The following is a 56,662-nucleotide window of genomic DNA, read 5'->3' on the forward strand; positions in this document are numbered from 1 at the left end:
ATCTATTGATGAATCACTCCCCAAACTTTATTCAGTGCCAGATGTTGGCGAGTGTGAAAAAATAATAAACACCTTACTTAAAAGCGATATTTGGAAAGATTTAAACACTGCGGGAAATGGGATGTACTCCTCGGGAGTGAAAAAATACGAATTATTTCTCAATCAGTATTTCATAAATAAACCCATCCCCTGTCATAAACCATTTTTACTTTTTGCAGGTATTTCCGGCACAGGAAAAACCCGTTTTATTCGTGAGCAGGTCAAGGACTATCCAGGCCAGAAAAATTACTGCCTGGTGCCCGTCAGGCCAGACTGGCACGAACCCTCTGATCTGCTGGGCTATATCTCCAGGATCAGTGGTAAAAAGGAGTATGTATCAACGCCGGTGCTGCATTTTATCACCCAAGCCTGGATTCATATTTTCGAGTGTGTTGGCGAAGTCAGAGCCGATGGCAAGATTGGTCTGAGCCAAAAACAACTGGACCATATTCCCCCCTTCTGGCTCTGCCTCGACGAGATGAACCTGGCTCCGGTTGAACAATATTTCGCCGACTATCTCTCGGTACTGGAGACCCGCCACTGGTATACCTCACCCGAACTGACCGCATTTAACGACAAAGAAGGGGTGGACTACGGCTATGTCTACCAGTGCGATCCCCTGCTCAAAGCAGATACGATTAGCCAGCAACTGGATGATAACGCGCGTATCGAACTGGCGGAAAAACTGGGACTGGACCTGAATAATGCCCTGCACCAGGAGATCTGGGCCAGCTTCTGCCAGCACGGTATCGCTATCCCCTTCAATCTGATGGTGGCCGGTACCGTCAATATGGACGAGACCACCCACGGTTTTTCCCGCAAGGTGATCGACAGGGCCCTCACCTTCGACTTTAACGAGTTCTTCCCCAACGATTTCGATACCTACTTTGCACCGGCATTGCAGCCAAAACGGCTGGGTTATCCGACCTGGTCAGAGGGGCGTGCCATTACTGACATCCCCGAGCTGGAGCAATTCAGTCAAAAGAGTGTCACTTTTCTGAAGGCGGTCAACGGGGTACTGCAACAGAGCCCGTTCGAGCTGGCCTATCGCGCCCTGAACGAGCTGATGCTGGCCCTGCTGGCCCATCGCCCTGCCAATAACGCGCACCTGGTCGCCATCTGGGATGACTTTATGATGTGCAAGGTGTTGCCGCGCATTGAAGGGGATATCGACAAGTTGCGCAGCCACCACACGGCTGATGGCAACCAGATAGAGGCCAACCTGCTGACAGATCTGGAAAAGGTGCTTGCAGCACAATTTGGTGAGCTCTGGGAGGGGACACGCCCTGACCTCTTTAACCGCCAGGCTGGTGACGCAGGGGAAGAGCCCGACACGGCAGAACCTCCGCATGTCCCCTGCCGCAGCAAGAAGAAACTGGCCTGGATGAAAGAGCGGCTGGCACGGCAGTGCTTTACCAGCTTCTGGCCGTAAGGGGGTTGTGATGGAGTGCCTGTTTACCCTGCAGAGCCGTGACTGGATTTTGCAGATCTACGCCAATGAGAAGACGGTTCAGGATCGTTATCGGCAGTTACAAGCCACCAGGGCCCATCATCAACAGGAGAGCAACAAATCGGGCCTGCCGGCGAGCACAGGCAAATACGAACTGCCTGTTGTGCGCTTCTCGCAGCCCTTGTCCATCACTCGGGCTAACGCGGATGGTAGCACGCTGGAGCTGCCCGATGGGCGAGATCTCTCCTCTCTGGTACTGCCAATCCCCCTGCTGTTTGAAAACTGCTTTTACGAATTCGAGTGGGAGTTTCTTCACGACGTTAGCGAAGGGAACGATGCGCCACGGCTGGAGCATCATCTGCAGCGGATCTGCGAGTCGTTTCGCTTCAAAAGCAGGAATGGATCGCAGGAGCTGCTGGGGGGATTCAATACCGGCAACGAGGTGGGCACACTTGCACTCCCCTTCTCTTATCAACCGAAGTTGGCTGCAGGCAAAGCAGCACGCATTCACCTGACGCTCTGGTTCGAGGTCTATCCGGTCAAACTGGATATCCGCCGGGATGTGCCGCTCATCCATCAGGTGCTGGATGAACAGTACCCCTACTGGCGCTTTACCCTGAACAGCGCAACCAGTCAGCAAGGGGGCCGCAGCCAACGCAAGGCCGAACCTTTCCCCCTGCTCTGGCTTGCCCATTTCGAAGCCCTGCACAAGGAACTTGAGCGGGGGATCCTCCAAATCATCAATGCGCCCCATAGCAGGCTGCAAAGCAAGACGGAATATCTGCTGGCCGCCAGAATGAAGCGCCCGCCACGCCCGAAGCAAGCAGAACAGATCCGCCAGGATCTGGATAACGGCATCGAGCGCAGATACCGGGTAGAGCGCAAACAACTGACCACGGATACCCCGGAAAACCGCTTTATCAAGTTTGTGCTGGAACGCACCAGAAGGATGCTGCAACAGCTGACACAACAGGGCGATCGTACCCTGCTGTCCAAAGCCTTTTTTGACCGCCTGAAGGCGTGGAGCAAACCACTGGATCAGGCGCTGGCTCACCCCCTGATGCGGGAAATTGGTCCGGCGGCGGTGTTGCATCGCGAATCTCTGGTATTGCAGCAAAAGAGCGGCTATAGCGCGGTTTACCGGGTCTGGCAGCAACTGCGCCTCTATCTCGATGCGTTGGGGAATGATGCCGTGGCCGGCGTGCGCAGCATGGATCAGCTCTACGAGCTCTGGTGCGTTATCGAGGTGCGCCGGATTATCCTGACGCTGGGATTTACCGAGGTGAAGACGCCCGCATTTAACTTCACCCGCGATGGCTGGGATACCCAGCTGGCCGAGGGGATGAAGTACTGCTGGGAGTACCTTCGTGCAGAAGATGGCGTAAGGGTCAAGCTGGCCCATGAACCCAAATTTCACAAGACCAACAAGCCGGTACACTCCCTGCTGGTTCCCCAGAAACCGGACATTCTGATCGAGGCAACCACAGGCAGCGGCGACACCTTTATCTGGCTGTTTGATGCCAAATATCGGGTCGAAAACGGCACTAAAGATGACTCAAGAGACAGCGTGCCTGACGATGCCATCAACCAGATGCACCGTTATCGGGATGCCCTGCTCTATCTGCAACAGGGAGAACTGATACCAAGCCGCCCCACCTTCGGCGCCTTTGCGCTCTATCCGGGTTTTATGAGCCAGCAACCCGGAAAGAAAAATCCCTATCAGGAGGCGATCGACCGGATTGGTATCGGTGCCTTTGCCCTGTTGCCAGCAGAAGATCACAGAGGCTCCTGCTGGTTGCAAACCTTCCTTGAGCAAAAGCTGGGCAAACTGGGTGACGAGTTCAATTATCCTGCCATTCGCTCCGGTCACTTCTATCTGGAAGAGCCCAGCCGGATTGCCACACGGGGGATGCAACAGACCCGCCATCATGATCTCACCCTGATCATTCCGACTGCGCTGGAGAACAGCCGTCCGGCCAGTTACTTCGATGAGTTTCGTGATGGCTCTGCCCGCTGGTATCACACCCCTGCCGAGACCATTACCATTCGTTACGACGATCAGCTGATGAACGAGATCAGCTATCTGGCCGTTGCCACCCTTGCGGCCGATGGTTTGACACGGGAAGTAACCCGGGTCTGGCCGGTGCTGACATGCCAGAAACTGCGCCGGGAACAACTGACCGAAAAGCAAACCGGCAAACCACTAGCAGAGGGGAAGAAGAATCCTTACTGGTTACTCGAGCTGGGACCGTCAATCAAATTGCACCACCCTCTCGCACAACTGGATGCGACCAGTTTCAAATCAGCCATGAAACTTACCAGGCTTGCCGAGTTGGAATGGCAGTTGAAATCGGGGAGGACAGATTTTGCTACGCTACCGGATTGTTATGGGCAGTTGCTACAACATATATGAACTCAGCACCTCACCCACCGGTGAGGTGTTTTTTGGTGCTTAGCATTCCATTCGCTCGATCCGGCCGCCGCTGAGCCTGAAGAAGGCATCCTGTGGCAGGTCTTGCCGCCAGGTGGCGGCGTAGTCGAGATCGGCATACAGGCCGCGCAGGGTGGCGCCGAGCAGGCCGTGGGAGATGACGATGGCACGCTCGGCAGTGGTGGGGTCCATCAACCAGCCCTGGGCCCAGCGCTGGATACTGTGAAAGTCCTCCCCGGCGGGGGCCTGCAGATACCAGTCCGGCTTGCTGATATCGAGTTCGGGATGATCTTCCAGCAGATCCGGCACCCGGCAACTCTCCCACTCCCCCATGCCCAGCTCCACCAGCCGCTCGTCCCAGACGATGCGCTCGCCGTCGAGCCCAAGCTGCTGGCACACCAGCAGTGCCGTCTGTCGGGCACGGCCGAGGGGGCTGGCATAGACAGTCCAGCAGGCCGGGTCATTCAACTGTTCGCGCAGACGGGCCCCCATGGCGATGGCCTGCGCCTCCCCCTTGGCGGTCAGCTCGGAGTTGCAGCGCCCCTGTAGCCGCTGCTCGGCGTTGTAACGGGTCTGGCCGTGGCGCAGCAGATAGATGATGCGAGACATGGATTCTCCTGTGAGGTCAAAGAGAGGGGAAAGAGGCTGGTCGGGATGATAACAGAGACGAGGACCCATACCGGAACCCATCCCCGCCAGTGGCAACCCAGATGGTCATTGCGCCGCCTCGGCCGTCTGGTTAGGCTGGACCATCAAAAGACCCGTACGGCCCTTTATTGACCTTCTCCATAACAGCAACGGCGTGATAAGGAGGGGCGAGCGGATCGAGCCATTCAAATGAGGCAGCCCATGGCGAAGTACCAGTTTCTCACCATACCGGCATCCAACCGGCAGAGTTATACCTATCTCGATGCCGACTCCCCCACCTTTACTCTGGAGAGGAACGCGCTGCTGGCCCAGGGCTTCGAGGTGGAGGACGATTTCATCTACGCCAACACCCCGGCGGAGGCGGTGGAGAAGTACAGATCCAACTTCACCTATGTGGCGGAGGAGTATGCCCAGTCCAACGCCATCTATGCCGCCTTCAGTCTTCTGGTGGTAATTGGCAAGTCGCTGTTGGGCCATAAAAGAAGGCATTAACAACAAGAGAATGGCCGGTATCCGTCATCCAATAACTCGGATGACAGTGCATTCCCAGAAAGAGAGTACAGATTGCTGCGTCAGTCTTTATAAATGGGGCGCCATTACACAAGCTCACACCAAGAACACAACTACCCATCAAAACAGCCCGAAGAAAAAACATTAAATAAACATTAAATAAACATTAAATAAACAAACCGAAACACAAAGACCGATGCCATCTATTCTTTTCATCTAAAAATAATAAATAAGCGGATGAAAGAAAATAAAAAATGCAGTATAAAAGTGAACCTACGACAAATCTTGACCGGCTGAACCATGGGCGACAAAAATAACAATAGCATCAATTATGGCATGAATAGCAAACCACTCAATGATGAAATAGACATTATTGAACTGATGATTTTATTGTGGAAGAAAAAGTACCGCATTCTTCTCGCGAGTTTCATCTTTGGCTGCATCGGATTATTATATGCCATGACCGCTCCCGAACAGTGGACGGTTAATGCAACCATATATCAACCTAAGCAACGAGATACTCTGGAACTTGATCGATTAAGAACCACCCTTAACATACAAGGGTTATCCGGCGCTAAGAATAACAAAGTTATCTATAATGATTTTTTATTAGAGTTTAAGTCTTATAACAATATCAGTAACTATCTACAAGGCACCTCTCAATTTAAAGAGTATATTGTAGAAAATGATTTAGATTCTTTGGCACAACAGCGTCTGTTAAGAAAGTGGTCAGAGTGGATGACGGTCGAACCTGCAGATAAAAAAGGTGAGCAACCAGGCATACGCCTTTCCTTTTCTTTCTTTAAAAAAGAGGATGCATTATCACTGCTGACGGGATATATAAACTACATCATTTCATTACAAAGCCAAGAGTTACTCAACATCCTGGAGAATAATAGAAATAGCCAGCTCAGCACTCTCCAGCTAAGAATAAAGATGAAAAGTGAAGATGCACAGCGCAAGCTGGCGAGAGAGATTGAGAACATTGATTACAGCATGAGCATTGCCAATGCTGCCGGGGTGAATAAGCCGTTGGAAAATTTCAGCTATGGTGATCGATTCCCAATTACACTAGGCAGAGACGGGTTAGCTAAAAAATTGGCTATCCTTAAGTCACTAAAGCCTGAAGGGTATATGCCGGAGATCATGGAGTTGAATGTACAGCTTAACAGGCTAAAAGATATCAACCTTGATAAGTTAGAGTTTCGTCCATTCTCTTATCTGGATACCCCTAGCCAACCGTTAACGAGAGACAAACCTAAACGCCCGTTGATCGTTGTCTTGGCCACTATGCTTGGTGGGATGATGGGTGTAGCGCTGGTGCTACTTCAGCACGCATTCAGGCAAGATAGAAACAAAGACGAATATGATTACCGGCCACGCTTGGCTAACGTGGGATGAATCAATGTTGGCGTCATGATTTTATATGGCAGCTTTTTTCCCGCTAAATACGAAATAAAAACGGCGCCCTAAGGCGCCGTTTTTATTCCCGCAATGCGGGGAACAAGCCAGAGGCTTATTCGTCTTCCAGATAGGCGTAACCTTGCAGACCCAGCTCCAGCTCGTCGAGCAGGGCCTTGCGGGTCGCGTCGTCCAGCGCAGGGTGGGAGACGATGCGCTGGTAGTTCTCGCGAATGACGGACGGGTCTATGTTGACGTAACGCAGCAGCTGGTCGACGGTGTCGCCGCGCACCACGTTGCGAATGTCCATCTTGCCTTCCTCGTCGAGCCACACTTCCGCGCAGTGGGTATCACCGAACAGGTTGTGCAGATCCCCCAGGATCTCCTGGTAGGCACCGACCAGGAAGAAGCCGACGTGGCACACTTCGTTCTCGGCGTACTCCGGCATCGGCAGCGTGCTCTCGACCCCCAGACCGTCGACATAGTGTTCGACCTGACCATCGGAGTCGCAGGTGATGTCCATCAGGATGCCACGGCGGGTGAGCGGACGCTCGAGCCCCGTCAGCGGCATCACCGGGAACACCTGACCTATGCCCCAGGCATCCGGCAGGGACTGGAACAGGGAGAAGTTGGCGAAGCACTTGTCGGCCAGTTTCTCGGAGAGCTCGTCGGCCAGGGCGCGGTGGTTGCGGTTGACCGGGTTGAGCAGCTCTTTGAGCGCCAGACAGGTGTTCTGGTGCAGCATCTCGGCCCAGGCACGTTGCTCCAGGTTGAGCAGGCCCATAGTGTACTGGGTGTTCACATCGCCCAGATCCGCCACCGAGTCGTGGAAGATCTCCAGCAGGGAGGGATCTTCGCTGCGCAGGTCCAGCCAGCCTTTCCACATGTTCTGCAGAATGGTGGGGGCGTCTTCATCCGGCGCGCTGATGTCGCTCATCTCCACCCCTTCGGCACCAATCAGATTGGTGACCAGCACGGCGTGGTGAGCGGTCAGGGCACGGCCGGACTCGCTGATGATGGTCGGGTGCGGCAGGTCAAACTCGCGGCACACATCGCCGATGCCCCACACCACGTTGTTGGCGTACTCGGACAGGCTGTAATTGGCGGAGCAGTGGCTCTGGGAGCGGGTGCCCTCATAGTCCACACCCAAACCACCGCCGACGTCGACCACGTCGATGGGCACCCCTAAGCGACGCAACTCGGAATAGAAGCGGCCGCACTCGCGGATACCGCCCTGAATGTCACGGATGTTGGCGATCTGGGAGCCGAGGTGGAAGTGCAGCAGTTGCAGGCAATCGAGCTTGCCCAGGCTGCGCAGGCGCTCGACCAGCGCCAGGATCTGGGAGGCAGAGAGGCCAAATTTGGACATGGAGCCGCCGCTCGACTCCCACATGCCGGAGCCGGTGGAGGCGAGCTTGGCACGCACCCCGATGTTGGGCTTGATGTTGAGGCGAGCTGACTCGTCCAACACCATTTCCAGCTCGGAGGGCTTCTCCACCACTATGTAGACCTTGTGGCCCATCAGGTTGCCCAACAGGGCGTGGCGGATGTATTCGCGGTCCTTGTAACCGTTGCAGACGATCACCGAGCCTTGCTCATGGTGATGGGACAGCACGGCCAACAGCTCCGGTTTGGAGCCCGCTTCCAGCCCAAGCCGCGGCTTGTCACTGTAGGACTGGCTGATGGTCTCGATGACGCGACGCTGCTGGTTTACCTTGATCGGGTAAACGCAGAGGTAATCCCCTTCATAGCCTGACTTCTCGATGGCCTGACCGAAGGCGTTGAACAGCGCATCGACCCGGCTCTTGAGGATGTCGGGGAAACGCAGCAACACGGGGGTGGTCAGCCCGGACTGGCGCAACTGTTCGATGGCATCGGAGATGACGATATGCGCGTCAGGGCGTGACTTGTCGGGGGCGACGGTCACATGACCGGCGTCATTGATATTGAAAAAACCCGCACCCCAGTAGGGAACGTTGTAGACCTTCAAGGAGTCCTTGCTGGACCAGTTAGTCATGGGCTATGCCTCGCAAATGAGCGGCCAGTAGGCCGCCTTCGTTACCCTCAATCACATCCAGACCATCTATTGCACACAGTGGCAAGCCAAGGCTTGCCTGCTGGAAGCTTGAAAGCAACCTGCCTTGCGGCGGTTAGCTTCCATCGCTGCCAGACCCTCTGTGCGCACATCACGGCAAGCCTTAAGGCTGCCTGGTGGATTTTGGGAAGTAACGAGTCTTGATGTGGGGCTGGTGGCTTTACATCAAGCTCAACGGTATGCGGTGCCACCCTATGGCGGCGCCGCGGTACTTTGATGACAGACAGCATCAGCCACGCCATCTGTTCATCATTCGGCAGCCATCACGACGACAAGGGAGGTTTCAAGGAAGGGAAGCGAAGGCGTCAGCACGCGAACGTGTTGATAGACGACAACCACCACAGCCCGCTCAACACCCGTGACCGCCCATGACAAGGGAAGATGATGAGCCGTTGGCTCACTCGGTCAGAAGGTGGATGAGAGTCTGTTGTTCTCCCTGATACCGGAGCCTAACCGGTATTAAAGAAACCATACCCTAGCAGTGTCTGTCGTTTCTGCGTGCCTCGCCCTATAGGCGTAAGATCCTCCGGTGTCTGGCGGCTCTGCCTGCATCAGGGTTACCCTCGGATCGGCGCGGAGTGTACACACTTACCGCCGACGGTGACAATAAAAAATAGTGTTCAAAAACTGGTTTTAATAAGTCGATCAAATCTTGCTGCCAACAAGGCTGGCACTGGGATGGCAAGGGATCGCCTCCCTCCCTATTACCCCTGGAAATAACAGGTGAAAGAGCCATTTTCCCCCATGCCTTGCCACTACAGGGCCGAGCCGGCATCAGGCTCCTTCACAAGTGATTAACCACGCTTTAATTTGGAATTATTATTCAATAAGTGGCCGAGATGCCGACCATAGCACCACCGAACGGGTATCTTGCGCGATCTTCTGCAAAAAATGCGTCAAAAACTGCGCTGACGCAATAAGCGATCCGACCAGATTGCTCACAATGGTGCCTCCCTAATCGGTCTGAGGCCTGCCCATGGATACCCTGCTTGAGCGTTTTCTGCGTTACCTGACTTTTCATACCCGCTCCGATGCGTGCAATCCCGCCTGTCCCAGCACTGAGGGTCAGCTGATCTTCGCCCGCGCCCTGCGCGATGAGATGACACAGCTTGGCCTCAGCCAGGTCACGCTGGATGACAATGGCTACCTCACCGCCTGCCTGCCGGGCAACCAGCCGGACGCCCCCGCCATCGGCTTGATTGCCCATATGGACACCGCCGACTACGAGGCCGAGCAGGTCGTGCCCCAGATCATCGAAAACTATCAGGGGGGAGACATCTGCCTCGGCAAGGGAGACGAGGTGCTGGCCATCCGCCAGTACCGCTGCCTGAAGAACTACCTGGGCCAGGATCTGATCACCACCGACGGCACCACCCTGCTGGGGGCCGATGACAAGGCCGGCATCGCCGAGATCCTCAGCGCCGTCGTCCAGCTGCAGGCCAACCCCGAGATCCCCCGTGGCGACCTCTGGCTTGGCTTCACCCCGGACGAGGAGATAGGCCGCGGCGCCAACCTGTTCCCCCTCGACCGTTTCCCGGCGCGCTGGGCCTATACCGTCGATGGCGGCGAGCTGGGGGAGCTGGAGTACGAGAACTTCAACGCCGCCAGCGCCACGGTGCGCTTCATCGGCAACAACGTGCACCCCGGCACCGCCAAGGGCGGCATGATCAACAGCCAGACCCTGGCCGCCCGCTTCCATGCCGCCATGCCCCCCGAGCAGACCCCGGAGTGCACCGAGGGCTATGAGGGCTTCTTCCACCTGGCGCAGATGCACGGCACTGTGGAAGAGACCGAGCTGCACTACATCATCCGCGACTTCGATGACGACACCTTCGCCGCCCGCAAGGCCCAGCTCAAGGAGCGGGTCGCCTCCCTGCAGCTGGACGCCCCCAAGGCGCGCATCGAGCTGACCCTGACCGACAGCTATCGCAACATGCGCAGCCAGATCGAGCCGCACATGCACATAGTCGAGCTGGCCAAGGCCGCCATGCTCGCCGCCGACGTGACCCCCAAGATCAAGCCGATCCGCGGCGGCACCGACGGCGCCCGCCTCTCCTTCATGGGGCTGCCCTGCCCCAACCTGTTCACCGGTGGCCACAACTTCCACGGCAAGCACGAGTTCATCCCGTTGCAATCCATGGAGAAAGCGGTCGCCACCCTGGTGGAACTGGTACGACTGACGGCCGCCTACCGGGATTGACGTGGGGCGCTCGCGCGGCGGGGGCCGCTGGCCACAGACGAGCGCCGCACTGACATCAACAAGCAGAAGGGAGGCCAGTGCCTCCCTTCTGCTATTCAGTCTGCTGCTATTCGGTCACCGCGGTTCATTCGCCGGCCGGCTTGCGATCCGCATGGCCCAGATCCCGCTCCGGGGCGATGAGATCGCGCACCCGCTGCTTGATCTCCTTTGCCTCGGGGAAGCCCTCATCGGCGACCCTGTCCCACACCTGGACACCGTTCACCAGGATCCTGAACTCCCCCTTGCTGGCGGGCACCAGCGCCACCTCCCCCAGGTCGCTGTCGAAGGTGGAGAGCAGCTCCTGGGCCAGCCAGGCGGCGCGCAGCATCCAGCGGCAGAGGGTGCAGTAGCGGATCTCGATACGAGGCTTGAGGCTGGGTTGTGCCATTTCTGTCATGGGGTGACTCCGTCAAAATTGGCCTGCTGAGGATGGGAAACACCCATGCGCCGCCCGGCATTTGGGATGGCGCTCATTGCACGACGCCGTGAAAATCCGCCAGCCAGTGGCGGGCTATGGTGCTCATGGTGGTCTGGGGCAGATCGAACAGCCCGGGCAGCGTCTCCTGGCGGGCCAGCTGACGCACCCCCTCGATGATCTCCGCCAGTACCAGATAGACGTATTCGCCGATGACGGCGCCGTGCACGAAGTTGACTGCCTCGCCCCGGTTGAGCAGGAAGATGATGCTGCCATCCGGTCGGGTCAGTGCCAGCACATGGGGGCAGACCTCCTCGCTCGGCCAGGGCAGAAGGGAGAGGCAGAACGCGAACTCGTCATCGGCGGAGGTGACCGAGGCCAGCATGGCGCCGGGGCGCAGCGCCTGCAGATCCGCGAGATCCAGCGAGCCGTTGCCGGTGGAGCAGATCACCAGCTCGGCCCGCTTGAGCGCCTCGGCCTTGCCCACCAGCTTGAAGCCGTGGGAGAGCGCCTCCACCTGGCGCAGCGCATCCGTCTCCACCAGCTCGAGATGCAGGTTGCGGCACCGCAGCTCGCGGGCGATGCTGCGCCCCACCTTGCCATAGCCGAACAGGGCAGCCTGGCAGACATTGAAGGTGCGATTGAGGGTGCGGGCCAGGGACTCGGCGGAGTAGACCACACTCAGGCCTATCTGGATGTCCTCGGCCTGCTTGAGCGGGCTGCGCGCCACCGAGATGACGGGGGCTGCCAGCGCCTCCAGCTCGTAGCGCTGGTGACCGTTCTCTGTCATCTCCACCACCCCGAGAAAGCGCGCCCCGAAGTGCTCGCTCAAGATCGCCTGGGTCCTGGCAAAGTAACCGCCTATGTCCAGGATGATGAGCCGCTCGTGGGCACGGACCAGGGGGGCTATCTGTTCGATCACCCCCTCGGGATCGTTGGTCCAGTGGCGGTTGAGTGGCAACACCGGGTAGTGCTGCTGGGCCCAGATCAGGGTCGGTCCGTGAACTGACTTGGGTTTTGGCAAGATGGCACCGATCCGCCCTATCTGATCGAGGGTCTGGATGAAATGGGGTCGATCGGGGAGCAAATGGGTGACCAGCAGGATACAGAGGCCTTCGAGGCGTCCCTGCTCGGTGAAATGGCGAAAAAACAGATGCTCAGATCCTTGACTGCGCAACTGTGGCCTCCTTAGCGCGCCGCAAACAAGCAGGCAAACAGAACCCGGCATAGCCGGGTTCTGTGTGTGTCCAGATAATTGAAAATCCTTTTTATCTGAAACCACCATGGCGCTCAATCTTTATCTGTACAGACTATGACTGACTCATCAAATAATGAGGTAATAGCATGTTTTTCATGCAGAAATTAATAAAGTGATGCTTCTGGCCACACCCACCACAGACTCAGACCGGCGCCGAGCCCCGCCACCAGGATCAACAGGCCCCAGCGCGTCAGCCAGGGCTGCTTGCCCAGGGTCCACTCCAGCAGCGGCAGCAGCCAGACTGGCAGCAGCACCAGCAGCGGCACCTCCACATACTGCCAGGCGAGCATCTGCACGAAGGCCAGGGCGAGCGCCAGTGCGCCAGGCGACTGCTGGGCGCCGGTCAGGGCAGCGAGCAGGGCACGGAAACCAGCGAAGGCGGCTAGGGCTCCCGCCAGCTGGGCGATCAGCAGGCTGCCATCGATGCCGATGACCAGGGCCAGCCAGATGAAGCCGAGCGCGAAGCCGAGCCCTTCCCGGCTGTCATCGCGCCACCCGGTCCAGGCGAACCAGGCGATGGCGGGCAGCAGGGCCAGCCAGATCCGCGGCTCGGTGCCAAGCACCGAGGCCAGCCCCTGCCACCACACCAGGGCGGCGAGCACCGCAAACAGCGCCAGGGCGGCGCGCTTGTCGGCCAGCTGGGCCACGATGGCGGGCACCAGCAGGCACAGCGGCAGCCATTGCCACGCCTTGGCGGGCAGGCCGTAGGCGCCCCCCAGCAGGGAGCCCACCAGCCAGAGGGCCAGTGCCCCCCACAGATAGCCCAGCCGTGGCCAGCGCCATGACAGCAAAGCGGCCCCCAAAGGAGCCGCCAGGGTTTGTAGCAGGAGTGCTGCGCCCATTACTTGCGCACGCCTTCGACGAACAGGTTGATGCTCATCTCGTCCGGAATGCCGGGCAGCATGTAGCTCACGCCAAAGTCGCTGCGCTTGATGGTGGTGGTGGCGTTAAAGCCGCTGCGGTAGCCGCCCCAGGGATCCTTGCCTTCGCCGATGTGGACCATGTCGAAGGCCACTTCCTTGGTGACGCCGTGCAGGGTCAGTGAGCCCTTGAGCACGCCCTTGTCCTTGCTGCCTTCATAGCCGCTGCTGACGAAGGTCATCTTGGGGTACTGCTTCACGTCCAGGAAGTCCGGGCTGCGCAGGTGCTTGTCACGGGGCTCGTGGTTGGAGTCCACGCTGGCAGCATCGATCTCGAAGCTCGCCTTGGCCGCGGCCGGGTTGGCCTCGTCCATGCTGAAGGTACCGCTGAAGGTGTTGAACCGACCGACCAGCTCGGAGAAGCCGAGGTGGCCCACCTTGAACTGGACTGTGGTGTGCGCCGCGTCGACATCATAATCGGCCGCCATCAGGGGGGCCGCCATAAACAGGCAGGAAGCCAGCAGGGCCTTGGTCATTTTCATTCGGTTCGTTCCTTCGTTAGGGGGTTCACATCGATACTCGAAATGCTAACCTCCCAGTAGCAATAGATAATCATCGATTTATTAAAATAATTATCAACTGAGAGTGGAATATGGACCAGATAGCCGCCATGCGCACCTTCATCAAGGTGGTGGAGTGTCAGAGTTTTACCAAGGCCGCCCACCAGCTCGGCATCTCGGTCGCCATGACCTCCAAGCTGATGCAGCAGCTGGAGGAGTCCCTGTCGACCCGGCTGCTGTCACGCACCACCCGTCAGGTCAACCCGACCGAGGCGGGCCAGTTCTACTACCAGCGCTCCCAGGCGCTGTTGGCCGAGCTGGAGGAGACCCACAGCCAGCTCACCCGCAACAACCAGCAGCCCCAGGGCACCCTCAAGCTGTCGGTGCCGATGGATTTTGGCTACCTGCACCTCTCCCCCGCCCTGCCGCTGTTTCGCGAGCGCTTTCCCGACCTGAAGCTGGAGATCGAATACAGCGATCGGCGGGTGGCGCTGGTGGAGGAGGGCTTCGATCTGGCGCTGCGCATCGGCAACCTGCCTGACTCCTCCCTGGTCGCCAAGCCGCTGGCCATGATGCGGCTGGAGGTGTGCGCCAGTCCCGCCTATCTGGCGCGCCGCGGCACCCCGAGCCAGCCGGAGGATCTCAAGCAGCACGACTGCCTCATCTACACCCTGACCCAGCCGGACTGGGTGTTCAAGCGCAAGGGGGAGCAGCTGAGCGTGCGCCCGCAGGGGCCGCTTCGCGCCAACAACGGGGTGGCGCTGACCCGGGCCGCCTGCGATCACCAGGGCATCATACTGCAGCCCACCTTCATCGTCGGGGATGCGCTGCGCTCGGGGGAACTGGTCTCACTGCTGCCGGAATGGGACAAGGGCCAGGTCGGCCTCTATGCACTCTATCCGCACCGCCGCTTCGTCTCGGCCAAGGTGCGCTGCTTCATCGAATTCGTGCAGGAGCGCTACCTCGCCCCCCACTACTGGGATCGCGAGGCCTGAGGCGGGGTTTGACTGAATGGATGTGAAAGCACGGCCTCAACGCCCATTAAGGGGAAACGCGAGGCCGGATATCAGGGCTGGGCGTCGGGGGCTTGCGGATCGGCGGCGGGCACCGGCAGCTCGGCCACCAGCAGCTGCCCGCTCAGCGTCAGCTGCCAGCGCGGCAGGCGCCGGTGCAGGGTGGCAAGCTGCTCATCGCTCGGCACATAGGGCAGGCTGATGTGCAGGCAGTAGCAGTCGAGCATGGCCGCCAGCTGCAGGATCAGGATGAGGTTGGCCTCGTCGGTCTTGTGCTTGTTGATGCGCTTGCCGATCTCGTGGCGAAAGTGGGTCTCGGGATCCTGAGTCATCGCCTGCCAGCCGTAGCCAAACAGCGGGATGAAGGAGCTGACGATGCCAAGCGCGGTGAGTGGCCGCTTGGGCGGATGGTAGAGCGCATTGAGATCCAGCAGGATAGGAGTTAGATGCAGCTCACGACTGCCGGACAAAATGTTATTACTCATTGGATAACCCTGTTGATTCCACTAGACTGCGCCGCATATTTGACCTGACATGCCAACGAGGTGCTGATGCTAAGCGATATCGAGATCTCCCGCCAGTCCCCCCGTCTTTCGATCCAGGAGCTGGCCAAGCGCCTCGCCATCCCGCCCCATCTGCTCTACCCCTATGGCCACCACAAGGGCAAGCTGAGTCTAGCGTTGCTCGAGCAGCCCGCCGCGCCGGCCAAACGGCCGGGCAAGCTGGTGCTGGTGAGCGCCATCACCCCCACCCCGCTCGGCGAGGGCAAGACGGTCACCACCCTGGGCCTCTCCATGGGGCTCAACCACATAGGCCAGGCCAGCATCGCCACCATACGCCAGCCGAGCCTGGGCCCGGTGTTTGGGGTCAAGGGGGGCGCCGCCGGCGGCGGTCACGCCCAGGTGGTGCCGATGGAGGAGATGAACCTGCACCTGACCGGCGATTTCCACGCCCTCGCCGCCGCCCACAACCTGGCCGCCGCGGCGCTGGATGCCCGCCTGTTCCACGAAGACAAGCTCGGCGAGCAGTTCAGCGCCAGGACCGGCCTGGTGCGCCTCGACATCGATCCCGCCAACATCCTCTGGCCGCGCACCCTGGACATGAACGATCGCGCCCTGCGCCACCTCTGCATCGGTCAGGGCGGCCCGAGCGATGGGGTGGAGCGCCCCGAGCGCTTCGTCATCACCGCCGCCTCCGAGCTGATGGCCATACTGGCGCTGGCCACCGATCTGCAAGACTTGCGAGCCCGCATCGGCCGCATCCAGCTGGCCCTCGACATGAAGGGTCAACCCATCACCACCGAGCAGCTGGAGGTGGCCGGCGCCATGACGGTGCTGCTCAAAGACGCGCTGCAACCGACCCTGATGCAGACCACAGAGCAGACCCCGGTGCTGGTGCACGCCGGCCCCTTCGCCAACATAGCCCACGGCAACTCCTCGGTCATCGCCGATCGCATCGCCCTCGCCCTGACCGACTACGTGGTGACCGAGGCCGGCTTTGGCTCCGACATGGGGTTGGAGAAGTTCTTCAACATCAAGTACCGCCAGTCCGGCATAGCCCCCGCCTGCGTGGTGCTGGTGGCCACGGTGCGCGGCCTCAAGGCCAACAGCGGCCTGCTCGACATTCGCCCCGGCCAGCCGCTGCCCGCCAGCCTGGCGAGCGAAGATCTGCCGACCCTGCGCCAGGGCTGCGCCAACCTCGCCTGGCACATCGCCAACGCCCGCCGCTATGGGGTGCCCGTGGTGGTGGCGGTCAACCGCTTCCCCAGCGACAGCCAGGCCGAGCTGGATCTGTTGATGGCCGAGGCGACCCGGGCTGGCGCCGCTGGCGTCGCCCTCTCGCATGCCTTCACCCAGGGCGGCGCCGGGGCCAGCGAACTGGCCCGCGCCGTGGTCGCCGCCTGTGAGCTGCCAAACGACATCCAGCTGCTCTACCCCGACGAGATGAGCCTCAGCGCCAAGCTCGCCACCCTGGTGGAGTGCGGCTATGGCGGCCGCGGCGTCATCCTCTCTGACAAGGCGCGCAGGCAGCTGGCGGCCCTGTCGGCGGCGGGCTGGGATCACCTGCCCGTCTGTGTGGCCAAGACCCCGCTCTCCCTGAGCCACGATCCGGCCCTCAAGGGGGTGCCCACAGACTTCGAGGTACCCATCGACGAGGTGCGGCTGTGCGCCGGCGCCGGCTTCGTCTATGCCCTGGCGGGCCCCATCATGACCATGCCGGGCCTCGGCAGCCTGCCGGCCTATCGTCACATCGACATCGACGAGGATGGCGAGATAGTCGGCCTGAGCTGATGGCGATCCCGGCAGCCAGCCCCACCACCGCTATATCGATATCGACGATAACGGCGAGATAGTCGGTTTGAGCTGATGGCTAGCACGAAACAGGCGGGGGCTTAGGCCGCCTGCCCCAAAAAACAAGGCCCCGCCAATTGGCAGGGCCTTGTTGTTATCGGCACCTTAACGGACTCAGAGCGTGAAGCGTTGAGTCATGTGGTGCAGGGAGGTGGCCAGCTTGCTCAGCTCGACGCAGGCCTGGGCGGTCTGCTGGGCCCCCAGCGCGTTCTCGTCGGCGGCATTGTGGATGTTGACTATGCTGCGGTTGAGCTCCTCGGTCACCGCGTTCTGCTCCTCGGTCGCGGTGGCGATCAGGGTGTTCATGTCCGAGATCTGGGTAACGGCGCCGTTGATGCTGTCGATGCTGTTGCCCGCCTCCCGCGCCAGATCGACGCTGCTCTGCATCTGCTGGCGGCTCAGCTGCATGGCACTGCCCGCCTCGGCGGTACGGCCCTGCAACACCTCGATCATCTTGCTGATCTCGGCGGTGGAGTTCTGGGTCCGCTGGGCCAGGGAGCGGACCTCGTCGGCCACCACGGCAAAGCCGCGGCCCTGCTCGCCCGCCCGGGCCGCCTCTATGGCCGCATTGAGCGCCAGCAGGTTGGTCTGCTCGGCGATGCCGCGGATCACATCCAGCACCATGCTGATGTTGGCGCTGTCCTGCTCCAGCTGCTGCACCACGCCGCCGGCCTGCTCGATCTGCTGCGACACCAGCTCTATGCTGCCGATGGCACGCCCCACCACCTTATGGCCTTCGCCCGAGGTGTGGGAGGCCGCCTTGGCGGCGCTCATGGCGTCCGTGGTGTTGCGGGCGACCTCGAGGACGGTGGACTGCATCTCGTTCATGGCGGTGGCGACCTGGGACACCTCCCCCTGCTGGCTGGCCATGCCCTTGGCGGACTGCTCGGAGATGGCACTCACCTCCTCCACCGCGCTGCTGAGCTGGCTCACCGAGCCCGAGATCTCGCTCACCAGTTCGGCCAGCGACCCCTGCATGCGATCGATGGCCGAGCCGAGCTGGCCCAGTTCATCCCGCTTGAAGCGGTCGTTGCGGATCCACTCCTGCAGCTCACCCCTGCCGAGTTCGCCGCCGGCGATGCGCTGGGCCTGACGGGCCAGCATCACCAGGGGATCCCGGATCTGGCGGGTCAGCACGGTGGAGAGCACCGCCACCAGCCCCAGCCCCAGCAGCAGCGTGATGACGACACTCAACTTGGCATCGTCATAGGCCTCCACCACCTCGGCGCGGGAGTTGACGGAGTAGCCATGGTTGATGCGAATGAGATCCGCCACCGACTTGGACAGGGTGGTGTAGAGGTTGATCCCCTCGGACATGAAGAGGCGCTGGGCCTCGGCCATCTGGCCGCTGTCCTGCATCTGCCGGATACGCTGATGCAGGGCGACGTACTTGTCCCAGCCCGCCTTGACGATGTCGAAGCTACGGCGCTCCTCCACATCTGTCGCCCAGATGCTGGCATCGTGCGCCGCTATCTGCTGTCCGACCTCTCTCAGGCTCTGCTCGCTGGCATCGCGGTAATGGGCCTTCTGCTGGGGATCGTCCGCCACCAGGAACACATCCAGCTCGTAGCGGCGCAGGGCATTGATGGTCTCACCCAGAGCACTGGTGCGCACCACGGCGGGCAGTATGCTGTCGGTGAAGCCGATGGCGGCCCGGTTCATCTTGCTGAACTCCAGCAGCGAGAAGCCGCCGATGAAGGCCATCATCAGGCCGAGCACGGCGAAGCCGGCGGTGAGTTTCTTACCTATCGTCATGGTGTTCATGGCGTGTCCTGCATATGGGTGAACGAGTGGCATCCTCTGCGCTGTGCCTGTGGCACAAATCACGATACCTGCCATCCATAGCAGTAGATCAGGCCCCTCCGTGCCGGCACGAACGGGGCGAGCTTACCGGTGAGCCGCACTTGTCGACTCTGGTCCTGACGGGGGTCGGGTGTCAAACAGGCCGTCAATCGGCATGGTGAGCTGTATCGGCCTGATCGGGCATGCCTTTAGCACTTTTATGACGAAAGTTCAGAGGGTGGAGGAAAGAGGTAAAAAGGAGGGAAGCAAACGGCGGGGGCAGGCCGCATCGACCCGCCCCCCTGTGATCAGCCTTTCAGGCCGCCCAGAAACTCGGAGCGGGTGTCCGGTTGGGTCTTGAAGACCCCACCGAGTGAGGTGGTGGTGGTATGGGAGGTCGAATCCATCACCCCGCGCGCCTTCACGCAGAAGTGGGTCGCCTTGATGCTGATGGCCACATCCCTGGTGCCGAGCAGGGTCTGCAGCGCCAGCAGGATCTGCTGGGTGAGCCGCTCCTGCACCTGGGGCCGGCGCGCGAAGAACTGCACTATGCGGTTGATCTTGGAGAGCCCGATCACCTTGCCGCGGGGGATGTAGGCCACGTGGGCCAGCCCGTCGATGGTGACGAAGTGGTGCTCGCAGGTGCTGGTGAGGCTGATGTCCCGCACCATGATCATCTCGTCCACCTTCATCTTGTTCTCGATCACCGTCACCTTGGGGAAGGTGGCGTAGTCGAGGCCGGAGAAGATCTCGTTCACGTACATCTTGGCGATGCGGTGCGGCGTCTCGGCCAGACTGTCGTCGCGCAGATCCAGCCCCAGCGTCTCCATGATGGCGCGCATGTGGCCTTCGATTTTTTCCTTCTTCTGCTGGCCGTTCAATTCATTGGCCACCAGCGGTGTCTCCAGGCCCTGGGCCTCGAGGGCTGCCCTGACCAACAGGGCTTCCTGACTTAAGTTCGTCATCATCTTCCTCTCCCGTGCTCAGGGACTGTGATGGCCGCCAGCAATGCTGCGGTGGCGCAATCGTACTGGGCGATTATTGTCATAATTCGGACTAACTCAAGCCCGACACCTGACTTTATGCCAATCCGCCCGGTTTTACCCCCGCGACAGCCTGCCCATTAGGAGCTTTTTTTGGGATAATCCGCCCTCTACCACACCAAAGAGGTAATGATGATGGGATTCGATACGGTTGCACTGCTGCCCCTGGGCGATGCCCTGCAAGGGATCCTGGACCAACTCGCCTGCTGCTGCGACAGCGAGCAACTGCCGTTGCCAGAGGCGCTGGATCGGATACTGGCCGAGGAGATCGTCTCCCCCCTGTCGGTGCCGCCGTTCGATAACTCCGCCATGGACGGTTACGCCGTGCGGCTGGCCGATCTCGCCGCCGGCGCGCCGCTGGCCGTGGCGGGCAAGGCCTTCGCCGGCCAGCCCTATCAGGGAGACTGGCCCGCCGGCCACTGCATCCGCATCATGACGGGGGCACCGGTCCCCGAGGGCACCGAGGCGGTCGTCATGCAGGAGGAGGCGCAAGTCGAAGGCGAACTGGTGCGCTTCCTCACTCAGCCGAGGCCCGGCCAGAACATCCGTCGCTGCGGCGAAGACCTGGCCGAAGGCGCCCGGGTGCTGGCGGTGGGCCTTCGTCTCAGCCCGCGCGAGCTGCCGCTGCTGGCGTCGCTCGGCATCGCCAGCGTCAGGGTCCGTCGCCCGCTCAAGGTCGCCATCTTCAGCACCGGTGATGAGCTCAAACCGGTGGGCACCCCGCTCGCCCACGGCGACATCTACGACTCCAACCGCTACGGCGTCAAGGCCATGCTGGCACGCCTGGGCTGCGAGTGCCTGGATCTTGGCATCATCCCGGACGACCCGGCCCAGCTACGCGCCGCCTTCCTCGAGGCCGATCGCGAGGCCGATGCCCTCATCACCACCGGCGGCGTCTCGGTCGGCGAGGCGGACTTCACCAAGCAACTGCTGGAAGAGCTCGGCGAGATCGGCTTCTGGAAGCTCGCCATCAAGCCGGGGAAGCCCTTCGCCTTCGGCCGCCTGCCGAACGCCTGGTTCTTCGGCCTGCCGGGCAACCCTGTCTCCGCCATGGTCACCTTCGATCAGCTGGTCAAGCCGGCGCTGGCCAGGCTGGCCGGCCAAACCCTGGCGGTGCCGCTGCGCCTCGCCGCCACCGTCACCGAACCCCTGAAAAAATCCCCGGGGCGCCTGGATTTCCATCGCGGCATATTGACCCAGGGGCCAAACGGCCTGGAGGTGCGCAGCACCGGCTCCCAGGACTCCGGCGTGTTCAGCTCCCTGTCCCGGGCCAACTGCTACATAGTGCTGGAGCAAGAACGCGGCAAGGTGGCGGCGGGCGAAACCGTCACCGTCGAGCCCTTCTCGGGATTGCTGCTGTGAGCGAGATCCTCAGCGATGCCGAGCTGCTGCGCTACAACCGCCAGATAGTCCTCAAGGCCTTCGACTTCGAGGGGCAGGAGGCACTCAAGCAGGCCAAGGTGCTGGTGATCGGCGCCGGTGGCCTGGGCTGCGCCGCCGCCCAGTATCTGGGGGTGGCCGGGGTCGGCCAGCTGACCCTGGTGGACTTCGACAGGGTGGAGCTCTCCAACCTGCAGCGCCAGGTGCTGCACCATGATGGCCGCATCGGCCAGTACAAGGTGGACTCGGCGGCCGAGACGCTGCGCACCCTCAACCCCTGGCTCAGGGTCGAGACCCACGCCGTCCTGGCCGACGAGGCGCTGCTCGATGCCCTGCTGCCGAGCCACCAGCTGGTGCTCGACTGCACCGACAACGTCGCCATCCGCAACCTGCTCAATCAGCGCGCCCGCCAACACGGCGTGCCGCTGGTGTCCGGCGCCGCCATCCGGCTGGAGGGGCAGATTGTCAGCTTCAGCTGGCAGGCGGGCGAGCCCTGCTACGCCTGCCTCAGCTCGCTGTTTGGCGAGCAGTCGCTGAGCTGTGTCGAGGCAGGGGTGCTGGCGCCCATGGTCGGCCTGGTCGGCAGCCTGCAGGCGCTGGAGGCCATCAAGCTGCTCGCCGGCATGGGCAAGAGCTACAGCGGGCGGTTGCTGATGATCGACGGTCTCAGTGGCGGCTTTCGCGAGATGAAGCTGCCCAAGCGCCCCGACTGCCCGGTCTGTTCAGGGCATTAGCCCGGCCAGGGTATTAGCCCGGTCAGAGCAAGCCGCTTGCACCAATCAAGAAGCCGACCCCGAGGTCGGCTTCTTTGTGTCTGCCCAGGCTCAGTGCGTCGCCAGGATCCGTTGCAGCAGATGATTGAATCCGGCGGGATCTTCCGCCGGCCAGGCATGATGGCCGGGAGGGGTGTGGATGCTGGCGTTGGGCAGGGAGGCGAACTGCTCCACCCGTTTGGCCAGCGGCAGATAGTCCTGGGTCGTGGAGATGATGGCCACCGGCTGCCAGAGGGTGCCGAGCCGGGCGCGGGCCGACCAGCCGGGCAAGGCAGCGAGCAGGGCCCTGTAGACCTTCTTCTTGTTGCTGCGCACGAAACGCAGCCGGAAGGTCTGGCGCAGCTGGGCAAGCTCGGGGCCGGGGAAGAGTTCCCGCGCCAGCCACCAGGCGAGCGGGCGCATGCCGAACCAACGCAACCACTTCAGGCGCTGGGCGTAGCGCTCCCGCTCCCTGGGGCTCTCCAGCAAGAACTCGCTAAAGCCGTTGACCAGCACCAGACCGCGGATCTTGTTCGGCAGTTGCAGGGCCAGCTCCAGCGCCACCATGGCCCCCAGGGAGAGCCCCACCACCCAGGCGGGCTCCGGCTGCTCGTCGAGCCAGCGGGCCACGTCCGCCGCCAGGGTGGGCACATCGAAGGGCCCCTCCTGCATGCTCTGGCCGTGACCACGCAAGTCGAGGGCCACCACCCGGTAGTGCTGCGAGAAGTGCTCGAGCTGGGCCTGCCAGTCGAGGCTGGAGGAGCCGAGCCCGTGCAGCAATAACAGCAAAGGCCCCTCCCCCGCACTGCGCAGGGCCAAGCCATGGGATTTCATTACCTGATTGCGACGCACCCGCGCTCTCCCTCTCGGCTCGATGCCGGCCCCTGATGACATAGATTCCCTTGTTGCGGTGACAGTCCGCCCTCACCAATCAGACTCATCGCCTTGTTGGAAAGGGCCATAGAACAGCGGCTCCTGTCCCAGGCACCTCAACCCTCACCGGCCAGACTCATCGCCTTGCTGGATAGGGACATAGAACAGTGGATCCTGTCCCAGGCACCTCAACCCTCGCCGACCAGACTCATCACCTTGCTGGATAGGGACATGGAACAGTGGATCCTGTCCCAAACGCCTCAGCCCTCACCGACCAGGCTCACCGCCTTGATGTAGGCATAGAGGAGCTGCCCCGGCACCAGCGCGAGCCGCTCGGCCGAGCGGCTGGTGATCCGGGCCAGCAGTATCTGCTGCCCCAGAGCCAACTGCAACAGGGTTTGGCCCGGCCTGACTTCCCGGATCTCCAGCAGGCGGGTCTCGAGGCAGTTGGAGAGGCTGGAGTGCGCTATGGGGGCGGTGGCGATCACCACATCCCGTCCCGCCACCTTGATCTGCAGGGGGCCTGTCTCGTCGGGGGCATGATCCATGGTGACCATCAGGGTCTGCTCGCCGAGTCGCAGGCTCGCCATCTGCGAGGCGTCGTCGTAGTGGGCCAGGGTGGCGCTCAGCATGACGCCGGCATCATCGCGACTGGCGAGCGACAAGTCGGTGCGGGCGAAGATGTCGCCGGGCCGACCCTGGGCCTCCACCCGCCCCTCGGCCAGCAGCACCAGCTGATCGCACAGCAGGCTCACCTCCTCCATGGCGTGGCTGACGAAGATCATCGGCAGGCCGCTCTCGCGCTGCAGGCCCCTCAGCACATGGGCCTGATGAATGCGGCTGCGCCTGTCCAGCGCCGAGAAGGGCTCATCCAGCAGCAGCAGATCGGGCTCGGCCAGCAGCGCCCGCCCCAGTGCCACCCGCTGGCGCTGGCCCCCGGAGAGGCCATGGGCAGGCTGGGGCAGCAGTTCGACGAAGCCGAGTCGCTCGGCCAGCGCCTCGAGCTGCCAGCGCCCCCTGCCCTTGCGGGCCGCCAGCTGCAGGTTGGCCAGCACCGTCATATGGGGGAAGAGCCGCGAGTCCTGGAACACCAGGCCGATGCGGCGCCGCTCGGGCAGCAGGCTCCCAAGCTCCCGCCCCTGCCAGCGCAGGCGATCCTGAGGCTGGCGATCGAGCCCGGCGATGATGCGCAGCAGGGTGCTCTTGCCACAACCTGAGGGGCCGAACAGGCCGAGCATGCCACCCAGCGGCAGCGCCAGCTCGCAGTCGAGCTCGAAGCCGCCAAACCGGCGTCTGGCCTTGAGGTGAAGGCTCATCCGAACAGCCTCCGTTGCCGACGCTGCAAGACGCCGTAGACCAGCACCAGCATGACGAGGGAGAAGCCCATCAGGCCGCCGGCCAGAGTGTGGGCGTTTTGATAATCCATGGCCTCCACGTGATCGAACAGGGCGATGGAGAGCACCTGGGTCTCCCCCGGGATGTTGCCCCCTATCATCAGCACCACCCCGAACTCCCCGAGGGTATGAGCAAAGCCCAGCGCCGCCGCCATCACGAAGCTCGGCAGCGTCATCGGCAAGATGATGTGGAAGAAGCGCTCGAGGGGCCCCAGCCCCAGGGTGGCGGCCGCCTCAAGTTCTTTGCTGCCCATGTTGACGAAGGCGGAGGTGAGCGGCTGCACCACGAAGGGCAGCGAATAGAGGATGGAGGCAAACAGCAGGCCGAGGAAACTGAAGGCAAGGGGGGCGCCGAAGGTCTCCTTCCACCAGGCACCGAAGCCGTAGGAGGGGGAGAAGGCGAGCAGCAGATAGAAGCCGAGTACCGTCGGCGGCAGCACCAGCGGCAACGCCACCAGCGCCTCCACCAGCGGCCGCAGCCGGTGCTGGCTGCGAGACAGCCACCAGGCCAGCGGCGGCGACAGCAGCAGCAGGATGCCGGTGGTGCTGCCGGCCAGCTTCAGGGTCAACCAGACGGCCAGCAGATCCCCTTCACTCATGGTCAAGGTCCCGGCCAGATTCGAGCAACAACATGTCTTGCATCCTCATAGCAAAGAGTGGCCGGCCCAGAGGCCGGCCACTCATCATGCAGAATTAGCGCTCAGGCCATCATTGCGGCAGAGCATAACCCGCGTCCTTGATGGTGCTCTGACCAGGGCCCTTGAGCCAGGCCACCAGGGCATCGACCGCTTCCCCTTTCTTCAGCACCAGCCCCTGCTGCTCGATGGCCGGATAGAGCTGGTTCGGCACCGCCCAGGCTTCACCGGTCTTGCCCGCTTCCACCAGGTTGGCCCAGGCGACGAAGCCCAGCTCGGCGTTGCCGGTGTCCACAAACTGCCAGGTCTGGCCTATGTTGGCACCGGTCAGCAGGCGATACTGCTTGGGATCGATCTTGAGCTGCTCCAGGGTCGCCATGGCGGCGGCGCCGTAGGGGGCGGTGCGCGGGTTGGCGATGGCGAGGTTGCCCTTCCAGCCGCGCAGAGTGGCTTCATCGGGGGCCGGGCCACCCTTCTTCCACAGGCCCAGCTGGCCGATGGCGTAGGTGAAGCGCTCGCTGCCCTTGCCTTCTTTCTCCAGCTTCTCGGGGGTGCTGACGTCGGCGGAGAGGAAGAGATCGAAGGGGGCACCGTGGCTGATCTGGGTGTAGAGCACACCAGTGGCCGCCGAGCTGATGACGACGCTGTGGCCGGTCTTGGCGGTAAACTCCTTGCCGATGCGCTCTATGGTGCCCTTGAAGTTGGCGGCCACGGCGACCTTGACCTCGTCGGCCTGCACGGCGCCACTGTGCAGCGCGCAGGTGCAGGCGCCCACCAACAACACGGATAACAGCTGCTTCATTCCCTTACTCCTGTCATTACACCGAGGGCCTGGTTCTGCCGGGCCCGAAAATGGGGTAATCCCTTCGCGGGACTCACTCCCTCAATATCAGCGTGCGCCTTATCAGCGTCTATTCACCAGCGAGCCGCGGCGTCGTCATCGCTCTGCTTGGCCTCGACCCAGCGCGTTATGCCCTCGGCGGTCAGCTCTTTCTTCCAGAACGGCGCCCGGGTCTTCAAGAAATCCATGATGAAGTGGCAGGCCTCGAAGGCTGCATCCCGGTGGGCGCTGCTCACCGCCACCAGCACTATCTGATCGCCGAGCAGCAGCTCACCGATGCGGTGAATGAGGGTGCACTCCTGCAGCGGCCAACGACGGCGCGCCTGGGCGACGATATCGGCCAGCGCCTTCTCGGTCATGCCGGGGTAGTGCTCGAGGGCCAGCCCCTTGACCTGCTCCCCCTGATTGAAGTCGCGCACCTTGCCGACGAAGGTGACGATGGCACCCGTGTCGTGACGGGCGGCGAGCCGCTGGTATTCATCACCGAGGGAGAAGTCGGCCCGCTGCACCAGGATGCGATCGGTCGAGTCAGTGGGCATCTCGTGGGACATGGGCTCAGCCTCCGGTCACGGGGGGGAAGAAGGCCACCTCGTCGCCATCGACCAGCGCCGTATCGAGAGGCACCAGGGTCTGGTTGACCGCCACCAGCAGCTTGCCCGCTTCCAGCGCCAGCGCCCACTTGTCGCCGCGCTCGCACAGGGCCACGCGCAGTTGTTCGGCCGTGGCGTAGTCGCTGGGCAGGCTCAGCTCGTCGCAACCGACCAGCTCCCGCACCTGGGCGAAAAACAGAACCTTGATCATGCGTTCTCTCCTGCATCCGGTGCCAGCTGGAAGTGACCGGACTTGCCGCCCTTCTTCTCGACCAGGCGCAGCTGCTCGATGACCATGTCCTTCTGCACCGCCTTGCACATGTCATAGATGGTGAGCGCCGCCACCGAGGCGGCGGTCAGGGCTTCCATCTCCACCCCTGTCTTGCCCGAGAGCTTGCAGAGGGTGCGGATGTGTACCCTATTGTGCTCGGGCTGGGCTTCGATCTCTACCTCCACCTTGGTGAGTGCCAGCGGATGGCAGAGCGGGATCAGATCGGCGGTCTTCTTGGCCGCCATGATGCCGGCGATGCGGGCGGTGGCAAAGACGTCGCCCTTGTGGTGCTGACCGCTCAGGATCAGGGCCAGGGTGGCGGGCGCCATGGTCACGAAGGCCTCGGCGCGGGCCTCCCGTTCGGTGACCTGCTTGTCGGTCACGTCCACCATGTGGGCCTCACCGCTTTGGTTGAGATGGGTCAGGTTCATCACTTTCCCTCAGGGGTGGGGTTCAAAGGTGGGAGACAAAGTTGCAGGGCCTGGTGCGGGCGTCGAGCTGATCCCGGATTAGCTGCTCCCAGCCCAGCTGGCAGGCGCCGGTGGAGCCGGGCAGGCAGCAGATGAGGGTGCGGTTGGCGAGTCCCGCCAGCGCCCGGCTCTGCATGGCCGATCCCTTGATCTCGGCAAAGGAGAGCTGGCGGAACATCTCGCCAAAGCCCTGCACCGTGCGCTCGAACAGCACGCCCACCGCTTCCGGCACCCGGTTCTGTTCATTGAAGCCGGTGCCGCCGTTGATCAGCACCACCTGCACCGCCTCATCGACGATCCACTGGCTGACCTGGGCCCGCACGCGGAACAGATTGTCGGCGCACAGCGCCCGATCCGCCAGCTGATGACCGGCCTGCGTCAGGGCCGACACCAGATAATCCCCCGAGCTGTCGTCGGTGGAGGTGCGGCTGTCGGAGACCGTCAGTACGGCGATCTGGAGAGGAATGAATTCGCTGTTTTTGGGTGCCATTGGGCAATTCCTGTCAATCATTGACCACGAGAGGAGAAGGGATGACACGCCCCCACCCGGCCAGATACCGCCGAAGCCATGCCGGCTGGTGAGAGGGGAAAACGGCGGGGGTCGCGTTATCGCGCACGGATTCTATCAAAAGTTGCCGTGCAGATGGGATTAACGAGTCCATAAAAATGAAAAACCACAGGGCCGGGCATGCCCGACCCTGTGGTCACGTCCTTAGAAGCCCTTCACCCCCGTCATGTCAGGCAGCTGGTGCGCTATGCCCTTGTGACAGTCGATGCAGGTGCTCTCGCCGCTGGCCAGGTTGGTGGAGTGCATCTTGGCGGCACGCCGTCCCTGCAGGGAGAAGTCCATGTATTCGAAGTTGTGGCAGTTGCGACACTCCCTCGAATCCGTCTCCTTCATCCGCTGCCACTCCCGCTCGGCCATCTCGCGCCGATGCGATTCGAACTTCTCGCGGGTGTCCACCTTGCCGGTCAGCATGCCCCACAGCTCCTTGGAGGCCTGCACCTTGCGAATGATCTTGTAGGTCCATTCGTGGGGCACATGGCAGTCCGGGCAACTGGCGCGCACGCCGGAGCGGTTCGCGTAGTGGATGGTGTCACGGTACTCGACGAAGACGTTGTCCTTCATCTCGTGGCAACCGGTACAGAACTTCTCGGTGTTGGACGCTTCCATGGCGGTGTTGAAGCCCCCCCAGAAGATGACGCCGCCGAAGAACCCCATCATCAGCAGCACCCAGAGGGCCGCCTTGGAGGGAGACTTGAAGGTGGTCCAGAGTCGCTGCACAAAACCAGGTAATTTCATCTGTGGATTCCTCAGTTCGGTGCTTCGTTCAAGGGAAACTTGAAAGTGTTCCAGAGATGTTGCGCAAAGCCGGGTAATTTCATCTATGGACTCCTTAGTTCAGGGCTTCGACCGGCTTGAAAGTATTCTCCACCAGCGGCTTGGCATCCGCTTGCGGCACGTGGCACTGCAGACAGAAGTAGCGACGGGGGGAGACTTCACCCAGGGTCAGGCCGTCACGGGTCTCGAAGTGAGTCGGGCTGATCTTGGGAGCCTTCATGGCACTGGCGTTCTTGAAGCTGTGACAGGCCAGACACTTGTTGACCTTGTTGTCCACCTCGTAGTTACGGGTATCGTGCGGGATCAGCGGGGGCTGATGCATGTACTGACGATCGTAGATGTCGCCATCCTTGCGATAGTTCTTGAGCGGGGCGGCCTCGGCCTCGATCGCGAGATCCGTGCTGCCTCGCTCCGACTTGATGCCTCCCGTGCTGTTGGTGATCTCGGGGACTGCCGCCATCAAGGAACCCGCCATCAGGCAGGCCAGCATTGCTCCAATCAGCTTTTTCATTATGTGTTCTCCGACGTTTTCTCTGCCTTGACGGCAAAACCTACTGTGATTTCGAAAACTTGCTCCGCGCAGACATCGATGCAACGGCCGCAGTTAGTGCACTCCTGAGCCACAATCAAGGGCCCGTGACCGCGCCTGGCACCGTGGACCGGGCCGCGCAGGATGGGACGCTCGGGGCAGACCGCATAACAATCCATACAGTTGCTGCAACGCTCACGCCCTTTGGCAGAAATCTTGATGAACCCGACCCGGTTGAGCAGGGCATAGAAAGCCCCTACCGGGCAGAGATGGCCACACCAGCCTCGCTCCACCACCAACAGATCGAACAGGAACAGGGCCACCAGCAAGCCCCAGCCCGCTCCCATGCCAAACAGCAGACCACGCAGGGTCAGCGACACCGGGTTGACCAGCTCCCACACCAGCACGCCCGTGATGGCCGGAGCCAGCAGCACCATGGCCAGCAGCCAGTAGCGCGTGTTGCGGTCGAACTGACCGTTGCCCTTGAGGCCGAGCCGGGCCCGCAGCCAGGCCGCCGCATCGGTGATGAGGTTGACCGGGCAGACCCAGGAGCAGAACAGCCGCCCCCCGACCAGCCAGTACCCCAGCAGCACTATGGCCGCCCCGAACCACAGGGTGGCGAGGGGCCAGTGACCCGCCGCGACCGACTGCAACAGGGTGAGCGGCTCCGTCAGCGGCACCCTCTCCAGCAATAAAGAGCTCGAGAGGTTGCCCTTGAGGATCCAGATCCCCGCCAGTGGCCCCAACAGGAAGAGCCCCAGCACGCCGAACTGGGTCAGACGACGCAGCAGCAGGAAGCGGTGTGACCGCCACCAGCCGAGCCGCACCCTCGCCTCTTGCCCCGGATAGCGGCTCATAGCCCCTCCGGTTTGCGGGTCGGCAGGGTGAGGCGCTCACCGATGAGCGACTTGCCCGCCTTCTGCTTCTCTTCCCAGCCGAGCCGGTAGTGATGGCCGAGCTCCCCCTTGGCGAGCCGGTGGGGCACCACCTTGATGGCCGCCGTCTCCAGCACGCAGGCATGCTCGCACTTGCCGCAGCCGGTACAGCTGTCGCTGTGCACTGTGGGCAGAAACATGGCGTGCTTGCCGGTGCGCGGGTTGCGCACCAGTTCGAGCGTGATCGCCTGATCGATGAGCGGGCAGACCCGGTAACAGACATCGCAGCGCAGGCCCAGATAGTTGAGGCAGGTCTCATGGTCGATGAGCACCGCCACCCCCATCCGCGCCTGATCGATGTCGGTCATGGCCGGATCCAGCGCCCCGCTCGGGCAGGCCACCACGCAGGGGATGTCATCACACATCTCGCACGGCACGGCGCGCGCCTCGAAATAGGGGGTGCCGGTGGTCACCGGCTCCAGCAGCCTGGCGAGCTTGAGGGTGTCGTAGGGACAAGCCTCGACGCAGAGCCCGCAGCGCACGCAGGCGCCGAGGAACTCCGCCTCGTCCAGGGCCGCAGGCGGCCGCAGTGCCTGGGCGGGCACCGCCTGCGCCTGCTGCCGGGCCACCCCGCCGAGCCCTGCGCCAAGCAGGCCCACGGAGCAGGCCCCCTTGGCAAGGTCGGCCAGGAACTGGCGACGGCTGCGACTCATCCCCCGGACCCCGCCTTACGCCTTCATGACCTTGACGGCGCACTTCTTGTAATCCGTCTCCTTGGAGAGCGGATCCGTGGCGTCCAGGGTCAGCTTGTTGACCAGCTGGCTCGCATCGAAGAAGGGCATGAACACCAGGCCTTTGGGCGGACGGTTGCGGCCGCGGGTCTCGACCCGGGTCTTCACCTCACCCCGGCGGGAGGCGACGATCACCTCTTCGCCACGGCGCACGCCACGGGCCTTGGCATCTTCCGGGTGCATGAACAGCACCGCATCCGGGAAGGCGCGATAGAGCTCGGGCACGCGGCGGGTCATGGTGCCGGTGTGCCAGTGCTCCAGCACGCGGCCGGTGGAGAGCCACATGTCGTATTCCTTGTCCGGCGACTCGGCGGCCGGCTCATAGGGCAGCGCGAAGATCACCGCCTTGCCATCGGGCTTGCCGTAGAAGCGCACCCCCTCGCCCGCCTTCACATAGGGATCGAAGCCTTCGCGATAGCGCCACAGGGTCTCCTTGCCGTCCACCACCGGCCAGCGCAGGCCGCGGGCCTCGTGATACTGATCGAAGGGGGCCAGATCGTGGCCATGGCCACGGCCGAAGCTGGCGTACTCCTCGAACAACCCCTTCTGCACGTAGAAGCCGAAGTGGTCGGCCTCGTCGTTCAGTGCCCCCTTGCTCTGCTCTTTCGGGAACTGATCGACCTGACCGTTGCGGTAGAGCACCTCATAGAGGGTCTTGCCCTTCACTTCCGGCATCTTGGCGATGAGCTCGGCCGGCCACACCTCTTCCACGGTGAAGCGCTTGGCGAACTCCATCAGCTGCCACAGATCGGACTTGGCCCCTTCCGGCGCCTTGACCTGCTGGTGCCAGAACTGGGTGCGACGCTCGGCGTTGCCGTAGGCACCCTCCTTCTCCACCCACATGGCGGTGGGCAGGATAAGGTCCGCCGCTTGCGCAGTGACGGTCGGGTAAGGGTCGGACACCACGATGAAGTTGGCCGGGTTGCGATAACCGGGCAGCCCCTCCTCGTTCATGTTCGGGGCGGCCTGCATGTTGTTGTTGCACATCACCCAGTAGGCGTTGAGCTTGCCGTCCTTGAGCATGCGGTTCTGCAGCACGGCGTGATAACCCACCTTGTCCGGGATGGTGCCTTCCGGCAGCTTCCAGATCTTCTCGGCGATGGCGCGGTGCTTGGGCTCGGTCACCACCATGTCGGCCGGCAGGCGGTGGGCGAAGGTGCCCACTTCCCGCGCGGTACCACAGGCGGAAGGCTGGCCGGTCAGGGAGAAGGGACCGCTGCCCGGGGTGGAGATCTTGCCGGTCAGCAGGTGGATGTTGTAGCAGAGGTTGTTGGCCCAGACGCCGCGGGTGTGCTGGTTGAAGCCCATGGTCCAGTAGGAGACCACCTTCTTGGCCGGATCCGCATAGATCTGGGCCAGTTTTTCCAGCTTCTCCTTGGAGACGCCGGAGAGCTTGGAGACCGACTCGACGTCGTAGTCTGCCACGAATTTCGCGAAGTCATCGAAGCTCATGGGGGTGGAGTCGCCGCTGTCCGGGTTCTTCGCCTGCTGCTGCAGCGGGTTGGTCGGACGCAGGCCGTAGCCGATGTCGGTGACGCCCTTGCGGAACTGGGTGTGCTTGTTGACGAACTCCCAGTTCACCTTGTCGTTCTGGATGATGTAGTTGGCGACGTAGTTGAGGATCGCAAGATCGGTCTGCGGGGTGAACACCATACCGTTGTCGGCCAACTCGAAGCTGCGATGCTCGAAGGTGGAGAGCACATGCACCTGCACGTCCGGATTGGAGAGGCGGCGATCGGACATCCGGGACCAGAGGATGGGGTGCATCTCGGCCATGTTGGAGCCCCACAGCACGAAGGCGTCGGCCTGCTCGATGTCGTCGTAGCAGCCCATGGGCTCATCCATGCCGAAGGTGCGCATGAAGCCGACCACGGCCGAGGCCATGCAGTGACGGGCGTTGGGATCCAGGTTGTTGGAGCGGAAGCCCGCCTTCATCAGCTTGGAGGCGGCGTAGCCTTCCCACACGGTCCACTGGCCCGAGCCGAACATGCCGACCGCGGTCGGGCCCTTCTCTTTGAGGGTGGCCTTGAACTTCTCGGCCATGATGTCGAACGCCTGATCCCAGCTGATGGGGGCGAAGTCACCGTTCTTGTCGAACTTGCCGTTGGTCATGCGCAGCAGCGGCTGGGTCAGACGATCCTCGCCATACATGATTTTCGACAGGAAGTAGCCCTTGATGCAGTTGAGGCCACGGTTGACCGGCGCATCGGGATCGCCCTGGGTCGCGACGACGCGGCCGGCCTGGGAGCCCACCAGCACTGAGCAGCCGGTCCCGCAGAAACGGCACGGCGCCTTGTCCCAGGTGATGGCGGTCTTGTCGGTGCTGGTGATAAGGTTCGCCGCCAGGGTGGGGGCACTGACACCGGCCACGGCAGCGGCAGCCGCCACCGCATTGGCCTTCATAAAGTCGCGTCGACTCAGCTTCATGGCATATCCTCGCATTGCTTATCGAGTTCATCGAACTGGTGGTAGATCAGGGCGGCGGAGAGCACCCCGGGCATTGCCCCAATGGCATCTATGGCCGCCATGATGGGGCGCTGGCTCGACCCTTCCAGGGTCACCACCAACTTGCCTTCGTCGCTGACAGCGTGGATCTCGGCACCCTCGAGGGCCGCGATCTGTTCGGCGAGCCGGTGACGCAATGGGGGCTGGGTCAGCACCACCAGGCTCGATACGTGGAACTCTTCTCGGTTCATAGTGTTTTCCAACTTGCTCATCCTTGCTTCCTATCGGCTAGCGGCAGAGGCGATGCCACCCTGGGGGCATGCCGGCGACGCCCTGGCTCAGACCTGATTCGGTTCGCCGCGGGGTGCGCCGACCCTGATGCTGCCGACCGGGCAATCCGCGACGCAGGCGCCACAGCCATTGCACAGCTCGAGATCGATGCTGGGCGTCGGCACTCGTCCCAACTGGGGAGAAAAACGGATCGCATTGTGTTCGCAGCTGTCCTGACAGCGCTGGCAGAAGACCTGCTCATGGGCCAGACAACCGGCTTCGATATGGGCCACGTAGTCCCAGGGGGCTTCCGTCACCGGACGAAACAACGGCAGCTCGCAGGCCGAGACGCATTCGGTACAAAAGGTGCACTCGCCGCGGCTAAAGTCCAGGGTCGGGAAACCACCGTCTCCCTTGACCAGGATCTGCTCCGGACAGGCCGTCAGGCAGTCTCCGCAACGGGTACAGTCGGCCACGAAGTCGGGCCAGGAGAGGGACCAGGGCAGCCGTGTCTCGGGCTCGGGCGCACTCAGTCGGCCTCGAAACAAACCACGGCGTGACAGGTTGACCCCATCCGGCATATTGCTTCCTCTTCGCAGGTAAAAGACTCGAGTGCGGACTATGTGACTGGTATTTTCAATACCAATTATAAGCGTGGGTGTATATTGCGTCCCCGACAAGTTAAGGGATATACCACTAGGGGGATAAACAGGGGGGATTCTTGCGCTGGATCAATCCCTTGGCACAATGAGGTCACACAGGGGCGGGGCAAAATACCCCTATGTGAGGATTGCTTATTAATCGGTGGCTATTTTTATCGGGCGGCGAAACCTCAACCGCCGATGGAGGCAAGATGGGGGGTCATGCCGGCATTGCCGTCGTGCAGGCGATGGGTGGCGGCCTTGCCGACGAGGGCCTGGCGGATCCGTTGTTGCAACTCGTCCTGTTGGCTGTCGGCAGTGAGCAGATCCCGCAGCTCCACGCCGTGGTCGCCGAACAGGCAGAGGTGCAGCTTGCCCACAGAGGAGACCCGCAGCCGGTTGCAACCGGCGCAGAAGTCCTTGCTGTAGGGCATGATGAGCCCCACCCCGCCCTGTGACGCCGGGTGCATGAACACCTGGGCCGGACCGTCGTCGGCCCCGCGCAGCTGCTGGACCCAGCCATTGCCGAGCAGCTGCTGCTTGATGAGCTCGCCGCTGGCGTGGTGATCGCGAAACAGGCTGTCCATCTCCCCGGTCTGCATCAACTCGATGAAACGCAGTTCGATGGGCTTGTGCCTGATCCAGGCCAGAAACGCATCCAGCTGCTGATCGTTGAGCCCCTTGAGCAGCACCGCATTGATCTTCACCGACTTGAAGCCGGCGGCCAGTGCCGCTTCGATCCCCTCCATCACCTCCGCCAGCTTGTTCTCGCCGGTGATCTGGTGAAACTGGCGCGGATCCAGGCTGTCGACACTGACGTTGAGCGCGGTCAGGCCGGCATCGAACCACTCCTGCGCCCGCTCCTTCAAACGATAACCATTGGTGGTCATCGCCACCTTCTCGATCCCAGGCGTGTTGGCCACGGTCTCGATGATGGCGGTGAAATCACGGCGCAGGGAAGGCTCGCCACCGGTCAGGCGCACCTTGCGGGTGCCCATGGCGGCGAAACCGGACACGATCCGGCGGATCTCCTCTTGCGAGAGAAACGACTTGCGCCCCTCTTTATTCCCTTCTGGGGGGCGATAGCCGTCGGGCAGGCAGTAGGTACAACGAAAATTGCACACGTCGGTGACCGACAGGCGCAAATAGTAAAAACGACGGGAAAAACCATCTTCAAGTGGCAACATAAACACCTTTCCAAATACGGGAGGCCAGGGCATTTCTTTCCTGACCCTTACAGCGCGAAGATCGGCTGACGGCGGTTTCCCCCTATCTGAGGACTTAGGCAAAACCGCTCGGAGTTCATCTAGTTTTTCGATGCTAGCACAAGTTGGAGTACACTCCCACGCAACTTTATGTGGTTTCTTACCAGTCCCGGGACCCTCAACCAGCATGCGAAAGTGGTTCAAAGTGCAGTCTGTCAGCAGCGCCATCGGCCGCTCCATGGTGCTCATCCTGTTCATGGCGAGCCTGATCGCCGTCGTCGCCATGGTCACCCTGTTCTATTCGGTCCCCGATGCCAAGGCCATCAACCTGTCCGGCTCATTGCGCATGCAGGCCTATCGCATGGCCTACGAGATCGAGCAGGGCCAGACCGTGCTGGGGCGGCTCGCCCAGTTCGAGCAGACGCTGCGCGCACCCGAATTGCAGGAAACCCAGCGCTGGATCACCCCCGCCTCCCTGCGCCGCACCTATGGCGAGGTGTTGCTGCAATGGCAGGTGATGCGTGAGCACATCGAGAATGCCACCCCCAGGCGCTACACCGACAACACCGAGCAGTTTGTCGCCGCCATCGACGACTTCGTCAACCAGATGCAATACCACGTGGAGTTCAAGGTGCGCATGCTGGCACTGGCGGAGGGGCTGGGGCTGCTCTCCATCATCACCATCGCCTGGTTCACGGTGCGCTTCACCCGCCAGCAGGTGGTGGCCCCGCTCAACCAGCTGGTCTATTGTGCCCGCCAGATCCAGCGCCAGGAGTTCGATCTCACCCTGCCCCCCCACTGCGAGAACGAACTGGGGGAACTGTCGGGCGCCTTCGTCACCATGGCGGACGAACTCGGCAAGCTCTATCGGGAGCTGGAGAGCAAGGTGGAGGAGAAGACCGCCAAGCTGCAACAGGCCAACGATACCCTCTCCTTCCTCTATTCCACCGCCCAGAAGCTGCACGCGGCGCCGCTGAGCCGGCGTACCCTGCAGAAGCTGTTGGAGCGGGCGGCCGCCCATCAGCACATCGACTACATCCGGCTGACCCGCTTCGAGCACAACGCCATGCCGGTGTACATCACCGGCCGCAAGGGCTGGCCAGGCGATCTGGATAGCCTGGTGAGCTTCTATCTGCAGATGGACGATCAGGAGTTCGGGCGGCTCGACATGATCAGCGAGCACCCCATCGACGAGCGGCTGATGAAGAACTTCTCCATGCTGCTGGCCCAGGTGCTGCACAAGGACCAGACCCTGCTGCAACATCAGCGCCTGCTGCTGATGGAGGAGCGTGCCGTCATCGCCCGCGAGCTGCACGACTCGCTGGCCCAGGCGCTCTCCTACCTCAAGATCCAGTCCACCCTGCTCAAGCGCTCCGTCGCCAAGGGGGATCACGGCAAGGCCGAGGCGGCCATGCAGCAGATCGACGAGGGGCTCAGCAACGCCTATACCCAGTTGCGCGAGTTGCTCGGCACCTTCCGCCTCAGCATAGGTGACGCCAATCTCGGCGAAGCCATCGGCGTCATGCTGGAGCAGCTCAAGCCCCAGACCCGGGCCGAAATCAGGCTCCAATACGGTCTTGCCGATACTGACCTCGAGGCGGGGCAGCACATCCATATCCTGCAGCTGATCCGTGAGGCAGTGCTCAATGCCATCAAACATGCCGGCGCACAGCTGATTGAGGTTAGCTGTGAGACCCTGGCTGATGGTAACATTCAGGTTCAGATTTCAGATGATGGTGTCGGAATAGGGGGCGCGAGCTCCGCGGTCAATCACTACGGTCTTAGCATCATGAGCGAGCGCGCCAGCAAGTTGCACGGCCAGCTGGCCATCAGTGAGCCGCCATCCGGCGGCACCCGTGTACACCTGACCTTTCCCACCAGCCTAACAAGAGACGCCTGATGGACGAGATGAAATATAGTGTTCTGGTCGTGGATGACCATCCCCTCATGCGCAAAGGGATTGTGCAGCTGCTGGAACTGGAAGAGAACATCGAGGTGATCGGTGAGGCTTCCAACGGTACCGATGCCGTGGCCATGGCCAAGGAATCCGAACCCGACCTGATCCTGCTCGATCTCAACATGAAGGGGCTCTCCGGCCTCGACACCCTCAAGGCGCTGCGGGCCGAAGAGGTCACCTCCCGGGTGGTGATCCTGACCGTCTCCGATGCCCGCCAGGACGTGGTGGCCCTGCTCAAGGCCGGCGCAGATGGTTACCTGCTCAAGGACACCGAGCCTGACATGCTGCTGGGCCAACTGGCCGATGTCATGACCGGCAAGCAGATCCTGAGCGAGCCGCTTCGCCCCTATCTGGAAAACATCTACGAGCTGGATCATCTGCAGCAGAAGCTGGAGAGCCTGACCCGCCGCGAGATGCAGATCCTGCGCGAAATTGCCAAGGGGCTCTCCAACAAGCAGGTCGCCTCCGTGCTCCATATTTCCGAAGGGACGGTCAAGGTCCACGTGAAGAGTCTGCTGAAGAAGCTCGAGGCCCAGAGTCGGGTGGAAGCCGCCGTCATGTACCTGGAGCAGCGCAACTAGCGCGCTCACACCCAGGTCGCGGCTCAGCTGGCTGCATAAATAATCAATCAGGCCCCGCTACGTCGGGGCCTTTTGCTGACCAGGTGTCGACCCGTCCCCGCCACACAGTCCCGATCGGCCGGGCCCATGAAATGATTTATTTCCCCTCTGCGCCTTATTGAGCAAGTGCATTATTATCTTCAGGCGACCACACAGGAAGGATGGACGGCATGACTCCCGAACAGATCGAGTTGGTGCAGAGAGCATGGGGCAAGGTAACCGCGTTGAATCACACCTATGTGCAGGAGGTGTATGAGGAGCTGTTCCGACTGTCGCCGGAATTGATCAACCTCTTTCCCGATCCTGCGGGCATGCCGGTCGCCAAGGTGTCGGAGACCCTGAACACGGTGATCACCAGCCTGGAGCAGCTGGATGCCTTGGGTTTCATCATCAGGGATCTCGGTCGCAGACACCGCAAGTTCAAGGTGGAACCACACCAGTTCGCACTGTTGAAGCAGGCGCTGACGACAGTGCTGGCGCGGCGCTTGGGCGCAAACTTCAAGCCCGAGCTGGCCGAGGCCTGGTCACAGATGTATGACGAGATCGCGGCCCTGATGCTGGAAGGCTTGAACCAGCACGCCGAGTCAACCGCCTAGCCCACATCTGCCATCATGCCAGACAGCAGCTACCGCTGAAGGTGGATGGCAGAGGCGCATTTTGCAGGGGAGTCATTTGCAATATGCAAACGAGACCCCATTCTGCAGATGGGGCATGTTCGAAACCCTTGTGAGTCACTTGCGTCCAAGGCTGCATCGGACCAAAGCTGCATTTTTCCCTCCCCATAACCACATGATTTTCCTCGACTATTAAAATAGTTCTTCCTTCAACGGCCCCAATAAACCGATTTTTCCACCCTCTGGCACGGTCACTGCATTGTCATATGCAGATGCGACTTATCGGAGGATGGAACATGAAACTTCAACCCTTGGCACTGTTCCCCTTGCCCTCACACATACTGCCGGGCGGGAAACTCCCCCTGCGCCTGTTTGAGCCACGCCACCTGCAGATGCTCAAGGAGTCGTTCATCGATGATCGGGGCTTTGGCATCGTCATGGAAGAGACGACCAGCACGGGCAGCTGCGGACGCATACTGCCGGTCGGTACCCGCGTCAAGGTGACTGATTTCTACACCCTTAACGATGGCTTGCTCGGGGTCACAGTGCTCGGTCTCGAACGCTTCTCCATTCATGAAATGGAGACGGACGAAACCGGCTTGCGCCACGCCAAGGTAGAAACCCTGCCCAACTGGCCGAGTGCCCACTCCGATTTCAGCGACACACCGCTGGTGAGCAGATTGAGGGAGGTGTTTGAACAATATCCGGAACTGGATGAGCTCTACCCGGACAAGCAGTTCGACGATGCGGCCTGGCTCTGCCAACGCTGGCTCGAGATCCTGCCCATGCCGATCTATGAAAAACAGATGTTGATTGCCAAACAAAACAGTGAAGCGGCGCGCCAGTTCTTGCGCCGACTGATCGCACAGTGAGTCAAAAGTAGCTTTGCAAAATGCGAATATTCTTACAATGAAAACACATAATTCGCATTTTGCGACGAGCCGGCAGCGAGGAATAACAGATTACTCAGCTGCAAGCCGCAAAAACAGGTCATTAAAAGTTGGCACGAATTTTTCATAAGTGCCTGTACAACCCGATTTATCCCGTGCTCTCTTCAGTATTTGCTGAAGAATTGGTCAACCACCAGGTTGACCATTTTTTTTATCTGGATCCCGGGTTTACAGCCCCGCAATGCCGCTGCAAGCAGCTGCGCAGCCGGGCCAGGCTGATGGGTTTGGCCAGGAAATCGTTCATCCCCTGAGCCAGACAGCGCGCCCTGTCCTCCGTCATGGCATTGGCCGTCAGCGCCACTATCGGGATCCCGCACCCCATTTCACGCAAGCGGCGGGTCGCCTCCAGCCCATCCATATGCGGCATCCGCATATCCATCAGGATAAGATCGGGCCGCCGCTCGTTGACCTGCGCCAGCGCCTCCAGGCCATTGGCCGCCAGCCGCACCCTGCACACCAATTTCTGCAGCATGAGCGACACCACCAGCTGATTGACCGGGCTGTCCTCCACCACCAGCACATCCAGATCCAGCATGGCGAGCGCATCGGTGACGGGCTGACCCGGGTCGATGCAAGGGGCCGCCATGCCGGGCAACTCGAACCAGAAACGGCTGCCCTGACCGGGCGTACTCTGCAGGCAGATCTCGCCGCCCATCAGCTGCACCAGCCTCCGGCTGATGGCAAGCCCGAGCCCGGAGCCGGAGAAACGGCGGGTGGCCGAGCTGTCGACCTGAAAAAATGGCTCGAACAACAACCCCTGATCCTCGGCGGAGATACCGATCCCGGTATCGGTCACCGACACCCTCAGTCGCTCATCCTGCCACCCCAGCGCCAGCTGCACGCTGCCGGTGGCGGTAAACTTCACCGCATTGCCGAGCAGGTTGCCGATCACCTGGGACAGACGGACCGAGTCCCCCTGCAACCAGTCCGGCACCGATGCATCCAGTTGCCAATGCAAGCGGATGCCCTTGGCGCTGGCTTGCGCCTGCAGCGGCTCCACCAGCGCCTGACACAGGCGGGTGGGTTGCAGCGGCTCAGCATGCAGCGCCAGGGTGTGAGATTCGATCTTCGAGAAGTCGAGCACATCATCGATGATGGTCTGCAGCAGATGCGCCGAGTGGGTGGCATGGCCGAGCAGGGCCTGTTGCTGGGCCTCGAGCCGCCCGTATTGCAACAGATCCAGCATCCCCAGCACCGCATTCATGGGGGAGCGGATCTCGTGAGTCATCATGGCCAGGAACTGTGACTTGGCCCGGTTGGCCGTCTCCGCCTCGTCCCGTGCCCGCGCCAGCTCCTGCTCCCGGCGGATCTGGTTGTCGATCTCCCGCGCCGTGCCCCGATAACCGATAAAGACACCGTCGGCATCGAAGCAGGGCTCGGCGTTGAGCTCCATCCAGCGAGGCCCTCTGGCCAGCACCACCTGGGTGCGCATCGCCCGCACCGGCAGTTGCAGCGCGATCAACCGTCGGTACTTGCACCACTCGGGATCCTGGGGGTCATGGGCAAAATCATAGAGGCTGCGGCCAACCTGGCGGGCGATCAGCTCTCTGCGGTAACCGGGGGCCGACACATAACTGAGCCTATGCTCGGGATCCGTCTCCCAGAACCAGTCGGACGCCATGGCGGCAAAGCTGCGAAAACGCTGCTCGCTGGCCTGCAGGGCCAGGGTCTTGAGCTCGACCTGCTCCTGCAGGCGAGCTCTATAGGCAATGTTGACCAGCGCCTGGGAGATGAGGGGACGGCACCGCTGCATCGCCGCCTTGCTCTTGAGATCGAAGGTGCCCACGGCGCCATGACGGCAGATGAGCACCCCGGAAAAACCGGGGGCCTGCAGCCCCGTCATCATGACGCTGGCCCAGCCCGCCGCCCCCGCCAGGGGTGCCAGCTCAGGCAGCTGGGACGGATCATAGATGACCAGGGTTTCCCCCGCGATGGCGCGGGAGAAGAGCGGGGTCAGTGGCCAGGGGCGGCCCGTCTCCTCGGGCTGGGTGCTGAGATGAGTGGTGCCGCTCGCCCCGCCCCAGGCCACCACATCCGCATGCTCGAAGCCGATGAAGGGCTTGAGCGTCTGGATGAGGCTGTCCAGCACCTGCTCCAGGCTCTGGGCATCGGCCAGCGTCGCCACCCCGCACAGCAAGGCCTGCGACTCCTGGCGGTATTTGGCCTCCCGCTCCCGGCAACGCACCAGCTCCACCAGTGTGGTCTGCAGCTTGTCACCCAGAGCTTCGAGTTCGGTATTGCCTATCATCTTGTGTCCAGCACTGTGTCAGCTATCAAGGAAGATTACGCTCGATACCATGAGGTTGCCATGGGCCAGCTCACCATGGGGCAAACGCCCCTGCTCACCGAAGGTAAAAGGGGTGATGAAGGGGATCTCCCCCAGCTGGCTGCGGAACTGGTCGACGACATCGTTCAGGCTCTCCCCCAACACCAGTCGGCAGCCGGCACAGAACACCACCAGGGCGCCGAAGGGCTGCAGGCTGCCCGCCATGCCATATTCGGGCTCGATCCGCACCGCATTCAGGCTGCGCTGCAACAGGCCTTCCTCACTGCTGTACATCAGCTGCAGGCGCTCCCCCAGCCGGGTCTCGGTAAACAGCCGCAACCCTTCTCTCGGGGTCACCGCCTCGGGATGAGAGAGCTTGTAATAAGGCATGTCGTCCAGGGTCCCGACCTGGCGGGCCAGCGGAGAGAGGGTGGTCTCCCTCAGGATGGGGCCCACCTGCCAGGGGGTCTCGCGCTCCGTCCAGCGGGCATACACCCGGGCCGCCGGCTCATGATCTATGGTCAGCACCTCGCGCCCATCCAGGGCGGTGATGGTGCCATGCTGTTCGGTGGGCACGTAGCCGGAGTGAAACTGGAAGGCCAGCTGGCAATCGGGGTAGAGCACCGCCAGCACAGCGCCTTGCCGGCTCTCGCCCTCGTCCCAGCACAGCTGCCATTCGCCGGTGACCCCATCATCCGCCGCCGAGCCCCCCACGACGGGAACCGTCGTGCCGAACTCCGCCTCGATCCCCGCCAGCATGACCTCTTCCAGCCCGGGGCTGGTGTGCAGCAAGATGAGTTGCGGCAGCTCGCCGGGGCGTCCGCCATCGGCGATGGCGCCGCGCAGCAGCTGGCGCGCATCCAGCTCATCCCCGGCCTGACCGGCCACGCCGTAGGCCCCCTTGTCGTCATAGAGGGCGGCGACCGCCAGGCCCCAGCCATGCCGGGCATGGTGGCCGGCCTGGGTCATGATCCCGCCGCAGGAGCTGCAACCGATGAGACGACAATCCGGGAAGCGGATTTTAAGCGCATGGCGCAGTACCGCAGCATCGTGAGCTTGGGTAAAATAGACCAGCAACAACGATGGGGAATGAGCTGATTGAGCGAGCAGCCGCTCGGCTATATGTTGGGCGGCCAGCAGGGTCGTCTCTGCAAGAGAGTGAGCCGTCAGGAAGTTCAACGCCATCTCCTAGTGGTATGCGATGCAGGTGGTAAGCAAAAATCATACCCTTATCAAATGATTAGCTGGCCATATTGGCTAGAATGGTTCTCACAGACCCACCCACAGGATGGCTGCATGTGGCAAAAAAATATCAGTAACTTTGATCGGGTCGTCGCCATCGGCGGTGGCCACGGCATGGGCCGGGTGCTCTCTTCCCTCTCGTTTTTAGGGCAACGGCTGACCGGGATCGTCACCACCACGGATGACGGCGGCTCCACCGGACGCTTGCGCAAGAGCCAGGAGTGCATCGCCTGGGGGGACTTGCGCAACTGCCTCAATCAGCTGGTAACCGATCCCGGCATCGGCAGCCAGTTGTTCGAATACCGCTTCAATGGTCGAGGGGAACTGGCGGGACACAACCTCGGCAATCTGATGCTGCTGGCGCTCGACAACCTCTGTGTCCGTCCCCTGGATGCCATCCGGCTCATCAGCGACATGCTGAAGATAGAACCCCAGTTACTGCCCATGTCCGAGCTACCCACCGATCTCTGCGCCCACACCGTCTGCGGTGACCAGATCCTGGGGGAAGTCTCCATCGATCAGCTCGCCACCCCGCCGCGGGCCCTGAGCCTGAGTCCGACCGTGCCGGCCACCCGCGAGGCCGTGCAGGCCCTGACCCAGGCCGACATGATCATCCTGGGGCCAGGCAGCTTCCTCACCTCCGTCATGCCCCCCCTGCTGCTGGACGAGGTGGCTGGCGCCATTCGGGATAGCCAGGCCATCGTCGTCTTCGTCTGCAACCTGGTCGCCGAAAACGGGCCGGCCGGCCAGCTGGCACTGCCCGAGCAACATCGCTGGCTGGAAGAGCGGATAGGTCAAGGCCGGGTCGATGCCATACTGGCGCCCGAGGGCCTCAGTGTCCCCGAGCTGGCGGATTGCCTCATCCAGGCCGAGCTGGGTGAGGCCGCCCTGCCCCATCGTCACGATCGTCTCAAGCTTCGGCAGGCGCTGGATGAGGTTATCCAAGGCAGGCACATCAGGCATCACAAGGCGGGCTGAGCCCGAGATCAGTGATAGCGGGCCAGATGGGAGAAGACTTGTGGCAGGGAGTGCTCCAGCTGCGCCAGCAGTTGGCCAGCCTCTTCTGCATCTTCCCGGCGGCAGGCAAGCTCCAGCGCCATCACCTGCCGGTAGCTGGGCTCGGCACCATAACTGCCACAGGAAGACTTCATGCTATGGGCCACCCGGGCCAGTGCGGGCCAGTCCCGCTGCTCGTACAGCGGCCTGAGCCGAGCAAGCTGCTCGCCCACCTCCTCGACAAACACCGAGATGACGACGGGCATCATCTCGTGACCAATGTCCTCTGCCAGCTGCCGTAGCACCTTCTGATCCAGCCACTCCATCTTCGCTTCCCTTTGATGGTATTCAAACAGACCACAATATAGATGATGATCGCGCCGGCTGTCATCCGGCATAGGATCGCAGACCAGCCCGGTGAGCGGTCTCGATAACGCCATAATGTGAGCCGGTTCAAGTTATCGAAAAGCAGGAATACCAGGGAGCAACATAAATGTTGCCACCAAATTAACATTTAAATAACAATGCGAGTCATGAGAATGATGCGGCTCAGCAACACCTCTCTTATCCCTTTTGCCTGTATGGCTGCTGCGAAGAACCAGGGTAGGATTCTACCCTGGTATTTTTTTATCTCTCACTCGGGTGAATTGCCGTGCGCCAGTTCCCCCAGCCGGAACAGGCAAAACTCCCCCGGCACCATCTTCACCCAGTGTTCATTGCCGGTCAGCGGCCTCGTCGCGATAAGGGTCACCACGTCGTTCGGCGTCGTCTCACTCTGGAAATCGATGGCCACGTCCTCATCCAGCAAACGGGCCTCGCCAAAAGGCGCCCGGCGGGTGAGCCAGTAGAGGTTGTTGCTGCAATAGGTCATCACGAACTCCCCATCCGACAGCAACATGTTGAACACCCCCAATCCGCGCAACTCATCACACCGGCTCGCCAGATAGCGGAACATGGCGGGGAAGTTGGCCGGACGCTTGGGATACTTCTGCTCCAGCTGCGCGAGCAGCCAGCAGAAGGCGTGCTCGCTGTCGGTGTCCCCGACCGGGCGGTGACGCCCGGTCGACAGCCGCTTGTAGCCTGTCAGTTGCCCGTTATGGGCGAAGGTCCAGTAACGGCCCCACAGCTCCCGGGTGAATGGGTGGGTATTCTCCAGCGACACGCAGCCACGATTGGCCTGCCGGATATGGCTGACCACGGCGCGGCTCTTGATGGGCAGCGCCTGCACCAGCTTGGCGATGGGTGACTGGGCGCTGGGCTCGGGATCCTTGAAGGTGCGAAAACCGCGCCCCTCATAGAAGGTGATCCCCCAGCCATCCTTGTGGGGGCCTGTCTTGCCACCGCGCAGCATCAGCCCGGTAAAACTGAAGCAGATGTCGGTCGGCACATTGGCACTCATGCCGAGCAGTTCGCACATATCCAGTCCACTCCCTGAATGACTTGAGCCTCTCTTCAATCAGCGGCTCTCGCCGGAGGGGGCGCGACAGAGGCGGTCGGCATGACCGCACCGCGTCCCCTCCGACAGACGCCGATTACTCGGCCATCTCTTTTTCAACCAACTGGATCAGCATAAGGCGGATCACCTCACTGAGCAGCTGGTTACTTGACCATCTCTTTTTCAACCAGCTGGATCAGCATAAGGCGGATCGTCTCGCTGAGCGGCTGGTTACTTGGCCATCTCTTTCTCGACCAGCTGGATCAGGATGTGGATTACCTTGATGTGCACTTCCTGAATGCGGTCGGCATAACCGAAATGGGGCACCCGGATCTCGACGTCGGCCAGGCCGGCCATCTTGCCACCGTCCTTGCCGGTCAGCGCGATCACCTTCATGCCCTTGGCATGCGCGGCCTCGATGGCCTTGAGAATGTTGCCGGAGTTGCCGCTGGTGGAGATGCCGAGCAGCACGTCGCCACGACGACCGACCGCTTCCACGTAGCGGGAGAACACATAGTCGTAGCCAAAGTCATTGGAGACGCAGGAGAGGTGGCTCGGATCCGAGATGGCGATGCCGGCGTAACCGGGACGGTTCTCCCGATAACGACCGGTCAGCTCCTCGGCAAAATGCATGGCGTCGCAGTGAGAGCCACCGTTACCACAGGAGAGCACCTTGCCTTCCTGCTTGAAGGAGTCGGCCAGCAGGCGGGCGGCCGCCTCTATGCTCTTCAGGTTCTGCTCATCGGCCAGGAATGCCTGGAGCACGCTGGCAGCTTCGGTCAATTCATTGCGGATAAGTTCTTGGTACATGGCGTCTGGTGTCTCTTTGTATCGTCCAACATAGGGTTCCGCATTGTCGCACAAGCCAATCCCGCCGTCGCCCCCCGGGCCAGCAGGGGGGAAACGGGTTGCATTAGCTCGCTCACGGCCGGGAGGTAACCGAGTTGTAAACATCTTGATAATTTTGTGCACATGAATTACAACAGAGGCCACATCCAACAGGTCAGACCTCTGGATCAGTTCATTCACTTAGCACCCAACTTCGGCAACTCATGCAAGGAGCAAACAATGACGACGACCCTCACTCTGCTCGGAGTGATCCTGGTGATCGGCGCCATGGCTTATCGCCGGGCGTCTCTGCTCACCTCTACGCTTGCCACGGCAGTCGCCCTGGTCATCGGCACCTTCTATGGCCAGGTTCCCCTGCTGGTGTGGGCTCTGTTCGCCCTGGTTGCCATCCCGTTGAACCTGGTGGAGTTTCGCCGTAATCAACTGACCAGGCCGCTGTTCAAGCTCTACAAATCCATCATGCCGGAGATGTCGCGCACCGAGAAAGAGGCCATAGAGGCGGGCACCACCTGGTGGGAAGCCGATCTCTTTGCCGGCAACCCGAACTGGAAGAAGTTGCACGCCATCCCGGTCGCGACCCTCTCCATTGAGGAGCAGGCCTTCATGGACGGCCCGGTCGAAGACGTGTGCCGCATGGTCAACGACTGGGAAGTGACCCATGAGCGCGCCGATCTCTCCCCCGAGGTGTGGCAGTATCTGAAGGACCACAAGTTCTTCGCCATGATCATCAAGAAGAAATACGGCGGGCTGGAATTCTCCGCCTATGCCCAATCCTGCGTGCTGCAGAAACTGTGCGGCGCCAGTGCCGTGCTCGCCTCCACCGTCGGCGTACCCAACTCCTTAGGGCCGGGTGAGCTGCTGCAGCACTATGGCACCGAGGAGCAGAAAGACCATTACCTGCCCCGCCTCGCCATCGGCAAGGAGATCCCCTGCTTCGCCCTGACCAGCCCGGAAGCGGGTTCGGATGCGGGCTCCATCCCTGACTTCGGCATCATCTGCAAGGGGGAATGGGAAGGGGAAGAGGTGCTCGGCATGCGCCTGACCTGGAACAAGCGCTACATCACTCTGGCACCGATTGCCACCGTGCTGGGGCTGGCGTTCAAGCTGCGCGACCCGGACCATCTGCTCGGTGAGGAAGAGGAGCTGGGAATCACCTGCGCCCTGATCCCGACCCACATCAAGGGTGTCGAGATCGGCCGCCGTCACTTCCCGCTCAACGTGCCGTTCCAGAACGGCCCGACTCGCGGCGAGGAGGTGTTCGTGCCGCTCGACTTCATCATCGGTGGCCCCGCCATGGCGGGCCAGGGCTGGCGTATGCTGGTCGAGTGCCTCTCGGTCGGCCGCGGCATCACCCTGCCCTCCAACAGCACCGGCGGCGTCAAGATGCTGGCCCTGGCGAGCGGTGCCTACAGCCGCATCCGCCGCCAGTTCAAGCTGCCGATCGGCAAGATGGAAGGCATCGAAGAGCCGCTGGCGCGCCTCGGCGGCAACGCCTACATCATGGGTGCGGCGGCCAAGCTGACCGTGACCGGCATCGATCTGGGGGAGAAACCCTCGGTCATCTCCGCCATCGTCAAGTATCACCTCACCGACCGCGCCCAGAAGAGCATCATAGATGCCATGGACATCCACGGCGGCAAGGCGATCTGCATGGGCCCGAACAACTACCTGGCCCGTGGCTACCAGGGCGCCCCCATCGCCGTCACCGTCGAGGGGGCCAACATCCTGACCCGCAGCATGATCATCTACGGTCAGGGCGCCATTCGCTGCCACCCTTATGTGTTACCGGAGATGCTGGCCGCCAGCCACCCGGATCAGGAGCAGGCGCTCAAGGCGTTCGACAAGGCGATGTTCAGCCACGTCGGTTTCGCCATCAGCAACCTGGTGCGCAGCTTCTGGCTGGGCCTGACCGGTGCCCGCTTCGCCGCGTCGCCGTTCAAGGATCAGACCAAGGGCTACTATCAGCAGTTGACCCGCCTCTCCGCCAACCTGGCCTTCCTGTCCGACATGGCGATGGGCACCCTGGGTGGCGAGCTCAAGCGCAAGGAGCGGGTCTCCGCGCGCCTCGGCGATGTGCTGAGCCAGCTCTATCTCGCCTCCAGCGCCCTCAAGCGCTTCCAGGACGAGGGCCGTCAGCAGGCGGATCTGCCGCTGCTGCACTGGGCGCTGCAGGATGCGATGTTCAAGGCACAGGAAGCGATCGATGAACTGCTGCGCAACTTCCCGAACCGCTGGATCGGGCTGGCCCTGCGGGTCATAGTGCTGCCGCTGGGTCGCGACCTGAAACGCCCGAGCGACAAGCTGGACCAGCAGGTCGCCCGTCTGCTGCAGACACCGAGCGCCACCCGCGACCGTCTGGCCGAGGGGCAGTACCTCACCCGCGAGGAGGGCAACCCCTTCGGCCTGCTGGAACAGGCTCTCGATGACGTGCTGGCCGCCGAGCCGCTGTTCGAGAAGATCTGCAAGGCAGACGGTCGCAAGCGCCCCTTCACGCAGTTGGACAGGGTCGCCGACGAGGGGCTGGCGCTGGGGGTCATCAACCCGGCCGAGGCCGACCTGCTGCGCCGAGCCGAGCAGAGTCGCCTGCGCACCATCAACGTCGATGACTTTGACCCCATCGACCTGGTCGCCAACAAGGCACTGTTCGAACCATCGGCCTATCACAGAGCGGCCTGAGCCCGCGGATAAATGCCCAAACGCCTCCCTTGTGGAGGCGTTTTTCATGCCGATATCGGCAACCTCAGCGGAGGCGAAAGAGAGACGTATGCGGGATCATATTTTGGTTATCTATACGTTTCCTATCTTTAATGAAGCGGTTAAGGTAAGCACAGGATCACACACAGGATTGCATAATGGATGATCAAATCCTGATAATTGACGATGACGACGACCTCCCCCTGCCCACACCGCGCCCAGCCGGTTGGAAGGTGATGATCGTGGACGATGAGCCCGAAGTGCATCGCATCACCAAGATCACCCTGAGCAAGTTTGAATTCGATAACAAGCCGATCGATTTTCTGCACGCCTATTCGGCCGCCGAAGCCAAGGCGATGCTCGCCGCGACCCCGGATGTCGCCCTGCTGCTGCTCGATGTGGTGATGGAAGCGGATCACGCCGGTCTCGAGGTGGTGAAGTTCGTGCGTGACGAACTGCAAAACAAGATGGTGCGCATCGTGCTGCGCACCGGCCAGCCCGGTCAGGCCCCGGAAGACGATGTTGTCACCAACTACGACATCAACGATTACAAGGACAAGACCGAGCTCACCTCCCAGAAGCTGCGCACCCTGCTGCGCGCCAGCCTGCGCTCCTACCGCGACATTCGTACCCTGGAGAGCAATCGGCAGGGGCTGGAGAAGGTCATCGAAGCTTCCAAGGGGATCTTCGAGCAGCGGGCCCTGCGCCAGTTTGTCGAGGGGGCGCAGACCCAGCTCAGCGCCCTGCTCAACCTGGAAGAGTCCCAGATCTACGATGTGAAGCACCTGGCCTACGAGGTGCGGGATCAGATACTGGAGCCGCTGCTGGCCGACGAGCCCTCGCTCCTGCTGAGCGAGGCGCCCGACATCTTGCGCCAGGCCATGACCAGGGGAGCCAACGTCTACGACGGCAACCAGCTGGTGCTCTACTGCCAGAATGCCCGCCACCACCTGCTGTTCCACATCGAGACCACCCGCCCGCTCAACCAGATGGATACCGGCCTGCTGAGCCTGTTCACCGAAAACATCATAGTGGCGCTGGAGAACATCCGGCTCAACGAGGTGATAGGTGACAACCAGCGCGAGATCATCTATCGCATCGGCGAGCTGGTGGAGACCCGTTCCAAGGAGTCCGGCCTGCACGTCAAGCGGGTGGCACTCTATACCGAGCTGTTCTGCCAGTTGCTCGGCATGAACGAAGAGCGGTGCGAGCTCATCAAGCGCGCCTCCCCCCTGCACGACATCGGCAAGGTGGGGATCCCGGATGCCATACTGCACAAGCCGGGCAAGCTCACCCCGGAGGAGTGGGAGATCATGAAGACCCACGCGCAATTGGGGCAGGACATGCTGTCCGGCAGCGATCTGGCGCTGTTCCAGATAGGCGCGACCATCGCCGGCAATCACCATGAGAAGTGGAATGGCAGCGGCTATCCCCGTGGGCTTCGGGGCGACCAGATCCCGCTGGAGGGGCGCGTCGTGGCACTGGCCGACGTATTCGATGCGCTGGGCTCGGATCGCTGCTACAAGCAGGCCTGGCCGCTGGATCGGGTGATGGCGCTGATCGAAGCGGAACGAGGCCAGCACTTCGACCCCCAGCTGGTGGATCTGATGCTGGCCAACCTGGACAGGTTTCTCGACATTCGCGATCAGCACAAGGATATCTACATAGGGGCGCATTGAGCGGCCAGCGAGGCATCCTCATCATAAAAAAAGCCGCCCCATGGGGCGGCTTTTTCACGGCCAGGGCCGGGTTACTGTTCCGGCAAATTGAGATCCAGTTTGAGCCCAGCCACCGCACTTTCGCTCTGCGCCTGCTGCGCCGCCATCGCCTTGTGCAGGGTCTGGCGCTTCTGTCGCAAGATGAAGCCCCCCGCCCCCAGCAGGAGCAGCAGCCCCCCACCAGCACCCAGCGCCCAGGGCAACCAGCCGCGACTCTCCTGCTCCTCAAACCGGGTCTGAGCCGGCACCGCAGTCGCGGGCGCCGCAGAGGGGGGCGGCGTCAACACAGGCGGCAGGATGTTGAACGCCTTGATCGGCAGTTGCAGCCGGACTTCACGCCCCAATCGGGTCGTACCAAACAGGGTCGCCTCGACCTTGTACTGCCCCACCGCCTTGAGCGCCACGAGATCGATGCTTAGCCCGGGCTCGCTCGCCACGGCATTGAACGGCATGCTGACCCCAGTGCTGTCGGCGACCTTGCCCTGGATCAGCACCGAGGCCGGATCCAGCTCGTCGGCGTCGATGACGAACGAGAGCCTGGCCCCCATCTCGCCGGAGGGGGGCGCCAGGCTGTAACTCACCGGCCAGGGGTAGATCAGCACCTGCTGTGACTGGGCGCGGGAGAAGACCTGATTGCCGGTGCTGTAGAGTGCGCGGTACTTGCCAGCGGGCACGTCCAGCACCGCCTCTGCGGTCATGATGCCGTCACCCGGCACCTCATCGAGCCCCTTGCCATCGTCGAGGTAGTGACCGAGCGTCTCCTCGAGCATGGGCTCTCCGCTCTGCTCGGCATTGTTGAACTGCTGCAGCCTCACCGTCATGCCCAGATCGGAGAGGTAGTACCCCGCCCCGGGGGCAGCGCCATCGATCAGCAGCCGGGACTGAAGCTTGATGCGTTCACCCTGATAGAGCTGGGTCGGCAGCGGCTCGCTCTCGAGCCGGACATCGGACAGCAGGCGTACCCGGTTCTCGGGATCGACCGCTCCTATGGCCTGCCAGGGGCCCGGCATGGGGTCGCGCACCGTGATGAGATCCTGATCCTGCAACGCCAGCCAGCCCACCTCGGGCGGCGTGACCTTGCCGACATAGAGCTTGCTGCCATCGGGCCGCACCAGGATCACCGAGGGCATCCCTGGCTTGCGCTTGACGATGAAGGTGATCTCTTTCACTCCGTAATCGATGCGAAAGCGATTGTCGAGCAGGGGAATATCGGAAGGGGCAAACACCTCATTGGCCATGACCGGGAGTGAGAGCGAGGCCAGCAACAGGCCACCCCAGAGGGTCCTCATTGCCGCCACAGGCAGGCGCCTCCTTTCTTCTGCACCAAATCGAGCCGCGCCTCGTGGGCCGCGAGTACCTCGTCATTGGCGCGCACCACCTTGAGCGGCGAGCGGTTGCTCTCCAGCCGGCGGATGCCGGTGTCCTGGCTCCTGTCATTCTCGCTGCTTTCATTGGCCAGGTTGAGCTTGGTCTGGCCACCCGTCATCAGCAGGTAGACGTCCGCCAGGATCTCCGCATCCAGCAAGGCCCCGTGCAGGGTGCGGTGGGAGTTGTCGATGCCGTAGCGATCGCACAAGATGTCCAGGTTGTTGCGCTTGCCGGGGAAGAGATCCCGCGCCATCGCCAGGGTATCGGTGATGCTGCAGATGTCCGCCGTCTTGAAGCTGAGGCCGAGCTTGCTGAACTCATAGTCCATGAAGCCCACGTCGAAGGGCGCATTGTGGGCGATGAGCTCGGCGCCACGGATGAACTCGATGAAGTCGTCGGCTATCTGGCTAAAGGAAGGCTTGTCGACCAGGAAGGCATCCGTGATGCCGTGTACCTGGATGGCCTCGGGGTCCACCAACCGATCCGGCTTGATATAGACGTGGAAATGATTGCCCGTCAGCTTGCGGTTGATCACCTCCACACAGCCGATCTCGATGATGCGATGGCCGAGGTAGACGGGACCGCCTGCCGTGTTCATACCTGTGGTTTCAGTATCCAGAATGATCTGGCGATTCAGTTGGGGTGTGTTCATGATCCAATCTATGTCAAACTTCGGTTTTACTCGCTAGTTTACCCCAAGCCTCATGTTAAAACAGATTGATTGCTCATGTTGAAACAGATTGATTTATACACGGATGGCTCCTGCCTCGGTAATCCGGGCCCGGGTGGTTACGGTGCCGTCATGGTCTATGGCCAGCACCGCAAGGAGATTGCCGGCGGCTTTCGCCTGACCACCAACAACCGGATGGAGCTGATGGCCGCCATCATGGGGCTGCGTACGCTCAACGCCTCCTGCCAGGTACGCCTCACCACCGACAGCCAGTATGTGCGCCAGGGGATCACCCAGTGGATCATCGGCTGGAAGAAGAAAGGCTGGATGACCGCCAACCGTCAGCCGGTCAAGAACGTCGATCTCTGGAAGGAGTTGGATGCGGAAGTCGCGCGCCACCAGATCGAATGGCTCTGGGTCAAGGGTCACTCCGGCCACCCGGAGAACGAGCGCTGTGACGAACTGGCCCGCGATGCCGCCAGCGGCAAGCAACTCGCCGAAGACGTGGGCTATCAGCCCTGATAGCTCCTCCCCGGGCCAGTCGCGAGACTGGCCCGCTTGTGCATCACGCGAGAATGTAAGCTACCAACCCTGACGCGCCATGCCCGGCGCCGCCATCGACTCAGGCAGGCGCCAGCGTCGGCGCACCGGGATCAGCGGAAAACGCCGCTTGCGGGCGGCGATCACATAGACAGAGGCCAGGGGCCGGCAATAGTCCCGCCCCAGACTCTCCCGCCACCAGCCGATCCGGCTCTGCCTTCCCATGAAGGAAAAACCGAAGCGCTCGTCAAACATCACCTCGCAGCCCAGCAGTTGCAACCAGTCGGTCACCCGCGTCGGGGTGAACATCCGCGCCGACCAGGGCAGCTGTTGTCGCATAAACGGCAGATAGTGACCGAGTCCCACCAGGCTGGTGGGGTTGTAACCGCTGACGATGAGCCAGCCATCATCGGTCAGCACCCGTTCGGCTTCACGCAGCACCTGGTGCGGATCCGGCGAGAAATCGAGGCAGTGGGCGAGCAGGCAGGCGTCCACGCTGCCGGTGCGTACCGGCAAGGCGAGCGGATCCCCCTTCATATCCAGCAGCCGCCCGCCGGGGGCGACCCCAATCTGGTGGCGGATGGAGGAGCCGCCGCAGGAGAGCTCGGCGCTCAGGGCGCCAATCTTCAGCAGATGATAGCCAAACAGGTGCGGGCACCAGTTATCGAGCCGCTCCTGCAGCTCGGCGGCCACCCAGTCCCCCATGGGCAGCGCCGACCAGCTGGTCGGGATCTCGATCTGTTGTTCAGTACGTGCCAGCTGCATAATGGGACCAATCCGAGGTTCGAATGCCATCCTGTTATATAAGATCCCTTCCACAAAGAGAACACAAAGAGAAGCCGAGCCATGTATACCGTCATCACAGTTCCTGCCTTTAGCGACAACTACATCTGGTTGATCCGACACGAGAATCACTGCCTGGCAGTGGATCCTGGCGAGGCTGCCCCGGTACTGGAGCGGCTCGAGGCGCTCGGGCTTGAGCTCGATGCCATACTGCTGACTCACCATCATAAGGACCATGTCGGCGGCGTCGGCGAGCTGCTCCGTCACTTCCCCCGCGCCAGCCTCTATGGTCCGAAGCACGATCCCATGCCGGCCCATCACGGCCAGTGGCTCGAGGACGGGGATAGGATCAACTGGCACGGCCTGAGCCTGGATGTCATCCATGTGCCCGGCCACACCCTTGGCCACATCGCCTACCACGGTCAGGGCATGCTGTTTTGTGGCGATACCCTCTTCTCCGCCGGCTGTGGCCGCCTGTTCGAAGGCATCCCCGCCCAGATGCACGACTCCCTGCAACGGCTCGCGGCCCTGCCCGATGACACCCTCCTCTATTGCGCCCATGAATATACCCTCTCCAACCTGCGTTTCGCCCACGCGGTCGAGCCCGACAACCAGGCGATCCAGCGCCGGATCGGCCTGATCAGCAAGCTGCGCCAGCAGGGCCTGCCGAGTCTCCCTTCCCGGCTGGGGGATGAGCGGCATTTCAACGTATTTCTGCGCTGCGAGCAGGATTCCGTGAGATTTTCTGCTGAGAAATACGCCCTTAAATGCTTGGAAAATCCAGAGGATACCTTCGCCGTGCTGCGGGGCTGGAAGGACGTTTTTTGAACAAACCTTGATCAGGGGGCCATTGCCCCTTATGATGCGTGCTGTTTTTCCTAAAGATGACCTGAGCGAGATGAAGCTACGAACGGCCTTATTGGCAGCGCTGTTTCTCAGCGGCTGTCAAAACCTGAGCCATCAGGATGACCGGGCGGTAACGGCAATCGAGCCGATCAAATCCCCCCAAGTCAGCAAGAAAACATACAAAAAACATTCAGCGCGCTTCCTGTTCGGCGATGAACAGATTGAAGAACTGGATGACACGGATAACCTGTGGGTGCGTATCAGCGATGATATGCAGCTTGACTCGCATGAGAACGCCCGTGTCCGCCAGCAGCGTGATTGGTTACTGCGTAATGATAAGCATATGGCGACCATTGCCAGCCGGGCTGAGCCCTACCTGTATCTGATGGTAGAGGAAATCGAACGGCGTGAGCTGCCAATGGAGCTTATTACCATCCCCATGATCGAGAGCATGTTCGATCCCAATGCCCGTTCCCGCAGCAATGCGGTCGGTCTTTGGCAGTTTGTGCCTGCCACCGGCAAAAACTTCGGTCTGCGTCACGACAACTGGTATGACGGCCGTCGCGACGTGCTGGCATCCACCAATGCCGCGCTGGACTACCTGGAATACCTGAACCGTTTCTTCGACGGTGACTGGCTGCAGACGCTGGCCGCCTACAATGCCGGTGAAGGCCGAGTACGCAACGCCATCATCCGCAACCAGAAGGCCGGTCGACCGACCGATTACTGGTCGCTGGACCTGCCCCGGGAAACCCGGATGTACGTGCCCAAGATCCTGGCCATGGCTGATATGATCCGTAACGCGGACAAATACAATGTCACCCTGCCGGTGCTAGCCAACAGGCCGCAGCTGCGCACCATCAACACCGGTGGCCAGATCGATCTGAACGTGGCGGCGCAGCTGGCAGGCATTTCCGCCTCCCAGCTCAAGGAGGTCAATCCGGCCCTCAAGCGCGGCATGACCTCGCCACAGGGACCCTATCAGCTGCTGGTACCGGTCGAGTATGCCGATACCCTGGAGCTGGCCCTGGCCGACCTGCCCAAGCGTGAGCGCACCCGCGGCGCCGGCTCCTATCAGGTCACCAGCGGCGATACCCTCTCCCGTATCGCCCAGAACCACGGGGTGAGCGTGCAGCAGCTCAAGCTGGCCAATAACCTGCGCAGCAACAGCCTGCGCCGTGGCCAGACCCTGATGATCCCCCATGGTGGCAAGCCGATGGCGGCTCAGGCCAGCCAGAGCAAGCCGCAGCAGCTGGCCAGCCGCAGTGGCAGCAAGATCCAGTACAAGGTGCGTTCCGGTGATAATCTCTGGAGCATCAGCCAGGCGCACGGGGTAGCTCACGACGAGCTGGCCAAGTGGAACGGGCTGAATGCCAAGTCGGCGCTGAAGCCGGGCATGAAGCTGGTGGTCTGGCCCAAGCAGGGCAAGGGCAGCAACAAGTCCATGGTCTATCAGGTGCGACGCGGGGATTCCCTCTCCTCCATCGCCGCCCGCTTCCAGGTCGCCGTCAACGACGTGATGCGCTGGAATCAACTCGGCAAGAGCGACTACCTCAAGCCGGGCCAGGAGCTGACCCTGTTCGTGAAGAACAACAGCTGATGGTTGATGACCGACTAAAAAAATACCCCGCCTGGTGCGGGGTATTTTTTTTGGCTGTTCAGCGGGCCACATCGCTCAGGGGCTGATGGCCTGGGCCGCGAAACGCGCCACTATG

Annotated in this window: 53 protein-coding genes and 1 riboswitch (2 of these 54 only partly in view); of the genes, 19 read left to right on the forward strand and 34 right to left on the reverse strand. The window is 61.8% G+C overall.

Translation table 11 applies throughout. The features are described 5' to 3' along the window. On the forward strand, window positions 1-1,471 hold the 3' portion of the coding sequence (locus KW825_RS02480; protein ID WP_218328092.1) for an McrB family protein. Its footprint begins 590 nt before the window's first position; 1,471 of the gene's 2,061 nt are visible here — the last part of the coding sequence; its start codon lies off the left edge, out of view; it ends in the stop codon at window positions 1,469-1,471. Window positions 1,472-1,481: 10 nt separating this feature from the next. After that, window positions 1,482-3,902: a DUF2357 domain-containing protein gene (locus KW825_RS02485; protein ID WP_218328093.1), complete on the forward strand. Its 2,421-nt coding sequence runs from the start codon at window positions 1,482-1,484 to the stop codon at window positions 3,900-3,902. A gap of 39 nt (window positions 3,903-3,941) precedes the next feature. Here the strand turns inward: KW825_RS02485 and KW825_RS02490 are convergent, their stop codons facing one another. After that, the gene (locus KW825_RS02490; RefSeq protein WP_218328094.1) at window positions 3,942-4,529 is read right to left on the reverse strand and encodes a histidine phosphatase family protein; all 588 of its coding nucleotides are present in this window, start codon (window positions 4,527-4,529) and stop codon (window positions 3,942-3,944) included. 240 nt (window positions 4,530-4,769) lie between these two features. On the opposite strand from KW825_RS02490, the gene KW825_RS02495 reads away from it, so the two are divergent. Both KW825_RS02495 and KW825_RS02500 read left to right on the forward strand, forming a co-directional pair. Continuing rightward, the gene (locus KW825_RS02495; protein WP_218328095.1) at window positions 4,770-5,060 is read left to right on the forward strand and encodes a hypothetical protein; all 291 of its coding nucleotides are present in this window, start codon (window positions 4,770-4,772) and stop codon (window positions 5,058-5,060) included. Window positions 5,061-5,378: 318 nt separating this feature from the next. Further along, window positions 5,379-6,479, forward strand: coding sequence for an LPS O-antigen chain length determinant protein WzzB (locus tag KW825_RS02500; RefSeq protein ID WP_218328096.1), 1,101 nt, complete (start codon window positions 5,379-5,381; stop codon window positions 6,477-6,479). Window positions 6,480-6,594: 115 nt separating this feature from the next. On the opposite strand, the gene speA is transcribed toward KW825_RS02500, so the two are convergent. Continuing rightward, window positions 6,595-8,496: a biosynthetic arginine decarboxylase gene (gene speA, locus KW825_RS02505; RefSeq protein ID WP_042651433.1), complete on the reverse strand. Its 1,902-nt coding sequence runs from the start codon at window positions 8,494-8,496 to the stop codon at window positions 6,595-6,597. Window positions 8,497-9,550: 1,054 nt separating this feature from the next. Here speA and pepT point away from each other — a divergent pair. After that, window positions 9,551-10,774, forward strand: a complete 1,224-nt coding sequence (gene pepT, locus KW825_RS02510) for a peptidase T (protein WP_218328097.1) — start codon at window positions 9,551-9,553, stop codon at window positions 10,772-10,774. A 124-nt stretch (window positions 10,775-10,898) separates the two neighbouring features. Here the strand turns inward: pepT and KW825_RS02515 are convergent, their stop codons facing one another. From KW825_RS02515 to KW825_RS02530, 4 genes are all read right to left on the reverse strand, one after another. After that, window positions 10,899-11,201: a SelT/SelW/SelH family protein gene (locus tag KW825_RS02515; protein WP_370302254.1), complete on the reverse strand. Its 303-nt coding sequence runs from the start codon at window positions 11,199-11,201 to the stop codon at window positions 10,899-10,901. Window positions 11,202-11,283: 82 nt separating this feature from the next. Then, a complete protein-coding gene (locus tag KW825_RS02520; protein ID WP_218328099.1) occupies window positions 11,284-12,405 on the reverse strand; it encodes an adenosylhomocysteinase in 1,122 nt (373 codons plus the stop codon). 185 nt (window positions 12,406-12,590) lie between these two features. Next, window positions 12,591-13,328, reverse strand: coding sequence for a hypothetical protein (locus KW825_RS02525; protein ID WP_218328100.1), 738 nt, complete (start codon window positions 13,326-13,328; stop codon window positions 12,591-12,593). Beyond that, window positions 13,328-13,888 (reverse strand): YceI family protein, encoded by a 561-nt coding sequence (locus KW825_RS02530; RefSeq protein WP_042651428.1) that lies wholly within the window; start codon window positions 13,886-13,888, stop codon window positions 13,328-13,330. The genes KW825_RS02525 and KW825_RS02530 overlap by 1 nt, the downstream gene beginning before the upstream one ends. A gap of 110 nt (window positions 13,889-13,998) precedes the next feature. Here KW825_RS02530 and KW825_RS02535 point away from each other — a divergent pair, with 110 nt between their 5' ends. Next, window positions 13,999-14,901, forward strand: coding sequence for a LysR family transcriptional regulator (locus tag KW825_RS02535; protein ID WP_042651427.1), 903 nt, complete (start codon window positions 13,999-14,001; stop codon window positions 14,899-14,901). A gap of 71 nt (window positions 14,902-14,972) precedes the next feature. Here the strand turns inward: KW825_RS02535 and KW825_RS02540 are convergent, their stop codons facing one another. Then, window positions 14,973-15,404: a hypothetical protein gene (locus KW825_RS02540; protein WP_218328101.1), complete on the reverse strand. Its 432-nt coding sequence runs from the start codon at window positions 15,402-15,404 to the stop codon at window positions 14,973-14,975. A 66-nt stretch (window positions 15,405-15,470) separates the two neighbouring features. On the opposite strand from KW825_RS02540, the gene KW825_RS02545 reads away from it, so the two are divergent. Then, window positions 15,471-17,210 (forward strand): formate--tetrahydrofolate ligase, encoded by a 1,740-nt coding sequence (locus KW825_RS02545; protein ID WP_218328102.1) that lies wholly within the window; start codon window positions 15,471-15,473, stop codon window positions 17,208-17,210. A 174-nt stretch (window positions 17,211-17,384) separates the two neighbouring features. Here the strand turns inward: KW825_RS02545 and KW825_RS02550 are convergent, their stop codons facing one another. Both KW825_RS02550 and folE read right to left on the reverse strand, forming a co-directional pair. Beyond that, window positions 17,385-19,034 carry a methyl-accepting chemotaxis protein gene (locus tag KW825_RS02550; RefSeq protein ID WP_218328103.1) on the reverse strand — a complete coding sequence of 550 codons (1,650 nt, stop codon included), beginning with the start codon at window positions 19,032-19,034 and terminating at the stop codon, window positions 17,385-17,387. A gap of 326 nt (window positions 19,035-19,360) precedes the next feature. Continuing rightward, entirely contained in the window at window positions 19,361-20,017 is a 657-nt protein-coding gene (gene folE, locus KW825_RS02555) for a GTP cyclohydrolase I FolE (protein ID WP_218328165.1), read from the reverse strand. Between the two features lie 213 nt (window positions 20,018-20,230). Between folE and moeA the strand changes: the two genes are divergently transcribed. Together moeA and moeB are read left to right on the forward strand one after the other, a co-directional pair. After that, window positions 20,231-21,457, forward strand: a complete 1,227-nt coding sequence (gene moeA / locus KW825_RS02560; RefSeq protein ID WP_305730731.1) for a molybdopterin molybdotransferase MoeA — start codon at window positions 20,231-20,233, stop codon at window positions 21,455-21,457. After that, complete coding sequence (gene moeB, locus KW825_RS02565; protein ID WP_218328105.1) at window positions 21,454-22,209, forward strand: molybdopterin-synthase adenylyltransferase MoeB; 756 nt, start codon at window positions 21,454-21,456, stop codon at window positions 22,207-22,209. The genes moeA and moeB overlap by 4 nt, the downstream gene beginning before the upstream one ends. Window positions 22,210-22,299: 90 nt before the next feature. Here the strand turns inward: moeB and KW825_RS02570 are convergent, their stop codons facing one another. The 16 genes from KW825_RS02570 to moaA all read right to left on the reverse strand — a co-directional run bounded on the left by KW825_RS02570 (window position 22,300) and on the right by moaA (window position 35,381). Next, window positions 22,300-23,079, reverse strand: coding sequence for an alpha/beta fold hydrolase (locus KW825_RS02570; RefSeq protein ID WP_218328106.1), 780 nt, complete (start codon window positions 23,077-23,079; stop codon window positions 22,300-22,302). Between the two features lie 281 nt (window positions 23,080-23,360). Beyond that, window positions 23,361-24,416, reverse strand: coding sequence for a molybdenum ABC transporter ATP-binding protein (gene modC, locus KW825_RS02575; RefSeq protein WP_218328107.1), 1,056 nt, complete (start codon window positions 24,414-24,416; stop codon window positions 23,361-23,363). Then, complete coding sequence (modB, locus tag KW825_RS02580; protein ID WP_042651419.1) at window positions 24,413-25,093, reverse strand: molybdate ABC transporter permease subunit; 681 nt, start codon at window positions 25,091-25,093, stop codon at window positions 24,413-24,415. Before modB ends, modC begins: the two co-directional genes overlap by 4 nt. 109 nt (window positions 25,094-25,202) lie before the next feature. Beyond that, the gene (gene modA, locus KW825_RS02585) at window positions 25,203-25,931 is read right to left on the reverse strand and encodes a molybdate ABC transporter substrate-binding protein (RefSeq protein ID WP_218328108.1); all 729 of its coding nucleotides are present in this window, start codon (window positions 25,929-25,931) and stop codon (window positions 25,203-25,205) included. 113 nt (window positions 25,932-26,044) lie between these two features. Then, the gene (moaE, locus tag KW825_RS02590) at window positions 26,045-26,521 is read right to left on the reverse strand and encodes a molybdopterin synthase catalytic subunit MoaE (RefSeq protein ID WP_371315766.1); all 477 of its coding nucleotides are present in this window, start codon (window positions 26,519-26,521) and stop codon (window positions 26,045-26,047) included. A 4-nt stretch (window positions 26,522-26,525) separates the two neighbouring features. Then, window positions 26,526-26,771, reverse strand: a complete 246-nt coding sequence (gene moaD, locus KW825_RS02595) for a molybdopterin synthase sulfur carrier subunit (protein ID WP_218290188.1) — start codon at window positions 26,769-26,771, stop codon at window positions 26,526-26,528. Then, window positions 26,768-27,262, reverse strand: a complete 495-nt coding sequence (moaC, locus tag KW825_RS02600) for a cyclic pyranopterin monophosphate synthase MoaC (RefSeq protein ID WP_218290186.1) — start codon at window positions 27,260-27,262, stop codon at window positions 26,768-26,770. The genes moaD and moaC overlap by 4 nt, the downstream gene beginning before the upstream one ends. Before the next feature lie 22 nt (window positions 27,263-27,284). Continuing rightward, complete coding sequence (gene moaB / locus KW825_RS02605; RefSeq protein WP_218328109.1) at window positions 27,285-27,791, reverse strand: molybdenum cofactor biosynthesis protein B; 507 nt, start codon at window positions 27,789-27,791, stop codon at window positions 27,285-27,287. Window positions 27,792-28,013: 222 nt separating this feature from the next. After that, window positions 28,014-28,604: a cytochrome c3 family protein gene (locus tag KW825_RS02610; protein ID WP_042651413.1), complete on the reverse strand. Its 591-nt coding sequence runs from the start codon at window positions 28,602-28,604 to the stop codon at window positions 28,014-28,016. Window positions 28,605-28,698: 94 nt separating this feature from the next. After that, a complete protein-coding gene (locus tag KW825_RS02615; protein WP_042651412.1) occupies window positions 28,699-29,154 on the reverse strand; it encodes a nitrate reductase cytochrome c-type subunit in 456 nt (151 codons plus the stop codon). Next, the gene (napH, locus tag KW825_RS02620) at window positions 29,154-30,029 is read right to left on the reverse strand and encodes a quinol dehydrogenase ferredoxin subunit NapH (protein WP_218328110.1); all 876 of its coding nucleotides are present in this window, start codon (window positions 30,027-30,029) and stop codon (window positions 29,154-29,156) included. The genes KW825_RS02615 and napH overlap by 1 nt, the downstream gene beginning before the upstream one ends. After that, window positions 30,026-30,760 (reverse strand): ferredoxin-type protein NapG, encoded by a 735-nt coding sequence (napG, locus tag KW825_RS02625; RefSeq protein WP_042651410.1) that lies wholly within the window; start codon window positions 30,758-30,760, stop codon window positions 30,026-30,028. The genes napH and napG overlap by 4 nt, the downstream gene beginning before the upstream one ends. A 15-nt stretch (window positions 30,761-30,775) precedes the next feature. After that, window positions 30,776-33,265: a nitrate reductase catalytic subunit NapA gene (napA, locus tag KW825_RS02630; RefSeq protein WP_218328111.1), complete on the reverse strand. Its 2,490-nt coding sequence runs from the start codon at window positions 33,263-33,265 to the stop codon at window positions 30,776-30,778. Beyond that, entirely contained in the window at window positions 33,262-33,555 is a 294-nt protein-coding gene (locus KW825_RS02635; RefSeq protein WP_232018914.1) for a chaperone NapD, read from the reverse strand. The genes napA and KW825_RS02635 overlap by 4 nt, the downstream gene beginning before the upstream one ends. 66 nt (window positions 33,556-33,621) lie before the next feature. After that, the gene (gene napF / locus KW825_RS02640; protein ID WP_218328112.1) at window positions 33,622-34,134 is read right to left on the reverse strand and encodes a ferredoxin-type protein NapF; all 513 of its coding nucleotides are present in this window, start codon (window positions 34,132-34,134) and stop codon (window positions 33,622-33,624) included. A gap of 251 nt (window positions 34,135-34,385) precedes the next feature. Next, window positions 34,386-35,381, reverse strand: coding sequence for a GTP 3',8-cyclase MoaA (gene moaA / locus KW825_RS02645; protein ID WP_218328113.1), 996 nt, complete (start codon window positions 35,379-35,381; stop codon window positions 34,386-34,388). Further along, window positions 35,369-35,507: riboswitch (molybdenum cofactor riboswitch) on the reverse strand. (Overlaps the previous gene by 13 nt.) 79 nt (window positions 35,508-35,586) lie before the next feature. On the opposite strand from moaA, the gene narQ reads away from it, so the two are divergent. The 4 genes from narQ to KW825_RS02665 all read left to right on the forward strand — a co-directional run bounded on the left by narQ (window position 35,587) and on the right by KW825_RS02665 (window position 39,462). Then, window positions 35,587-37,299: a nitrate/nitrite two-component system sensor histidine kinase NarQ gene (narQ, locus tag KW825_RS02650; protein WP_218328114.1), complete on the forward strand. Its 1,713-nt coding sequence runs from the start codon at window positions 35,587-35,589 to the stop codon at window positions 37,297-37,299. Next, window positions 37,299-37,937 (forward strand): two-component system response regulator NarL, encoded by a 639-nt coding sequence (gene narL / locus KW825_RS02655; RefSeq protein WP_042651404.1) that lies wholly within the window; start codon window positions 37,299-37,301, stop codon window positions 37,935-37,937. The genes narQ and narL overlap by 1 nt, the downstream gene beginning before the upstream one ends. Window positions 37,938-38,146: 209 nt before the next feature. Further along, window positions 38,147-38,572: a globin domain-containing protein gene (locus tag KW825_RS02660; protein WP_042651403.1), complete on the forward strand. Its 426-nt coding sequence runs from the start codon at window positions 38,147-38,149 to the stop codon at window positions 38,570-38,572. A 314-nt stretch (window positions 38,573-38,886) separates the two neighbouring features. Further along, window positions 38,887-39,462, forward strand: a complete 576-nt coding sequence (locus tag KW825_RS02665; protein WP_218290174.1) for an LON peptidase substrate-binding domain-containing protein — start codon at window positions 38,887-38,889, stop codon at window positions 39,460-39,462. Between the two features lie 229 nt (window positions 39,463-39,691). On the opposite strand, the gene KW825_RS02670 is transcribed toward KW825_RS02665, so the two are convergent. Then, window positions 39,692-41,788: an ATP-binding protein gene (locus KW825_RS02670; protein ID WP_218328115.1), complete on the reverse strand. Its 2,097-nt coding sequence runs from the start codon at window positions 41,786-41,788 to the stop codon at window positions 39,692-39,694. A gap of 18 nt (window positions 41,789-41,806) precedes the next feature. Then, window positions 41,807-42,991, reverse strand: a complete 1,185-nt coding sequence (locus KW825_RS02675; RefSeq protein WP_218328116.1) for an FIST signal transduction protein — start codon at window positions 42,989-42,991, stop codon at window positions 41,807-41,809. 111 nt (window positions 42,992-43,102) lie between these two features. Here KW825_RS02675 and yvcK point away from each other — a divergent pair, with 111 nt between their 5' ends. After that, a complete protein-coding gene (gene yvcK, locus KW825_RS02680; RefSeq protein ID WP_218328117.1) occupies window positions 43,103-44,026 on the forward strand; it encodes a uridine diphosphate-N-acetylglucosamine-binding protein YvcK in 924 nt (307 codons plus the stop codon). A gap of 8 nt (window positions 44,027-44,034) precedes the next feature. On the opposite strand, the gene KW825_RS02685 is transcribed toward yvcK, so the two are convergent. The 3 genes from KW825_RS02685 to lpcA form a co-directional block, all read right to left on the reverse strand. Further along, window positions 44,035-44,370 (reverse strand): Hpt domain-containing protein, encoded by a 336-nt coding sequence (locus KW825_RS02685; RefSeq protein ID WP_042651399.1) that lies wholly within the window; start codon window positions 44,368-44,370, stop codon window positions 44,035-44,037. Between the two features lie 308 nt (window positions 44,371-44,678). Beyond that, on the reverse strand, window positions 44,679-45,461 hold the full coding sequence (locus KW825_RS02690; RefSeq protein ID WP_218290165.1) for a class II glutamine amidotransferase: 783 nt from the start codon (window positions 45,459-45,461) through the stop codon (window positions 44,679-44,681). 249 nt (window positions 45,462-45,710) lie between these two features. Beyond that, a complete protein-coding gene (gene lpcA / locus KW825_RS02695; protein WP_042651397.1) occupies window positions 45,711-46,289 on the reverse strand; it encodes a D-sedoheptulose 7-phosphate isomerase in 579 nt (192 codons plus the stop codon). 258 nt (window positions 46,290-46,547) lie between these two features. On the opposite strand from lpcA, the gene fadE reads away from it, so the two are divergent. Then, complete coding sequence (fadE, locus tag KW825_RS02700) at window positions 46,548-49,004, forward strand: acyl-CoA dehydrogenase FadE (RefSeq protein WP_218328118.1); 2,457 nt, start codon at window positions 46,548-46,550, stop codon at window positions 49,002-49,004. Between the two features lie 176 nt (window positions 49,005-49,180). After that, window positions 49,181-50,701, forward strand: coding sequence for an HD domain-containing phosphohydrolase (locus tag KW825_RS02705; protein WP_218328119.1), 1,521 nt, complete (start codon window positions 49,181-49,183; stop codon window positions 50,699-50,701). A gap of 71 nt (window positions 50,702-50,772) precedes the next feature. Here the strand turns inward: KW825_RS02705 and KW825_RS02710 are convergent, their stop codons facing one another. Together KW825_RS02710 and dnaQ are read right to left on the reverse strand one after the other, a co-directional pair. Next, window positions 50,773-52,029, reverse strand: a complete 1,257-nt coding sequence (locus KW825_RS02710) for a TIGR03503 family protein (RefSeq protein WP_218328167.1) — start codon at window positions 52,027-52,029, stop codon at window positions 50,773-50,775. Beyond that, window positions 52,026-52,760: a DNA polymerase III subunit epsilon gene (dnaQ, locus tag KW825_RS02715; RefSeq protein ID WP_218328120.1), complete on the reverse strand. Its 735-nt coding sequence runs from the start codon at window positions 52,758-52,760 to the stop codon at window positions 52,026-52,028. Before dnaQ ends, KW825_RS02710 begins: the two co-directional genes overlap by 4 nt. A gap of 75 nt (window positions 52,761-52,835) precedes the next feature. On the opposite strand from dnaQ, the gene rnhA reads away from it, so the two are divergent. Beyond that, entirely contained in the window at window positions 52,836-53,300 is a 465-nt protein-coding gene (gene rnhA / locus KW825_RS02720) for a ribonuclease HI (RefSeq protein WP_218328121.1), read from the forward strand. Window positions 53,301-53,360: 60 nt separating this feature from the next. Here rnhA and KW825_RS02725 read toward each other — a convergent pair whose 3' ends face one another. After that, complete coding sequence (locus KW825_RS02725; RefSeq protein ID WP_218328122.1) at window positions 53,361-54,083, reverse strand: class I SAM-dependent methyltransferase; 723 nt, start codon at window positions 54,081-54,083, stop codon at window positions 53,361-53,363. 81 nt (window positions 54,084-54,164) lie between these two features. Between KW825_RS02725 and gloB the strand changes: the two genes are divergently transcribed. Together gloB and KW825_RS02735 are read left to right on the forward strand one after the other, a co-directional pair. Then, window positions 54,165-54,929, forward strand: a complete 765-nt coding sequence (gene gloB, locus KW825_RS02730; protein WP_218328123.1) for a hydroxyacylglutathione hydrolase — start codon at window positions 54,165-54,167, stop codon at window positions 54,927-54,929. A gap of 70 nt (window positions 54,930-54,999) precedes the next feature. Further along, entirely contained in the window at window positions 55,000-56,547 is a 1,548-nt protein-coding gene (locus KW825_RS02735; protein WP_042651389.1) for a LysM peptidoglycan-binding domain-containing protein, read from the forward strand. A gap of 75 nt (window positions 56,548-56,622) precedes the next feature. On the opposite strand, the gene KW825_RS02740 is transcribed toward KW825_RS02735, so the two are convergent. Then, window positions 56,623-56,662: the final stretch of an endonuclease/exonuclease/phosphatase family protein gene (locus KW825_RS02740; protein WP_042651388.1), read on the reverse strand. Its footprint extends 806 nt past the window's final position; the window shows 40 of its 846 coding nt (coding positions 807-846); its start codon lies off the right edge, out of view; the stop codon is at window positions 56,623-56,625.

This window comes from Aeromonas sp. sif2433 (assembly GCF_019218705.1).
GTDB classification, from domain to species: Bacteria; Pseudomonadota; Gammaproteobacteria; order Enterobacterales; family Aeromonadaceae; genus Aeromonas; species Aeromonas encheleia.

Coding starts and splice junctions, on each gene's coding strand:
- napH (WP_218328110.1), bottom strand. CDS start 30,029: ATGAGCCGCTATCCGGGGCAAGAGGCGAGGGTGCGGCTCGGCTGGTGG.
- napG (WP_042651410.1), bottom strand. CDS start 30,760: ATGAGTCGCAGCCGTCGCCAGTTCCTGGCCGACCTTGCCAAGGGGGCC.
- KW825_RS02530 (WP_042651428.1), bottom strand. CDS start 13,888: ATGAAAATGACCAAGGCCCTGCTGGCTTCCTGCCTGTTTATGGCGGCC.
- KW825_RS02710 (WP_218328167.1), bottom strand. CDS start 52,029: ATGAGGACCCTCTGGGGTGGCCTGTTGCTGGCCTCGCTCTCACTCCCG.
- moeA (WP_305730731.1), top strand. CDS start 20,231: ATGGGATTCGATACGGTTGCACTGCTGCCCCTGGGCGATGCCCTGCAA.
- moaB (WP_218328109.1), bottom strand. CDS start 27,791: ATGGCACCCAAAAACAGCGAATTCATTCCTCTCCAGATCGCCGTACTG.
- moaA (WP_218328113.1), bottom strand. CDS start 35,381: ATGTTGCCACTTGAAGATGGTTTTTCCCGTCGTTTTTACTATTTGCGC.
- modC (WP_218328107.1), bottom strand. CDS start 24,416: ATGAGCCTTCACCTCAAGGCCAGACGCCGGTTTGGCGGCTTCGAGCTC.
- KW825_RS02615 (WP_042651412.1), bottom strand. CDS start 29,154: ATGAAAAAGCTGATTGGAGCAATGCTGGCCTGCCTGATGGCGGGTTCC.
- gloB (WP_218328123.1), top strand. CDS start 54,165: ATGTATACCGTCATCACAGTTCCTGCCTTTAGCGACAACTACATCTGG.
- KW825_RS02550 (WP_218328103.1), bottom strand. CDS start 19,034: ATGAACACCATGACGATAGGTAAGAAACTCACCGCCGGCTTCGCCGTG.
- KW825_RS02735 (WP_042651389.1), top strand. CDS start 55,000: ATGAAGCTACGAACGGCCTTATTGGCAGCGCTGTTTCTCAGCGGCTGT.
- napA (WP_218328111.1), bottom strand. CDS start 33,265: ATGAAGCTGAGTCGACGCGACTTTATGAAGGCCAATGCGGTGGCGGCT.
- moaE (WP_371315766.1), bottom strand. CDS start 26,521: ATGTCCCACGAGATGCCCACTGACTCGACCGATCGCATCCTGGTGCAG.
- KW825_RS02705 (WP_218328119.1), top strand. CDS start 49,181: ATGGATGATCAAATCCTGATAATTGACGATGACGACGACCTCCCCCTG.
- KW825_RS02675 (WP_218328116.1), bottom strand. CDS start 42,991: ATGGCGTTGAACTTCCTGACGGCTCACTCTCTTGCAGAGACGACCCTG.
- modB (WP_042651419.1), bottom strand. CDS start 25,093: ATGAGTGAAGGGGATCTGCTGGCCGTCTGGTTGACCCTGAAGCTGGCC.
- KW825_RS02540 (WP_218328101.1), bottom strand. CDS start 15,404: ATGAGTAATAACATTTTGTCCGGCAGTCGTGAGCTGCATCTAACTCCT.
- moaC (WP_218290186.1), bottom strand. CDS start 27,262: ATGAACCTGACCCATCTCAACCAAAGCGGTGAGGCCCACATGGTGGAC.
- KW825_RS02485 (WP_218328093.1), top strand. CDS start 1,482: ATGGAGTGCCTGTTTACCCTGCAGAGCCGTGACTGGATTTTGCAGATC.
- KW825_RS02660 (WP_042651403.1), top strand. CDS start 38,147: ATGACTCCCGAACAGATCGAGTTGGTGCAGAGAGCATGGGGCAAGGTA.
- KW825_RS02635 (WP_232018914.1), bottom strand. CDS start 33,555: ATGAGCAAGTTGGAAAACACTATGAACCGAGAAGAGTTCCACGTATCG.
- KW825_RS02535 (WP_042651427.1), top strand. CDS start 13,999: ATGGACCAGATAGCCGCCATGCGCACCTTCATCAAGGTGGTGGAGTGT.
- speA (WP_042651433.1), bottom strand. CDS start 8,496: ATGACTAACTGGTCCAGCAAGGACTCCTTGAAGGTCTACAACGTTCCC.
- modA (WP_218328108.1), bottom strand. CDS start 25,931: ATGAAGCAGCTGTTATCCGTGTTGTTGGTGGGCGCCTGCACCTGCGCG.
- KW825_RS02685 (WP_042651399.1), bottom strand. CDS start 44,370: ATGGAGTGGCTGGATCAGAAGGTGCTACGGCAGCTGGCAGAGGACATT.
- KW825_RS02500 (WP_218328096.1), top strand. CDS start 5,379: ATGGGCGACAAAAATAACAATAGCATCAATTATGGCATGAATAGCAAA.
- KW825_RS02725 (WP_218328122.1), bottom strand. CDS start 54,083: ATGCAGCTGGCACGTACTGAACAACAGATCGAGATCCCGACCAGCTGG.
- rnhA (WP_218328121.1), top strand. CDS start 52,836: ATGTTGAAACAGATTGATTTATACACGGATGGCTCCTGCCTCGGTAAT.
- narQ (WP_218328114.1), top strand. CDS start 35,587: ATGCGAAAGTGGTTCAAAGTGCAGTCTGTCAGCAGCGCCATCGGCCGC.
- napF (WP_218328112.1), bottom strand. CDS start 34,134: ATGCCGGATGGGGTCAACCTGTCACGCCGTGGTTTGTTTCGAGGCCGA.
- KW825_RS02610 (WP_042651413.1), bottom strand. CDS start 28,604: ATGAAATTACCTGGTTTTGTGCAGCGACTCTGGACCACCTTCAAGTCT.
- moaD (WP_218290188.1), bottom strand. CDS start 26,771: ATGATCAAGGTTCTGTTTTTCGCCCAGGTGCGGGAGCTGGTCGGTTGC.
- folE (WP_218328165.1), bottom strand. CDS start 20,017: ATGACGAACTTAAGTCAGGAAGCCCTGTTGGTCAGGGCAGCCCTCGAG.
- yvcK (WP_218328117.1), top strand. CDS start 43,103: ATGTGGCAAAAAAATATCAGTAACTTTGATCGGGTCGTCGCCATCGGC.
- KW825_RS02525 (WP_218328100.1), bottom strand. CDS start 13,328: ATGGGCGCAGCACTCCTGCTACAAACCCTGGCGGCTCCTTTGGGGGCC.
- KW825_RS02495 (WP_218328095.1), top strand. CDS start 4,770: ATGGCGAAGTACCAGTTTCTCACCATACCGGCATCCAACCGGCAGAGT.
- KW825_RS02545 (WP_218328102.1), top strand. CDS start 15,471: ATGCTAAGCGATATCGAGATCTCCCGCCAGTCCCCCCGTCTTTCGATC.
- KW825_RS02665 (WP_218290174.1), top strand. CDS start 38,887: ATGAAACTTCAACCCTTGGCACTGTTCCCCTTGCCCTCACACATACTG.
- narL (WP_042651404.1), top strand. CDS start 37,299: ATGGACGAGATGAAATATAGTGTTCTGGTCGTGGATGACCATCCCCTC.
- lpcA (WP_042651397.1), bottom strand. CDS start 46,289: ATGTACCAAGAACTTATCCGCAATGAATTGACCGAAGCTGCCAGCGTG.
- KW825_RS02670 (WP_218328115.1), bottom strand. CDS start 41,788: ATGATAGGCAATACCGAACTCGAAGCTCTGGGTGACAAGCTGCAGACC.
- fadE (WP_218328118.1), top strand. CDS start 46,548: ATGACGACGACCCTCACTCTGCTCGGAGTGATCCTGGTGATCGGCGCC.
- pepT (WP_218328097.1), top strand. CDS start 9,551: ATGGATACCCTGCTTGAGCGTTTTCTGCGTTACCTGACTTTTCATACC.
- dnaQ (WP_218328120.1), bottom strand. CDS start 52,760: ATGAACACACCCCAACTGAATCGCCAGATCATTCTGGATACTGAAACC.
- KW825_RS02490 (WP_218328094.1), bottom strand. CDS start 4,529: ATGTCTCGCATCATCTATCTGCTGCGCCACGGCCAGACCCGTTACAAC.
- KW825_RS02515 (WP_370302254.1), bottom strand. CDS start 11,201: ATGGCACAACCCAGCCTCAAGCCTCGTATCGAGATCCGCTACTGCACC.
- KW825_RS02690 (WP_218290165.1), bottom strand. CDS start 45,461: ATGTGCGAACTGCTCGGCATGAGTGCCAATGTGCCGACCGACATCTGC.